General features: G+C 36.0%; 56 protein-coding genes (2 of these 56 cut by a window edge). 23 read left to right on the top strand and 33 right to left on the bottom strand.

Features of this window, described 5'->3' with window-relative positions; translation table 11 throughout:
- The 6 genes in view from E2R68_RS08145 to E2R68_RS08120 are tightly spaced (at most 36 nt apart) and all read right to left on the bottom strand, a layout consistent with a single transcriptional unit that may run on beyond the window.
- Positions 1 to 31, bottom strand: partial view of an iron-siderophore ABC transporter substrate-binding protein gene (locus tag E2R68_RS08145; protein WP_134277196.1) — the start only. 896 nt of this gene lie to the left of the window's left edge; the window shows 31 of its 927 coding nt (coding positions 1–31); the start codon lies at positions 29 to 31; its stop codon lies off the left edge, out of view.
- 21 nt (positions 32 to 52) lie between these two features.
- Complete coding sequence (locus tag E2R68_RS08140; RefSeq protein WP_134277195.1) at positions 53 to 1,090, bottom strand: FecCD family ABC transporter permease; 1,038 nt, start codon at positions 1,088 to 1,090, stop codon at positions 53 to 55.
- Positions 1,090 to 2,088 carry a FecCD family ABC transporter permease gene (locus E2R68_RS08135; RefSeq protein WP_134277194.1) on the bottom strand — a complete coding sequence of 333 codons (999 nt, stop codon included), beginning with the start codon at positions 2,086 to 2,088 and terminating at the stop codon, positions 1,090 to 1,092. The genes E2R68_RS08140 and E2R68_RS08135 overlap by 1 nt, the downstream gene beginning before the upstream one ends.
- A complete protein-coding gene (locus E2R68_RS08130) occupies positions 2,085 to 2,933 on the bottom strand; it encodes an ABC transporter ATP-binding protein (protein WP_134277193.1) in 849 nt (282 codons plus the stop codon). Before E2R68_RS08130 ends, E2R68_RS08135 begins: the two co-directional genes overlap by 4 nt.
- 32 nt (positions 2,934 to 2,965) lie before the next feature.
- Positions 2,966 to 3,730, bottom strand: coding sequence for a siderophore ferric iron reductase (locus E2R68_RS08125; RefSeq protein WP_134277192.1), 765 nt, complete (start codon positions 3,728 to 3,730; stop codon positions 2,966 to 2,968).
- 36 nt (positions 3,731 to 3,766) lie between these two features.
- Positions 3,767 to 5,917, bottom strand: a complete 2,151-nt coding sequence (locus E2R68_RS08120; RefSeq protein ID WP_134277191.1) for a TonB-dependent siderophore receptor — start codon at positions 5,915 to 5,917, stop codon at positions 3,767 to 3,769.
- A gap of 401 nt (positions 5,918 to 6,318) precedes the next feature.
- Here E2R68_RS08120 and E2R68_RS08115 point away from each other — a divergent pair, with 401 nt between their 5' ends.
- Together E2R68_RS08115 and E2R68_RS08110 are read left to right on the top strand one after the other, a co-directional pair.
- On the top strand, positions 6,319 to 7,185 hold the full coding sequence (locus E2R68_RS08115) for a DMT family transporter (RefSeq protein ID WP_134277190.1): 867 nt from the start codon (positions 6,319 to 6,321) through the stop codon (positions 7,183 to 7,185).
- 51 nt (positions 7,186 to 7,236) lie between these two features.
- A complete protein-coding gene (locus E2R68_RS08110) occupies positions 7,237 to 8,004 on the top strand; it encodes an SDR family NAD(P)-dependent oxidoreductase (protein WP_134277189.1) in 768 nt (255 codons plus the stop codon).
- Positions 8,005 to 8,075: 71 nt separating this feature from the next.
- Here the strand turns inward: E2R68_RS08110 and arsB are convergent, their stop codons facing one another.
- The 3 genes from arsB to pdxR form a co-directional block, all read right to left on the bottom strand.
- Positions 8,076 to 9,104 carry an ACR3 family arsenite efflux transporter gene (gene arsB, locus E2R68_RS08105; RefSeq protein ID WP_134277188.1) on the bottom strand — a complete coding sequence of 343 codons (1,029 nt, stop codon included), beginning with the start codon at positions 9,102 to 9,104 and terminating at the stop codon, positions 8,076 to 8,078.
- A 47-nt stretch (positions 9,105 to 9,151) separates the two neighbouring features.
- Positions 9,152 to 9,949: a metalloregulator ArsR/SmtB family transcription factor gene (locus tag E2R68_RS08100; RefSeq protein ID WP_243834632.1), complete on the bottom strand. Its 798-nt coding sequence runs from the start codon at positions 9,947 to 9,949 to the stop codon at positions 9,152 to 9,154.
- A 267-nt stretch (positions 9,950 to 10,216) separates the two neighbouring features.
- On the bottom strand, positions 10,217 to 11,740 hold the full coding sequence (pdxR, locus tag E2R68_RS08095; RefSeq protein ID WP_134277187.1) for a MocR-like pyridoxine biosynthesis transcription factor PdxR: 1,524 nt from the start codon (positions 11,738 to 11,740) through the stop codon (positions 10,217 to 10,219).
- A gap of 253 nt (positions 11,741 to 11,993) precedes the next feature.
- Between pdxR and tauA the strand changes: the two genes are divergently transcribed.
- The 3 genes from tauA to E2R68_RS08080 are packed head-to-tail and all read left to right on the top strand — an operon-like array spanning position 11,994 to position 14,829.
- Positions 11,994 to 13,001 carry a taurine ABC transporter substrate-binding protein gene (gene tauA, locus E2R68_RS08090; protein WP_134277186.1) on the top strand — a complete coding sequence of 336 codons (1,008 nt, stop codon included), beginning with the start codon at positions 11,994 to 11,996 and terminating at the stop codon, positions 12,999 to 13,001.
- 31 nt (positions 13,002 to 13,032) lie between these two features.
- Positions 13,033 to 13,872 carry a taurine ABC transporter ATP-binding protein gene (locus E2R68_RS08085; protein WP_134277185.1) on the top strand — a complete coding sequence of 280 codons (840 nt, stop codon included), beginning with the start codon at positions 13,033 to 13,035 and terminating at the stop codon, positions 13,870 to 13,872.
- A gap of 9 nt (positions 13,873 to 13,881) precedes the next feature.
- Positions 13,882 to 14,829 carry an ABC transporter permease subunit gene (locus E2R68_RS08080; RefSeq protein ID WP_208380167.1) on the top strand — a complete coding sequence of 316 codons (948 nt, stop codon included), beginning with the start codon at positions 13,882 to 13,884 and terminating at the stop codon, positions 14,827 to 14,829.
- Between the two features lie 647 nt (positions 14,830 to 15,476).
- Here E2R68_RS08080 and E2R68_RS08075 read toward each other — a convergent pair.
- Positions 15,477 to 16,217: a sulfite exporter TauE/SafE family protein gene (locus tag E2R68_RS08075; RefSeq protein ID WP_134277184.1), complete on the bottom strand. Its 741-nt coding sequence runs from the start codon at positions 16,215 to 16,217 to the stop codon at positions 15,477 to 15,479.
- A 234-nt stretch (positions 16,218 to 16,451) separates the two neighbouring features.
- Here E2R68_RS08075 and E2R68_RS08070 point away from each other — a divergent pair, with 234 nt between their 5' ends.
- From E2R68_RS08070 to ald, 3 genes are all read left to right on the top strand, one after another.
- Positions 16,452 to 17,825, top strand: a complete 1,374-nt coding sequence (locus E2R68_RS08070; RefSeq protein ID WP_279587475.1) for an aminotransferase family protein — start codon at positions 16,452 to 16,454, stop codon at positions 17,823 to 17,825.
- 534 nt (positions 17,826 to 18,359) lie between these two features.
- Entirely contained in the window at positions 18,360 to 19,130 is a 771-nt protein-coding gene (locus tag E2R68_RS08065) for an SDR family NAD(P)-dependent oxidoreductase (protein ID WP_134277183.1), read from the top strand.
- A gap of 65 nt (positions 19,131 to 19,195) precedes the next feature.
- On the top strand, positions 19,196 to 20,341 hold the full coding sequence (gene ald / locus E2R68_RS08060; protein ID WP_134277182.1) for an alanine dehydrogenase: 1,146 nt from the start codon (positions 19,196 to 19,198) through the stop codon (positions 20,339 to 20,341).
- 83 nt (positions 20,342 to 20,424) lie between these two features.
- On the opposite strand, the gene acuI is transcribed toward ald, so the two are convergent.
- The 3 genes from acuI to E2R68_RS08045 all read right to left on the bottom strand — a co-directional run bounded on the left by acuI (position 20,425) and on the right by E2R68_RS08045 (position 22,779).
- The gene (gene acuI, locus E2R68_RS08055; protein ID WP_134277181.1) at positions 20,425 to 21,408 is read right to left on the bottom strand and encodes an acrylyl-CoA reductase (NADPH); all 984 of its coding nucleotides are present in this window, start codon (positions 21,406 to 21,408) and stop codon (positions 20,425 to 20,427) included.
- Positions 21,409 to 21,457: 49 nt separating this feature from the next.
- Positions 21,458 to 22,090: an acrylate utilization transcriptional regulator AcuR gene (acuR, locus tag E2R68_RS08050; RefSeq protein WP_134277180.1), complete on the bottom strand. Its 633-nt coding sequence runs from the start codon at positions 22,088 to 22,090 to the stop codon at positions 21,458 to 21,460.
- 140 nt (positions 22,091 to 22,230) lie between these two features.
- Positions 22,231 to 22,779 (bottom strand): HPP family protein, encoded by a 549-nt coding sequence (locus E2R68_RS08045; RefSeq protein WP_134277264.1) that lies wholly within the window; start codon positions 22,777 to 22,779, stop codon positions 22,231 to 22,233.
- A gap of 292 nt (positions 22,780 to 23,071) precedes the next feature.
- Between E2R68_RS08045 and E2R68_RS08040 the strand changes: the two genes are divergently transcribed.
- Together E2R68_RS08040 and E2R68_RS08035 are read left to right on the top strand one after the other, a co-directional pair.
- A complete protein-coding gene (locus E2R68_RS08040) occupies positions 23,072 to 24,169 on the top strand; it encodes an alkene reductase (protein ID WP_134277179.1) in 1,098 nt (365 codons plus the stop codon).
- A 92-nt stretch (positions 24,170 to 24,261) separates the two neighbouring features.
- Positions 24,262 to 24,879: a glutathione S-transferase family protein gene (locus E2R68_RS08035; protein WP_134277178.1), complete on the top strand. Its 618-nt coding sequence runs from the start codon at positions 24,262 to 24,264 to the stop codon at positions 24,877 to 24,879.
- Between the two features lie 177 nt (positions 24,880 to 25,056).
- Here the strand turns inward: E2R68_RS08035 and E2R68_RS08030 are convergent, their stop codons facing one another.
- Positions 25,057 to 25,275 carry a DUF6500 family protein gene (locus E2R68_RS08030; protein ID WP_134277177.1) on the bottom strand — a complete coding sequence of 73 codons (219 nt, stop codon included), beginning with the start codon at positions 25,273 to 25,275 and terminating at the stop codon, positions 25,057 to 25,059.
- Positions 25,276 to 25,538: 263 nt separating this feature from the next.
- On the opposite strand from E2R68_RS08030, the gene E2R68_RS08025 reads away from it, so the two are divergent.
- Entirely contained in the window at positions 25,539 to 25,745 is a 207-nt protein-coding gene (locus E2R68_RS08025) for a cold-shock protein (RefSeq protein ID WP_025566132.1), read from the top strand.
- An 870-nt stretch (positions 25,746 to 26,615) separates the two neighbouring features.
- Here E2R68_RS08025 and E2R68_RS08020 read toward each other — a convergent pair.
- From E2R68_RS08020 to E2R68_RS08010, 3 genes are all read right to left on the bottom strand, one after another.
- Positions 26,616 to 27,056 carry a deoxycytidylate deaminase gene (locus tag E2R68_RS08020; RefSeq protein WP_134277176.1) on the bottom strand — a complete coding sequence of 147 codons (441 nt, stop codon included), beginning with the start codon at positions 27,054 to 27,056 and terminating at the stop codon, positions 26,616 to 26,618.
- A 207-nt stretch (positions 27,057 to 27,263) separates the two neighbouring features.
- Positions 27,264 to 29,330, bottom strand: a complete 2,067-nt coding sequence (locus tag E2R68_RS08015) for an alkyl/aryl-sulfatase (protein ID WP_208380165.1) — start codon at positions 29,328 to 29,330, stop codon at positions 27,264 to 27,266.
- Between the two features lie 140 nt (positions 29,331 to 29,470).
- Positions 29,471 to 30,322: a LysR family transcriptional regulator gene (locus E2R68_RS08010; protein WP_134277174.1), complete on the bottom strand. Its 852-nt coding sequence runs from the start codon at positions 30,320 to 30,322 to the stop codon at positions 29,471 to 29,473.
- A gap of 195 nt (positions 30,323 to 30,517) precedes the next feature.
- Here E2R68_RS08010 and E2R68_RS08005 point away from each other — a divergent pair, with 195 nt between their 5' ends.
- Both E2R68_RS08005 and E2R68_RS08000 read left to right on the top strand, forming a co-directional pair.
- The gene (locus tag E2R68_RS08005) at positions 30,518 to 31,462 is read left to right on the top strand and encodes a YeiH family protein (protein WP_134277173.1); all 945 of its coding nucleotides are present in this window, start codon (positions 30,518 to 30,520) and stop codon (positions 31,460 to 31,462) included.
- A gap of 106 nt (positions 31,463 to 31,568) precedes the next feature.
- Positions 31,569 to 32,414, top strand: a complete 846-nt coding sequence (locus E2R68_RS08000) for an ion transporter (RefSeq protein WP_134277172.1) — start codon at positions 31,569 to 31,571, stop codon at positions 32,412 to 32,414.
- Between the two features lie 36 nt (positions 32,415 to 32,450).
- Here the strand turns inward: E2R68_RS08000 and E2R68_RS13895 are convergent, their stop codons facing one another.
- Positions 32,451 to 32,621 (bottom strand): hypothetical protein, encoded by a 171-nt coding sequence (locus E2R68_RS13895; protein WP_166738832.1) that lies wholly within the window; start codon positions 32,619 to 32,621, stop codon positions 32,451 to 32,453.
- 187 nt (positions 32,622 to 32,808) lie between these two features.
- Between E2R68_RS13895 and E2R68_RS07995 the strand changes: the two genes are divergently transcribed.
- The gene (locus tag E2R68_RS07995; protein ID WP_134277171.1) at positions 32,809 to 33,102 is read left to right on the top strand and encodes a Fis family transcriptional regulator; all 294 of its coding nucleotides are present in this window, start codon (positions 32,809 to 32,811) and stop codon (positions 33,100 to 33,102) included.
- Positions 33,103 to 33,202: 100 nt separating this feature from the next.
- Here the strand turns inward: E2R68_RS07995 and E2R68_RS07990 are convergent, their stop codons facing one another.
- The 4 genes from E2R68_RS07990 to E2R68_RS07975 form a co-directional block, all read right to left on the bottom strand.
- Positions 33,203 to 34,150, bottom strand: a complete 948-nt coding sequence (locus E2R68_RS07990; protein WP_134277170.1) for an ABC transporter permease — start codon at positions 34,148 to 34,150, stop codon at positions 33,203 to 33,205.
- A gap of 1 nt (position 34,151) precedes the next feature.
- Positions 34,152 to 35,129 carry an ABC transporter permease gene (locus tag E2R68_RS07985; RefSeq protein WP_134277168.1) on the bottom strand — a complete coding sequence of 326 codons (978 nt, stop codon included), beginning with the start codon at positions 35,127 to 35,129 and terminating at the stop codon, positions 34,152 to 34,154.
- Between the two features lie 81 nt (positions 35,130 to 35,210).
- Positions 35,211 to 36,761: an ABC transporter substrate-binding protein gene (locus E2R68_RS07980; protein WP_134277166.1), complete on the bottom strand. Its 1,551-nt coding sequence runs from the start codon at positions 36,759 to 36,761 to the stop codon at positions 35,211 to 35,213.
- A gap of 61 nt (positions 36,762 to 36,822) precedes the next feature.
- Positions 36,823 to 38,529, bottom strand: a complete 1,707-nt coding sequence (locus E2R68_RS07975) for a dipeptide ABC transporter ATP-binding protein (protein WP_134277164.1) — start codon at positions 38,527 to 38,529, stop codon at positions 36,823 to 36,825.
- A gap of 354 nt (positions 38,530 to 38,883) precedes the next feature.
- On the opposite strand from E2R68_RS07975, the gene E2R68_RS07970 reads away from it, so the two are divergent.
- From E2R68_RS07970 to E2R68_RS07960, 3 genes are read left to right on the top strand one after another with little or no spacing between them, the layout of a single operon-like run.
- Complete coding sequence (locus E2R68_RS07970) at positions 38,884 to 39,279, top strand: DNA polymerase III subunit psi (RefSeq protein WP_134277162.1); 396 nt, start codon at positions 38,884 to 38,886, stop codon at positions 39,277 to 39,279.
- Positions 39,263 to 39,727 carry a ribosomal protein S18-alanine N-acetyltransferase gene (gene rimI / locus E2R68_RS07965; RefSeq protein ID WP_243834631.1) on the top strand — a complete coding sequence of 155 codons (465 nt, stop codon included), beginning with the start codon at positions 39,263 to 39,265 and terminating at the stop codon, positions 39,725 to 39,727. Before E2R68_RS07970 ends, rimI begins: the two co-directional genes overlap by 17 nt.
- Positions 39,728 to 39,763: 36 nt before the next feature.
- Positions 39,764 to 40,510 carry an RNA methyltransferase gene (locus E2R68_RS07960; RefSeq protein ID WP_134277160.1) on the top strand — a complete coding sequence of 249 codons (747 nt, stop codon included), beginning with the start codon at positions 39,764 to 39,766 and terminating at the stop codon, positions 40,508 to 40,510.
- 311 nt (positions 40,511 to 40,821) lie between these two features.
- On the opposite strand, the gene E2R68_RS07955 is transcribed toward E2R68_RS07960, so the two are convergent.
- Positions 40,822 to 41,316, bottom strand: coding sequence for a SprT family zinc-dependent metalloprotease (locus tag E2R68_RS07955; protein ID WP_134277159.1), 495 nt, complete (start codon positions 41,314 to 41,316; stop codon positions 40,822 to 40,824).
- An 18-nt stretch (positions 41,317 to 41,334) separates the two neighbouring features.
- On the bottom strand, positions 41,335 to 42,483 hold the full coding sequence (gene metK / locus E2R68_RS07950; protein ID WP_134277158.1) for a methionine adenosyltransferase: 1,149 nt from the start codon (positions 42,481 to 42,483) through the stop codon (positions 41,335 to 41,337).
- Between the two features lie 345 nt (positions 42,484 to 42,828).
- On the opposite strand from metK, the gene E2R68_RS07945 reads away from it, so the two are divergent.
- Positions 42,829 to 44,073, top strand: coding sequence for a peptidoglycan DD-metalloendopeptidase family protein (locus E2R68_RS07945; protein WP_243834630.1), 1,245 nt, complete (start codon positions 42,829 to 42,831; stop codon positions 44,071 to 44,073).
- 102 nt (positions 44,074 to 44,175) lie between these two features.
- Here the strand turns inward: E2R68_RS07945 and rsd are convergent, their stop codons facing one another.
- On the bottom strand, positions 44,176 to 44,649 hold the full coding sequence (rsd, locus tag E2R68_RS07940; protein WP_134277154.1) for a sigma D regulator: 474 nt from the start codon (positions 44,647 to 44,649) through the stop codon (positions 44,176 to 44,178).
- Positions 44,650 to 44,903: 254 nt separating this feature from the next.
- Here rsd and nudC point away from each other — a divergent pair, with 254 nt between their 5' ends.
- From nudC to purD, 4 genes are all read left to right on the top strand, one after another.
- Positions 44,904 to 45,707 (top strand): NAD(+) diphosphatase, encoded by an 804-nt coding sequence (nudC, locus tag E2R68_RS07935; protein WP_134277152.1) that lies wholly within the window; start codon positions 44,904 to 44,906, stop codon positions 45,705 to 45,707.
- A 124-nt stretch (positions 45,708 to 45,831) separates the two neighbouring features.
- Positions 45,832 to 46,896 carry a uroporphyrinogen decarboxylase gene (gene hemE / locus E2R68_RS07930; protein ID WP_134277150.1) on the top strand — a complete coding sequence of 355 codons (1,065 nt, stop codon included), beginning with the start codon at positions 45,832 to 45,834 and terminating at the stop codon, positions 46,894 to 46,896.
- Between the two features lie 216 nt (positions 46,897 to 47,112).
- Positions 47,113 to 48,705 (top strand): bifunctional phosphoribosylaminoimidazolecarboxamide formyltransferase/IMP cyclohydrolase, encoded by a 1,593-nt coding sequence (gene purH, locus E2R68_RS07925; RefSeq protein WP_134277148.1) that lies wholly within the window; start codon positions 47,113 to 47,115, stop codon positions 48,703 to 48,705.
- Positions 48,706 to 48,979: 274 nt separating this feature from the next.
- The gene (purD, locus tag E2R68_RS07920) at positions 48,980 to 50,266 is read left to right on the top strand and encodes a phosphoribosylamine--glycine ligase (protein ID WP_134277146.1); all 1,287 of its coding nucleotides are present in this window, start codon (positions 48,980 to 48,982) and stop codon (positions 50,264 to 50,266) included.
- Between the two features lie 120 nt (positions 50,267 to 50,386).
- Here purD and E2R68_RS07915 read toward each other — a convergent pair whose 3' ends face one another.
- From E2R68_RS07915 to prmA, 5 genes are all read right to left on the bottom strand, one after another.
- A complete protein-coding gene (locus tag E2R68_RS07915; protein WP_025563269.1) occupies positions 50,387 to 50,662 on the bottom strand; it encodes an HU family DNA-binding protein in 276 nt (91 codons plus the stop codon).
- 163 nt (positions 50,663 to 50,825) lie between these two features.
- Positions 50,826 to 51,410, bottom strand: coding sequence for a YjaG family protein (locus E2R68_RS07910; RefSeq protein WP_134277144.1), 585 nt, complete (start codon positions 51,408 to 51,410; stop codon positions 50,826 to 50,828).
- Between the two features lie 187 nt (positions 51,411 to 51,597).
- Entirely contained in the window at positions 51,598 to 51,897 is a 300-nt protein-coding gene (gene fis / locus E2R68_RS07905; RefSeq protein WP_025563271.1) for a DNA-binding transcriptional regulator Fis, read from the bottom strand.
- Positions 51,898 to 51,915: 18 nt separating this feature from the next.
- On the bottom strand, positions 51,916 to 52,878 hold the full coding sequence (gene dusB / locus E2R68_RS07900; RefSeq protein WP_134277142.1) for a tRNA dihydrouridine synthase DusB: 963 nt from the start codon (positions 52,876 to 52,878) through the stop codon (positions 51,916 to 51,918).
- A 137-nt stretch (positions 52,879 to 53,015) separates the two neighbouring features.
- A complete protein-coding gene (prmA, locus tag E2R68_RS07895) occupies positions 53,016 to 53,900 on the bottom strand; it encodes a 50S ribosomal protein L11 methyltransferase (protein ID WP_134277140.1) in 885 nt (294 codons plus the stop codon).
- 212 nt (positions 53,901 to 54,112) lie between these two features.
- On the opposite strand from prmA, the gene E2R68_RS07890 reads away from it, so the two are divergent.
- The gene (locus E2R68_RS07890) at positions 54,113 to 54,751 is read left to right on the top strand and encodes a response regulator (protein ID WP_134277138.1); all 639 of its coding nucleotides are present in this window, start codon (positions 54,113 to 54,115) and stop codon (positions 54,749 to 54,751) included.
- 9 nt (positions 54,752 to 54,760) lie between these two features.
- On the opposite strand, the gene E2R68_RS07885 is transcribed toward E2R68_RS07890, so the two are convergent.
- From E2R68_RS07885 to acs, 3 genes are all read right to left on the bottom strand, one after another.
- Complete coding sequence (locus E2R68_RS07885; RefSeq protein ID WP_134277136.1) at positions 54,761 to 56,428, bottom strand: response regulator; 1,668 nt, start codon at positions 56,426 to 56,428, stop codon at positions 54,761 to 54,763.
- A gap of 293 nt (positions 56,429 to 56,721) precedes the next feature.
- Positions 56,722 to 57,153, bottom strand: coding sequence for a type II 3-dehydroquinate dehydratase (gene aroQ / locus E2R68_RS07880; RefSeq protein ID WP_134277134.1), 432 nt, complete (start codon positions 57,151 to 57,153; stop codon positions 56,722 to 56,724).
- Between the two features lie 130 nt (positions 57,154 to 57,283).
- Positions 57,284 to 57,671, bottom strand: the final stretch of a protein-coding gene (gene acs, locus E2R68_RS07875) for an acetate--CoA ligase (RefSeq protein WP_134277132.1). 1,562 nt of this gene lie beyond the right edge of the window; the window shows 388 of its 1,950 coding nt (coding positions 1,563–1,950); its start codon lies beyond the right edge, outside the window; it ends in the stop codon at positions 57,284 to 57,286.

Raw genomic sequence — 57,671 nt, 5'->3', positions numbered from 1 at the left:
ATAAGGTGAAAAAACCTAATATCCATTTCATTTTATTTTCTCTTTTTCATTATTATTTATGATTGTTTTTTATTAATAAGTAAGCAAATAATGGTGCGCCAATTAATGAGGTAACTAAGCCTGCTGCAAGTTGTGTTGGAGCAAAGACAGTTTTCCCAATAATATCTGCAACTAAAACTAAAAGTGCACCAACTAATGCAGTTAATATTAAGTGATTAGCTGGGCCACTACGGACAATATTACGTGCTAGATGTGGTGCTAGTAGACCGATAAAACCAATTGGGCCAACCACTGCTGTTGCAATAGCTGCCGCTGCAACAGAGAGCGTAAGTTGTATAAGCATTACTTTTTTTAGATTTGTACCTAAACCAATTGCCACTTCATCACCCAAGCCAATAACCGACATTGTTCTTGCTTGATAAAGTGCAATACAACAGACTATAAAAAGAGCAATGCTTAAAATGCTAACGTCATGCCAACTAGCTGAATGCACACTACCTGCAAGCCATGAAAGGGCATCCATCGCAGATTGAATATCCCCGTAGGTAAGCAAGGTTGATATAATGGCACTGATAAAAGCTGCAACACCAATTCCTAGTAAAATAAATTTAAGAGGGTGACCTTTACCTCGTAATAATTGAATAATCATAGCGACAAAAATAGCACCTGAAAATGCTGCTATTTCACGCCAAGTATCAATATATTCAGGGAAGACAATCGTTAAGATAACCACTGCTAATGCAGCACCTTGGCTTATGCCAACTAAGCTTGGATCTGCTAATGGATTACGTGTCATATTTTGTAATAGTGCCCCTGATAATCCAAATAAGGCACCACTTAGAATTGCTACCAAACTTCTTGGTAATCTAAATTCCCAAACAATTAAGCTTGCTTGTGAATCTATCAGCCATTGATTTTGTCCAAGTAGGGTGGAAACACTGTCATGTAAAGAAAGAGGATAGCTTCCAGTCGTAGCACTAACTGCCAATGTTATAAATAATATGGCTAGGAGAATAAAGCACCATAACACTGCTAAGGTAACAAACTGCAGTGATAAGCCTTGTTTGAATAAACGCAAAGTAAATAACATTAACGCACCTTCATTTTAACTAATAAAACAAATAACGGTGCACCAATTAAGACAGTGATTAATCCTGTTGCGACTTCTTGTGGCTGAATTATCCATCTTGCAATACTATCAATGAACAAGAGGTAAATAGCGCCTAACAAGATACAGTAAGGTATTATCCAACGATAATCTGCGCCCACAAAAAAACGCACAACATGTGGAATGACTAAGCCAATAAAACCTAATGGGCCAGCAAGGGCAATGGAAACAGAAGTTAATATCACCACGCAGATCAATAATTGCCATTTACGTTTTTTGATATTGATACCTAAACCAGTCGCAACTTCCTCACCCATTGATAATGCAGTAACACTAGGAGCAAGTATGATAGCGGCTAATAAACCGATAACTATCCATGGAAGACACCAGTAAAAAATATCAATATTACTTGCTAATAATGAACCTACTAACCAAGTACGCATTTCTTCAAAAGTTTGTTGATCAATTAAATGGTGGATAGCCAGCAAAGCGGCTGAAAAAGCAGTAAATGCAGATCCAGCCAATATCAAGTTAAGTGAGGTCAGGCCGCCAGGTGCTCGAGATGCGATACTCCAAACAATCATTGCGCTTACTAATGAACCAATAGCAGCGATTAAAGGTAACCAAACTAATGAATCTACATCCACAAAAGTTGACCAATAAACCACAGCGAGAGCACCGCCTGTCATCATGCCTAATAAACCAGGATCCGCTAATGGATTACGTGTTACACCTTGCATCAAAGCACCGGCAACGGCTAAACAAGCCCCCACACAAGCAGCAATAAGAGCACGAGGAAAGCGTAACTCCTGAATAATTAAATGATTAAAGTTACTTTCGTCATAGGCATAAAAAGAATGTATTAAGTCACTAATAGGGATCGTTTTTGTACCGATGGATAAATGCCAAATAAAGGTAAGGGTAAGCAGTACCAGCATGATCATAATGCCAGTGTAACTTAACCATTTCTGGCGTTTCATAGTCCCGCCTTATTGTTTTCATTATTACTTACATTGTTACTTGTATTACTAGGTACGCAAATGAGTGAGTTAGACTCAAGGTCTTTTATCACTTTTGCTGAAAGTCCAAATACTGCTTTTAGATTGTTTGCATTAAATACTTGTTGGGGTGTGCCTTGTGCATATATTTCACCATTTTTCATCATGATCAATTGATCCGCATAAGTCGCAGCTAGATTTAACTCATGTAAAACAATGACTAATGTTCGCTGATGTTGATGTGCCATGTCACGTAATAATTCTAATAGGTCAACTTGCACTTTAAGATCTAAATAAGTGGTAGGTTCATCAAGTAAAATAATATCGGTTTGTTGTGCTAATACCATCGCTATCCAGCAACGTTGTCTTTGTCCACCCGATAAATCTGTGATTGCTAAGTCTGCAAGTTCTTCGATATTTGCCATTTGCATCGCTTCAGTGACTGCAGCTTCATCTTCAATGCTCCACTGTTTAAAAAAACTTTGATGTGGGTATCTTCCTTGTGCAACTAATTCTTTAACAGATAAACCTTCTGGTGCAATAGGGCCTTGCGGCAACAGAGCCATGGTTTTAGCTACTTGTTTGGCGGGTAGAGTATGAATAGATTGTTGATTGAGTAATACTTGTCCGCTCATTGGTTTAAGTACTCGAGCTAAGCATTTTAACAGAGTAGATTTTCCACAACCATTAGAGCCAATTAATACACTCATCTTTCCAGCTTCAATAGCAAGATCAACATCTTTCACAATTGCTTTGTCATATCCAACAACAAGTGCCTCAGTCGTTAAACTAATAGGTGATTTCGCTCTTTTTGATTTAATTGTCATGATTTTAAAATATCTTATTATTATTATTATTGTTATTTATGTAACTTAGGGCAGTTTGAACAAAGTCTGTCATTCACTTTATAAGCAAGGCAGCAACTACTTCGAATATGTGAAATTGGGCTTTGTTCTTTGATCACTAATGATGACTTGATATGTTTTTCTGGTAGGCCCATTCCTTTAACCCATAATCGAGCATGATCTAGTATATTTTGATCATTAAATTCAGGCAGTAAATGGCGTACTTTTAGTAAATTACTTAGTATCCAGTCGACAATAAAACGCTGTACGTAACCAGGACGGCAACGCCATAAAGAATCCAATTGCACACGGTAATGTTCAAATAATGGCTGTAGTTGTGCAGAAGCAAGTGGAATTAATTGTTCAACTTCCCCTGTAGCAATGGCATTACTTTTAAAGGTAAAACCAAAAATGGAGTTGTGTTGTCTCTGTTGTTTAAAACTACTGAAATCAGGAAGTTGTTTGAGCCCATAAATAGAGATAAAGGCGATATTTATAGGTTGCCAGCATAATAATTGCCAACTGCGAGCGATAAAATAAGCATGACCAGCTTTAGGAAATTCACCCTCTAGATCATTTCTTAACGCTTGTATTGTTAAACGATCTCGATCATTTCCTATAAGCCAATCTGCCGATGATTCTAATTCATTGATATCGCTTGTATTGTTAATAAGCGTCATCTCATCACTTTCAAACTTACCATCAAGATAAGGTATAGCGTGTCTACACAAATCAAGAATAGGTGTGAGATTTTGCTTATTATCAGAAATATATTGCATTAGTTATCCAAGAAGGCGGCATAAGCCACCAAATCTTTAGAAGCTATAATTAAGTGCAAGTTCTGCGCTACGCTCAGCGCCGTACCAACAGTTAAATTCGTCATAACAGGTATAAGATTCTGTATTAAATAAATTGTTAATACTTAGATTTGCTGTCATGCCACTCATTGAATTTGTTAAGTAAGCAAAGTCATATCCAAAAGAAAGATCAACCACAGTATAATCAGGAACTTTCCCCTGTGTATTCGTTGCATCCATCTCCATTTCACCTACATAACGTACACCTGTACTCGCTCTTGTTCCACCAAGTACACCATCATAAATAAGGTAGTTTGCCCATAAATTTGCTGCATTTTTAGGCACGTAGATAGGTGTTGTACCTTGTAGACCATTTGTACTATCTTCTGTTATTTCTACATCTAGGTAAGTATAGTTTGCGGTAACATCTAAAGAGTCTGTTAAGTACCACTGACCTTCAAGCTCTATACCACGAGATGTGACTTCACCTACTTGTAACTTATTACCCCATGGATTAGTTGGGTCAGCCATTAAAGCATCACTTTTGACAATGTTAAATGCAGAAATCGTTCCTGATTTAGACATGTCTGGTGCCATATATTTCACACCTAGTTCAATTTGTTGACCTAATTCTGGTTCGTAATTTTGTCCTGCTGTACTTGATGTCGGTTCAAAACTTGTTGCGTAACTTACAAAAGGAGATACGCCATTATCAAACTGATAAAGTCCTCCAACACGGTAAGAGAATTTAGATTGATCAGCTTCTGAATATGTATTGGCATAATTATCAGAATAATCACTGCTTGATTTGAATTTATCAAAACGTCCACCACCAATCAGCACCCAGTTATTTAAACGAATTTGATCTTGGAAGTAGGCACCAACTTGTTCAAGTGTCACTTTATCTTTTCCGCTATAGGTTGCGGAAAGTTGAGAAGGGTCGATCATGTTGTTATTAGGGGTAAATATATTAAATGTACTAAATTGGCTAGTGGTACCATATTCGTTGTATGCCGAGTCCCCATCTAATTTTTGATAATCAAGGCCAAACAATAAATTATGTTCAATAATACCTGTATTTACTTTTACCGATAATTGGTTATCAATAACAATACCTTCAGAACTTTCACTTGTATCATAAATATTACGATCTAAATTACCCGTTGTTGCATCAAAATTACTTGCTACGTGATAGGTATTTTTCTGCTCTAGATCGGCTTTCATATAACGGAAATTTTGTAAAAAAGTTACATTATTATTGAATGAATGTTCAAATTTATAACCAACAAGAAAAACTTCTCGCTCAAATGAGCTCCAATTTTTATCACCTACAGATGTATTTGGATTAGTATTGCCGTTAGGGTTATCTACCAACATGCCTGATGCTGGCATTGCTGAATTCATCCCCATTGCTGGATCATTTTGATAATATAAGCTTACATTTAATAATGTATTGTCGTTGATATGCCAATTTAAAGAAGGTGCAATGACATAACGTTCTTCTTCTGTGCCGTTAACCTGCCCATCTTGTTTTCTTGCAAGACCAATAAAACGGTAGTCGACATTACTTTCGCCTATTTGACCTGTTGAATCGATAGAAGCTTGTTGTAAGTTGCGGCTACCTGTTGCTACACCGAGATCTGTTTTGCTTTCTGATTGTGGTGATTTTGCAATCATATTAACCATACCACCTGGAGGCATTGCACCATATAAAACAGATGTTGGCCCTTTAAATACTTCTACTTGTTGAATCGCAATAGGATCAATTTGTGGTTGTAGGTTCCATCCAGTTAATGATTGTAATGCCAATCCATCATAATAACTTTGCTTTGCGTTGAAGCCTCGAATATTAAAGGTATCGTACATAGTAACCGAAGCACCTTTTTGCTCAGTTGTTACACCAGGAGTGTAACGTAATGCTTGGTTAAGTGATTTAACACTTCGTTCTTCTAATTGCTCAGAATCAACAACATTAATTGCTTGTGGTGTTTCTTCTACTTCTAATGAGGTTTTTGTCGCTGTATTACGATAGGTTTGACCGAGGACTGAAACAGTCTCAAGAGAGTAGGTTTGATTGTCTTCTTGATCTGCGTAAACAGTAGCTGAAGCAAGTAAGCTAATCGTTAACACACTAGCTGTTGTATTTTTTATAAGATTATTCGATTTCATTTTATCAACGTTTTTATATTAGAAAAGAGTAAAGATGTATATCAAGTAAATGGTAGTAATTATCATTAATGTTAAATTAATACCACCTTAAGCTTAATGATAATTATTATCGTTATTTTTTTGAGAATGGTATCGGATTTGTTTTTTTTTTGCAATAAAGTATTTAATAAGGGGTATGAAAAATTATTAGATCTTTTTTAAAAAGAGAGCTGTTAAAGACAATTTTATTAAACTGATGATTGAACAGTAAGGTAATCACTCATATTCTAATACTTTTTACTAAAAAAATTGAACTGCGTAAGTATTGATATTTTAGTGTTTATTTAAATTGTGATGATAAGATATTCAATCTTATATAAAACATATCTTTTAACTTCTATGAAGTGGCAGCAAAGGATGGCATGAATAAAGCAACTATCAGTGCATTATTAACCATATTAATGTGGTCTTCTTTAGCGACTTTAACCATATCTATTAATCATATTCCTTCGTTACTTTCTGTTGGTCTTGTTTTAGTGTTTGCATCTATACCCGGATTAAAACATTGGCGTGAGTGGCAACTTCCTCGGAAAGTATGGGCAAGTGCAGTATTAGGTATGTTTGGTTATCATTTTTTACTTTTTGATGCTTTCTCTCGAGCGCCTGGAATGAGCGTAAATATGATCCAATATTTATGGCCATTATTTATTGTATTAGGTACACCATTATTCACACAGTCACGTCTTAATTTTGGTCATGTGCTAGGCGCACTGTTAGGTTTTAGTGGGATCATATTAATGTTATCTCAAGAACCCGTTGTATTTAATCATGCTGATTTGTTGGGTTATACAGAAGCTTTTATTGCTGCTTTATTATGGGCTTTTTATACGTTATCAAATCGTAGTTATAAACAAATGCCAATGTCCGCGGTTGCTGGATTCTGTTTAATATCAGGAATATTAGCGTTAAGTAGCTATGCTTTGACTGCTGATATTCAAACTGTGATCCCTTCAAGTTATGACTTTTTTATTATTGCCTTGCTGGGGCTTGGGCCAATGGGGTTGAGTTTTTATACTTGGGATTATGCTATACGCCATGGTGACACTAGAGTCATTGGTGCATTAGCTTATTTAGCTCCATTATTATCAGTTATCTGGATGGCTATATTTATTTCTGAGGTTACTTTAAAACCTATTCATTTAGTGACCTTATTATTGATCATTGGTGGCGCTTCATTGGGGCAATATATTGAAAAACGTAAATTAAGAAAAATCAGACTAGTTAATTAAAGCGATTACTATTTTTACATCGATAAAATGATCTTTATTAAGGAAGGTAATATGACTGCAAATCAACTTCCTGTGGTTTTAATCACAGGAGCAACATCTGGATTTGGTTTAGCAACGGCACAAAAGTTTGCTGCACATGGTTATCCACTGATTATCACGGGACGTAGAGAAGAACGTTTACAAACTCTTTGTGAGGAATTATCCAAGCTTACTCAGGTTTTTTATTACTCATTGGATGTAAGAAATAGTGATGCTGTGAGTGAGTTTGTACAAGCGATTCCTAATGATTTTAAGCAAATAGGTATACTTGTTAATAATGCTGGTTTGGCATTAGGAGCAGAACCTGCAGACCAAGCTTCATTGAAAGATTGGCATACAATGATTGATACTAACGTAACTGGTTTAGTTAACATTACTCATAGTTTATTACCTATTCTACGCGAACAAAAAACGGCAAGTATTATCAATTTAGCCAGTATTGCGGCTAACTGGCCCTATCCTGGCAGCCATGTTTATGGTGCAAGTAAAGCTTTTGTTGCTCAGTTCTCAAGAAACTTACGTAGCGATTTTGCGGGGACGGGAATAAGAGTTACTAGTTTAGAGCCGGGGTTAGCTGAAAGTGAATTTAGTTTAGTTAGATTTAATGGTGATCAAGAAAAGTATGCGCAAATTTACGATGGTACTAATGCAATACAACCTGAGGATATTGCTAATATTATATTTTGGATTGCAGAACAACCTGCGCATATCAATATCAATAGCTTAGAGGTAATGCCTACGTCACAGGCTTGGAACCCACTTAAAGTTGTTAAGCAATAAACTATTTTTATACATTAATCCCATTTAATACTCGTTAAATGGGATTAACTTGCCTGTTAATTATTTGCCTCTTAATTAATTGCTTTGTTATTAAACCAATGTGGTGTTCGGTTAATAATCGCAACTAATGCCAGCATAATAGGGACTTCTACTAATACACCAACCACAGTTGCTAATGCTGCTCCAGAATGTAAACCAAATAATGAAATAGCAACAGCAACAGCTAATTCAAAGAAGTTTGATGTGCCAATTAAACTTGCTGGTCCAGCTATGTTATGCGGCAATTTCATCCATTTTGCGATGGCATAAGTAATAATAAAAATACCAAATGTTTGTAACGTTAATGGAATTGCGATTAAGAAAATAGTTAATGGCTCGGCAATAATCGTATTTGCTTGAAAACCAAATAACAATGCCACCGTTGCTAATAAACCAATCATTGACCAAGGTTTTAATTTGGCTAATAAAGTAGGCAGTGCCTGACTATTTTTCTTATTCAGAATATTTCTAGTGATCATGCCGGCAATTAATGGCAGTAATACGTATAAAAGCACTGAATATAATAAAGTTTCCCAAGGAACTTGAATATCACTGACACCTAATAAAAATGCAGAAATAGGGGCGAATGCAAAAATCATGATCAAGTCGTTTACAGATACTTGTACCAAGGTGTAATTAGGATCGCCTTTTGTTAATTGTGACCATACAAATACCATCGCAGTACAAGGTGCGACACCTAGTAAAATCATACCGGCAATGTATTCTTGTGCTGAAGCAGGGGCGACTAAATCCACAAAGAAAACACGGAAGAATAACCAACCAATTGCAGCCATAGTAAAAGGTTTAATTAACCAATTAATGACAACAGTTAAGATAAGCCCTTTAGGATTTTTGCCAACATCTTTGATTGCTGAAAAATCAATTTGCACCATCATCGGATAGATCATCACCCAAATAAATACAGCAATGACTACATTAACATGAGCAATTTCCAGACTGGCTATTTGTTGAAATGCGGCTGGCTGCCATAAACCTAATGTCACACCTGCAGCAATGCTGATGGCTACCCAAACGGATAGATAACGCTCAAAAATACCCATTATTATTCCTCTTTAAATTTTATTGTTTATTCGTTAGTGCTTATTAATCAACAAGTAGTGGGGTTATTTGTGCCTTTTTTGATTTTCGATAATTGCTGTAAGGGATTAATTATTTGTTGAGTATTATTTTCTGCTGTTTTAGCAATGACTGATTTAACCCATAAAGGCAGTTGTTCATTGATTCGGTAAAAGACCCATTGACCTTGTTTTCTTGTTTTCAGTATTTGCGCTTTTTTTAATACGGCTAGATTGCGAGATACTTTGGGTTGACTCTCTTCCTGTAAGGCACTCATCAAATCACAAACACAAAGTTCACCATAATAATGCGTTAAGATGAGAGTTTTTAAACGGATATCATCGGTTAGGCATTTGTAAAATGAGATAGGATCAATTTGTATTTTCGTATCAGTTGTTGATGTATTCATAGCCTCTTTTTTAGACATTAATAACATTGAGATACGTGAATTAAGTTCATCAAATAGTGTGATAAAAGTAGATAGATTAGCTTTATCTTGTGAAGTAGTGATGTTCCATACTAATTGCTGTTGGCAATGAAACCGACTGATATCTGACTTTGTGATCTCTTCACTCAGGGTAATGACATAATCAAACTGTTGTCTCGAAAGCTCTGTTAATGACCATGAGCTAAGCTTTGTAGTATTAAGCCCCAAACCTACTATTGCTTGTAGCAGATCATTATCAATTTTTGTTGGATGAATATCAGCACTATAAATATCAAAATACTCAGCACTTTTATAACGTAATAAAGCTTCTGCTATTTGAGAATGCATTGAGTTATTTGCACTGATAAAAAGAACACGTAATTTCTGTTTATTTTTCATCATTAAATTTGCATCCATAAATAAAGAGTTTGAATATGTGAATTATTTTATATATGTTTTTTTGTATGTACAAGTTGTAAAGTAGTTTTTGTTAGTCTCTGTGGGTGCTGAAGTTATTCAGCTTATTTAGGAAGAAATTGAAAAAAGGTGGCTTGAAAGCCACGCCCCGTAATTAGATTGGTACACGTGTTTGTATCTGCTGTTTATCTATTGAACTGGGGCGCAGCATTTATGCTGCTTGCTATTTGAATTTAAATGCATAACCTCGTTTTAACTTACTTTTTGCTCAAATGGTTCAATGTAATAAGAAGACGATTGATCCAATTGAGCAATCAAACCACCAAGAATAGCTAACCCTGCAAGTATTTTATCGCTTTGAATCGCAGAAAAACCAAGTCTAATATAATTTTTAGGTGCATCTTCTTGCATAAATAAAGTATCACCTGATTCGATTAAAATACCATGTTGCGCAGCTTCTTCACGCAATGCTTGACTGGTAATACCTTTGGGCAAACCTATCCAAAAACAAAAACTTCCTGCTGTTGAGTGTACTTCACATCCAGGTAAATAGCGTTCGATACCTTCCTGCATTTGTAACCATTTATGCTCATAAGTACGGCGCATACGGCGAACATGGCTATCGTAATAACCTTGGCTAATGAATAATGCCGCAATGCGTTGATTATTTGATGGTGGGTGGCGATAATGTAAAGATCGTAATGTGCGTAACTCTTTGATCAAGGCTTTATTTGCTACTAAATAACCAATGCGTATTCCTGGTGTTAGCGATTTTGATAAGCTACCAACGTAAATAACGCGACTATTTTTGTCGAAACTTTTAAGTGCGGGTAATGGCTCTTCAATAAAATTAACTTCACTTTCATAATCATCTTCAATAACAATAAAGTCATCACGGCTAGCTTGTTCCAGTAAGGCTTTACGTCGTTCTATTGTCATTGTTACCGTTGTTGGATATTGGTGACTAGGGGTCACACAAACGTAATCACAACCTGTTAACTGTTCTCCTACTTTCACGCCCATTTTATCAACTTCAAGTGGTTTTATTGGACTCTCACAAAGTGAAATAACATGTCGTAAATTTGCATAACCAGGATCCTCTACTCCAAATGTAACTGATGGTGCTGCTAATAAACTGGTTAATAAAAATAATGAGTTTTGAGTACCAAGGGTAATTAATACCTCTTCATCTTGCGCACTTATTCCTCGTTTAGATAAAATTTGTTGGCGAATTTGAGAGATTAATTGTGGATCATCTATTCCAATAAATCCTTCGACCCATTCATGCACTTTTCCCTTACTTTCTGCTATACGAGAGCATTCTCGCCATTGATAAAGAGGGAACTCATTAACGTCAATATGTCCATAGATAAACGGATAGGGATACTTGAGCCAATGCTCATCTTTGTTGAGTGATGAAAACTGGCTAGGTTGTTTTTGTAATCGTGTTGACCAGTCTGGTTCACTATCTATTGCACTTTGATTTAACGACTCTGAATGCACTAAACTAGGGAGGCGTTGCACCATTGCTAAGTCTGGATGTACAAAAAAACCACTTCGCTTACGTGCGACGAGGTAACCATCATCAACTAAACTTTCGTACACTAATACCACAGTATTTCTTGACACTTTAAGTAGTTGAGCCATTTTTCTACCTGACGGTAAAGCCTTGTCTCCAAAGGTATCTGATTCGATTAACTCGACCAATTTTTCACGAATTTGCTGTTGATAAGTACTGCCATTATGCAACTCAATATTTATTAAAAAATCAACCATATTTGCCTCGCCTAAAATGTTGGAGCGAATCTTGTTTATATATCTATGTAGAAATAATTGTTCTCTCATTTAGATAAGGCAATTTTCAAGCCAAAATAGAAAACTTAGTAAGTCAGCCAGTGGAAAAACTAAAAACTATTGTGGACTATGAATTTAATAAACTGGCTCTGTATCTTATTTTTTGCATTGCGTAGTTTAAATGGAGACAAAATTATTATCCCAATAAAGTCACATTAAATAAGGAAATTCTAAGATGAAGCTATGTAAACCAAAAGCAATGATGACCGCAATAGCAGCTCTATTCATGACATCAGCGGTAGCTGCAAAGGATGTCACTATCGGTTATATGGGGATGAATAATCCTTGGAAACATGCGATCACTGAAAAACTAATCGAGAAAGAAACGGGTTATGACGTTAAGTGGAGACGTTTCGATTCAGGCGCAAAAGTTATTACAGCAATGGCATCTGGCTCTATTGATATTGCTTCTGCTGGCTCTAGTCCAATTGCTGCTGCAGTGAGCCGTGGTATTGATATTGAATTAGTATGGGTGCTAGAAAACATCGCCAATGCAGAGGCGCTGGTGGTACGTGATGGCTCAGGCATTATTGCTCCGTCAGACTTAAAAGGTAAGCGAGTTGCCGTTCCATTTGTATCAACAACTCACTTTCATGCGTTATTTGCTTTAGAGCAGTTTGGTCTGTCTGATAAAACAGTTAAATTAATGAATATGCAACCAAACTCGATTGCCGCAGCATGGCAAAGAGGGGATATCGATGCCGCATTTGTTTGGGATCCTGTGTTAGGTAAAATTAAAGAAAATGGTAACGTTTTAATTACTTCTAAAACATTAAGTTCATGGGGTAAACCAACATTTGATGGCTTAGTTGTTGATAAAAAATTCGGTAAAGAAAATGCTGATTTTATGGCAAAAGTATTGAAAATTGTCGCGGATCTTGACCAAGAATATCGTGATAACAAAGACTCATTTGATGCTTCTTATCCTATGGCGAAATCAATTGCAAAAATTTCTGGTACTGACGTAAATGATGTTGCTGGCGTATTGGCACTTTATGAGTTCCCTGACTTCACTCAGCAATTGTCTTGTAGTTGGCTTGGTTGTGGGATTGAAGGTGGGGCTGCTAAATCGCTTAAAGCAACTTCAGAATTTTTGAAAAAAGAAAATAAAATAAATGAATTAATGCCGGATTACAGTGTTTTTGTTAATCCTGAATATGCACAAGCTGCATCGAAATTGTAATTAAGTTGAGGATATCTATAGGAGCATTGTAATGAATACATTAAAAGTTTGTGAAGTATCAGTTATCTATCCTGGCTCAGAAGGTGGTGAATCTGTCACTGCTTTATCTGATGTTAACTTAACCATGAAGCAAGGTGATTTGGTTGTTGCGTTAGGTGCGTCTGGTTGTGGCAAAACAACACTGCTTAATCTTATCGCTGGATTCATTTCACCAAGTAAAGGTTATTTAACTTTAGGCGAAAGCCTGGTGGAAGGTTACCCAAGAGTCTTGTGTGGAAAAGATATTGGTGATGAAGTAACTGGACCCGACGCTGATCGCGGGGTGGTATTTCAGAAACATGCTCTACTACCTTGGTTAAATGTGATTGAAAATACTGAATTTGGTTTAAAACTACAAGGTGTTGATAAGACTGTTCGCCGTGAACGAGCTGCAGAATATTTAAAACTTGTAGGTTTAGAAGAGTTTCATCAACACAAGGTATATCAACTTTCTGGCGGCATGCAGCAACGAGTGGGTATTGCTCGCGCATTAACTAATGATCCAAAAATGTTATTGCTCGATGAGCCACTAGGCGCTTTAGATGCACTGACACGAGAGTCATTACAAGAACTCCTATTAGATGTTTGGCGTAAAACCAACAAAATGATGTTTTTCATTACTCACAGTGTTGATGAAGCTTTATTATTGGCAACTAAATTGGTAGTGATGTCACCAAGACCCGGGCGAATCACTCACCAATTTGATTTAAATTTCAATCAGCAATTTTTAGATTGTCGAGATGCGAGACAAGTCAAATCTACCCCTGAATTTATTGCGATGCGAGAGCAAGTATTATCCATTATTCACGGCGATGAATTAGCAACAGCTTAAGGACGGATTATGAGTAATAGTAAAAAAATGACCCTTGATATAACGGAAGCCGAGCCACAGAGGGTTGATACAAAAGAAGAGCGAGCGACCACAAAAGCTTCTGAGTCATTCGTTGATAAATTAAAGCACAAATGTAGATCGTTAGCTGCGCCGAATGCGGTGCCAAGTGGAGAATATTTTGGTACACCGGGTGCGGGTGATAGTCGCTTAATTAGTATTGTTTCAGCTTTCTTATTTATTGCTATATGGGCTATTGCTACGGAAGGTGGTTTTATTAAACCTATTTTCTTACCTTCTCCTTTTGACGTAGTAGAACGCTTAATTGATATAACTGTTGATGGTTTTGCTGGTGGAACACTGTTCGAACATTTAAATGCCAGTTTAATACGTATTTTTGGCGCCTTCTTTTTAGCTTGCTTAATCGGTATTCCACTAGGAATCACCATTGGTTGTAATCGAATTTTCCGTGGGATTTTTGATCCTTTAATCGAATTTTATCGTCCACTTCCTCCTCTTGCTTACTTACCTTTGATCATTATTTGGTTGGGTATTGATGAATCAAGTAAAATTACGCTAATTTTCTTAGCAATGCTTTCTCCTATTGTATTGAGTGCGCGATCAGGTGTGACATCTGTTCGTATTGAACAAATCCAAGTCGCTTACTCTATGGGGGCAACTCCGTGGCAAGTTATCACTCAGGTTATTGCACGAGGCTCTATGCCAGATATTATGAATGGCATGCGTATCGCGATTGGATTTGGTTGGACAACACTTGTCGCGGCTGAAATGGTTGCCGCAGAGCGAGGTATCGGCTTTATGGTATTAAATGCTTCTGAGTTTTTAGTTACTGATGTGGTGATCGCAGGTATCATCGTCATTGGTATTATTGCTTATTGTTTTGACATGTTAATGCGTTACCTAGAAAGAAAGCTAATCCCTTGGAAAGGATGTAATTAAGTTTCATTATTAAGCATCATTATAAGGTGTCGTTGATTGTTATTAATACCCACTATTTTCGAATAGTGGGTATTTTTTTGCTCTATATTTCAACTATAAATCCCATCTAAACCTAATTAATATCATTCGTTTCAATATTTAAAATAGAAGCTTCTAACTCTTTTATATCAATAGATTAAGGGTTTTCTAGTTATATTAGATGATGCCATATAACTCTATTGATATACGGTAATAAAAGCGGTGTAACTAAGAGAACCGTTATTTTTATTTCCTTGCCCTACAACTACGGCAATCATGACTACTAATAATGCAGTTATCTGAATGATATAAAGCGGCACGTTAAATTAGCGTATCTATTAATCTAAATATCGGCCTATAAGCAAACGTTAAGACCTTTTATATCATTACGAATAGAGAGTTAAGTAAACCTCTAAAAAGAAGCGTTAACTTGTTTTGAGTTAATTGATTTATATCTGTTGATTAACCATATTATTTTTTTGAATGTGGTGAATTTTCAAGAGTAGATAAGGCCATTCTTATAAGGGAATTATAGGTAGGAGTAAGGTTTTAATTGGTACTAAACTAATATAGTTAAGAACACTAGAAGTGACCTAAAAGAATAGGCCTCTTAGAGGTGGAAGGGGACTTTATTGTGCAATTAAAGCATGGCTAGAATTTACAATGCCAAGTAGAGAAACGATGGTCATTATTGGTAAAGCAAAGCTTTTTAAAGATAGCGGTGGTTTACGGTTAAATAGGTATTGCCCATAGTGAACCGATAAAAGCGTAGGAATAACTAATATTAACAATGCTTTAGGTAATTTTTCATCGATTAATCCTCCACCTGCTAAAGTTATAAGAGATAACGCTTCGCTGGCAATAAAAAATAAAATCATCGTTGCTCGTTGACTGATGATGCTCAGATTACTAGACAACATATAATAAACAATCATAGGACCGCCGATTGAGGCGCTTGCTGTCCCAGCTCCAGAGGCTAAGCCAAAAGCTATTTTGGTATTATTTTTTTCAGCATCAAATGGTCTAAAGCTTGATAGTAAAAGGATAGTTAAAGCTAATACGACAAAACAAATTAATAATTTGAGTATCTCTGAAGGCATAAAAAATAAAAAACAATAACCAATGGGAATACCTAAAAAGGCACCGAAAATTAATTTTTTTAATACTGGTAGATTTGCTTGTTTAGTTGCTTGTTTCCATAAATTTAGACTACAAATAAGATCCAGTGACAAAATGATAGCAACACTCTGTTGTGGATCGAAAAAGAAGTTAAGTCCAATAACAGCAATCACAGCAAAGCCAAAACCACTATATCCTCGTACAACAGCTGCAAACATAACAATGGGCAGTACATACCATATTTGATCCATTGTTTTTCCTTAATTTTTAAAATGATAAATGCACTATCACAATTTAATTCGTTGACTGTTAGAGCCAGAGGTAAGCAATTGTAGCGCCACTAGAGATGACGGTGTTTTAAATAAAAAAATACAAGATAATCATGTCTGGCTCTATTAAATAAAAGGGCTGGAACTAAAAGTAGGGTTCACTTCTAAGTTAGGGTAAGTCATCGGAAATAGGAAACTTTAGTAAAGAGGAAAGACATGATGACGAATTCACAAACAGCGCAACTGATTGAACAAGATCGTAACTATGTATGGCACCATTTAACTCAGCATAGTGTATTAAAGACTCAAGATCCTTTAGTGATGGTAAAAGGCGAAGGCGCGCGAGTTTGGGATGCAAAAGGTAATAGTTATTTTGATGCGTCTTCAGGTGGGGTTTGGTGTGTAAATGTTGGCTATGGACGTACTGAGATTGCTAATGCTGTTTCTGAACAATTAATTAAGATGAATTTTTTTGCAAGTACTGCAGGAACTGAACCTGCTGCCCAATTTGCGGAAAAGTTATTAGAAAAAATGCCGGGTATGGGGCGTGTTTTTTATAGTAGCTCAGGCTCTGAAGCAAATGAAAAAGCATTTAAATTAGTGCGTCAAATCTCCCAACAAAAGTATGGTGGTCAAAAGAATAAAATATTATACCGAGAACGAGATTACCACGGTACAACGCTTGCAGCACTCAGTGCAACAGGGCAAGAAGAGCGTCGTGCACATTACGGTCCTTTTGTACCAGGTTTTGTTGAGTTTCCTCATTGCTGTGAATACCGAAGCCAATTTGGTGAAGTTGAAAATTATGGTCTTCTAGCCGCTCAAGAGTTAGAGAAAGTTATTTTACGCGAAGGTCCTGATACAGTCGGTGCTGTTGTATTTGAAACTATTACAGCTGGTGGTGGGGTTATTACTCCTCCTGAAGGTTACTGGTCTGCCATTATGGATATTTGTAAAAAATATAATATTTTAATACACATTGATGAAGTGGTTTGTGGCATGGGTAGAACAGGTGAGTGGTTTGGATATCAGCACTATGGGATCAAGCCTGATATCGTTACGTTAGCAAAAGGTGTTGCCTCTAGTTACGCTGCCATTTCATGTATGGTAACGACTGAGGATATCTTCAATGAATTTCTTGCGGATAGCAGTGATCGTGAAGCTTACTTCCGTGATGTGAGTACTTATGCTGGGTGTACTTCGGGTCCTGCCGCTGGATTAGCTAATTTAGCAATATTAGAACGAGAAAATCTAGTTACTAACAGTGCGGTAATGGGGGATTATTTATTAGAGAAATTAACCAAGCTAAAAGATAAGCATCAAATAATTGGAGATGTTCGCGGTAAAGGTTTGTTATTAGGTATTGAGTTAGTAAGTGATCGTACAGAAAAAACACCTGTTGATGAGTCAGTAACAATTCAAGTAGCCGGAACCTGTATGAAAAAAGGTTTAATTATTGGACGTACTAATCGCTCCTTTAAAGAGTTTAATAATACATTATGCCTATGTCCTATTTTAACGCTAACGCATGATGAAGCCGATTTTATTGTAGAGACTCTTGATGCTGTATTAGCAGAAGTAAGTCTTTAATTTATTATGAAAACCTCTTTTCGCTTTACCGTAAAGAGGTTTTATTTTATCTGAAAGTCTGCAGAAAGCTTTACATCTACCTTTATCTTTCCAATAAAAAGCAAAATATTCTTTCCCTTATTCTTCCATTATTTTGTGCTATTAAAAATAAAAAATTAGATAGTGTATTTTGAATCAGTTGCCTTAGAGAGGGAATAATATATCGGTAATTTTAAATTACCTTTTTCTCCATTTATTTATATCCCAGGTTTAGTGGATTATTTTTTATGTTTTATATCAAATAGATATGTGTTTTTTGAATGTGAGTGGCTTGTGGGGGCTGTGTCGTTATTTAAAGTTTCTCTTACTGGGTTCTAATCTTTTTAGTATTAAATTAATTGAGACTACAAAAAAAAAATTCTGGCACTAACGTTATTTAGAGAGACGTTTTAGTATTAATTCATCAACAGAAAATAGTGAATGACAAAGTCGGTTGATAGTGTAATTAGATTGAAATTTATATCATTTTTAACATGACTTTTTAAGGAATATTTAATGACAGTATATCTAAACCCAATTGTTTTAATCACTGGAGCTACATCTGGATTTGGGTTAGCGACGGCGAAAAAATTTGCTCAACATAGGTACCCATTAATTATTACTGGTCGCAGAGAAGAGCGACTAAAAGCATTGAGTGAAGAACTCGAGCTATTAACGGATGTTTTTTATTATTCGTTAGATGTGAGAGATAGTGAGCAAGTAGCGAAGTTCATAGAAGCAATACCTGAAAATTTTAAACAGGTTTCAATTTTAGTTAACAATGCAGGATTAGCATTAGGAGCAAGTTCAGCAGCTGAAGCTTCATTGAGTGATTGGCATACGATGATCGATACTAATGTCACTGGATTAGTTAATGTGACACACGGTTTATTACCTATCCTTCAAGAGCAAAAAACAGCAAGTATTATTAATTTAGCAAGTATTGCCGCTAACTGGGCTTACCCTGGTAGCCATGTTTATGGCGCAAGTAAAGCGTTTGTAGCTCAGTTTTCTAGAAACTTACGCAGTGATTTTGCAGGGACTGGTGTACGAGTGACTAGCTTAGAGCCTGGATTATCAGAAAGTGAATTTAGCTTGGTTAGATTTAAAGGTGATCAAGATAAGTATGACCAAATTTACAATGGCACAAATGCCATTCAGCCTGAAGATATCGCTAATATTATTTTTTGGATTGCAGAGCAACCAGCACACATCAATATTAATAGTTTAGAAGTTATGCCGACGTCGCAAGCTTGGGATAACTTCAAAATAGTCAAAGATAAGTAAGAAATATTGGTTAGTAGTAAACATAAAAAAAATTTATTTAAATAACAAATGCTTAGGAGTTACATATGATTATCGGCGTACCAAAAGAAATTAAAGTTCATGAATATCGCGTAGGTATGACGCCTGCAAGTGTTAAAGAAGTAACTGCTGCTGGACATGTTGTTTATATTCAAAAAACAGCTGGTTTAGGCATTGCTTGTAGTGATCAAGAATACATTGATGCAGGCGCTGAAATATTAGATACAGCAGAAGAAATTTTTGCAAAATCTGAAATGATTGTAAAAGTGAAAGAGCCTCTAGCTGTCGAACGTGCAATGCTTCGCCCTGATCAATTGTTATTTACTTATCTTCACCTTGCCCCTGATCTTGCACAAACGGAAGATTTAATTAAAAGTCAGGCTGTTTGTATCGCTTATGAAACGGTAACGAGTAGCAACGGAAGTTTACCCTTATTAGCGCCTATGTCTGAAGTCGCTGGTCGTATGTCGATTCAAGCGGGTGCTTCGTGTTTAGAAAAATCGAACGGCGGTGTTGGTTTGTTATTAGGCGGAGTTGCTGGTGTTGCGCCTGCTAAAGTGGTTATTATTGGTGGTGGTGTTGTTGGTTGTAATGCAGCACAAATGGCAATTGGCTTAGGTGCTGATGTTACACTTTTAGATAACAATATTGATACTTTACGTAAAATAAATGCACAGTTTGGTTCAGCGATTAAAACTGCCTACTCTAATAAATATAACCTAGAATCATTAGTATTAGATGCTGATTTAGTGATTGGTGGGGTATTGATCCCTGGTGCTGCTGCTCCTAAATTAGTCAGTGCAGAAATGATTAAAGCAATGCGTCCTGGTTCTGCTGTTGTCGATGTGGCTATTGACCAAGGTGGTTGTTTTGCAACGTCAAAAGCAACAACACATTCAGAACCAACGTACATTGTTGATGATGTTGTACATTACTGTGTTGCTAACATGCCTGGTGCTCTTGCAAGAACTTCTGCATTTGCATTAAATAATGCAACATTACCGTATATTTTACGTCTTGCTAAATTAGGATATAAAGACGCATTATTAGCTGACCTACATCTTAAAAATGGTTTAAATGTAATACACGGAAAAGTGACTAACTTAAGCGTCTCTGAAAGCTTAAATATTCCTTTTGTTTCTCCAGATGAAGCGCTTGCTTCACCTTATATTGCATCGAGTGTTGCAGCTTAAACTTTAGATTTAACCTCAATAAAAACGCCATTTAATTATTTATTAAATGGCGTTTTTATTTTTTTAAGTTTTTCTAAAACTTATTATTTACTAATCTTCACAACAACACGACCACGTACTTTGCCTGAGATAAGTTGTTCGGCAGTTGTGATTGCATCATCTAAAGCAATTTCATTTGCAATATCATCAAACACTGCTACATCTAAAATGTCTGCAAGACGTTGCCATGCTTCAACTCGGTCAGCGGTTGGACGCATTACGCTATCAACTCCAGCTAAAGTTACACCACGCAAGATAAATGGCATGACTGTCGCAGGTAAATCCATGCCTTGTGCTAAACCACAAGCTGCTACAACACCACCGTATTTTAAGCTTGCACAAATATTAGCAAGTGTATGACTGCCCGCTGAATCAATGGCAGCTGCCCAACGTTCTTTTGCTAATGGACGACCTTTTTCTGTTAATGCCGCACGATCAATAACATCTGTTGCACCTAGTTTTTTAAGGTATTCTGCTTGGTCAACACGACCTGTTGATGCAATAACTGTATAACCTAGTTTTGATAAAATTGAAATTGCAAAGCTACCCACACCACCATTAGCACCTGTTACTAGTATTTCGCCACTCTCAGGTGTGATACCATTTTTTTCAAGTGCAATCACGCATAACATCGCAGTGTAACCTGCTGTACCAATTGACATAGCTTGACGAGGAGAAAATGCTTTAGGCAATGGAATTAACCATTCACTTTTTAAACGAGCTTTCTCAGCTAAACCACCACAATGTACTTCACCTACACCGTAACCATTTAATAAAACACTATCGCCTACTTTAAATTTATCATTATCACTTTGTTCAACTGTGCCGACTAAATCAATACCAGGAATCATTGGAAAGCTACGAACCACAGGGCCTTTTCCGGTAATGGCTAATGCGTCTTTATAATTTAATGTACTGTATGCAACACTAATAGTAACATCACCTTCAGGTAGGACTCTTTCGTTGATATCTTGAACTGATGAACGGTAACCTTGCTCGTCTTTTTCGATTAAAATACCTTTGAACATGTTATTTTCCTCTTTTAAATTGATTTCTATTCTTAATGATTAAAGATTTTTATCTTGGTAAACCCGCAATAAAATGATTGAAATAGTTATCTAGTGGTTTAGAACTTTGCACTAACCTTGTTCGGCTTACTGCTCCCTCCCAACCAATCCAGAAACTCTCAGCCAGTTGATCACAATCTGCTGTTGTCGATAAATCGCCACTGACTTGCGCTGATTTAAGGCAGGTTGCTACACGTTGTTGCCAAGAAATAAATATATCAATTAAGATCTGTCTGAAATTTTCAGGCAGTAAATCAACTTCTTGCCCCAAATTACCTACTAGACAGCCACGTTTGAATTGGTGGCGAGTAATTCCCGATTTTGCGCTTTCAACAAAGTTGCTGATGCGTGTTAATGGCGGGTAAGTATCATCTAATAAATAAGTGTCCAATTTTTTTGCAAAGTAGTTTGCATAACTTTCAATAACAGCAAGTCCAAAGGCTTCTTTATTTTTAAAATAGTAATAAAACGATCCTTTAGGTACGCCTACTTTTTTTAAAATAGGTTCAATGCCCGAGGCAGCAAAGCCGCTTTCAGTTAATTGCTCAAGACCACTGCGAATTAATTCTGCTCTAGTATCACGGTTTTCATGTGTACTTTTAGGTGGTCTACCACGACGTGGTTTTGTTATTGATAATGTCATGTTTTATATAATAGACCGATCGTCTAGTTAATTGCAATTAATTTCTTTTTAAGTCTTTTTGAAAACTACTTTATAGGGAATACATTAGGTAGGACAAAGTGATGAAATGAAGGTCTCACGAAGAATGAGATCTTTATTATTTAACCCCAGTATCTTGGATAATGACGTAATGGATTGTTAGATAAGTTATTAATAATTAAGGAAATCGCTAATAAAATAATTGATCCTGTTGCAATAGGGGTTATTACAAACATATAGCTGATACTGTGCACTTGAGAGCTACCAATAACAGCAATCAGTGCTGTAGCCCCCCCCGGAGGGTGGATTGTTCGAGTGAAATGCATTGCCATAACGGAGAACGAAACTGCTAATGCGCCAAGTACAGTAATATCAAAAGGGAAAAACTGATATACAGATACGCCAATAAACGCTGAAATTACATGCCCGCCCAGTACATTGCGTGGTTGAGAACATTCAGCTTGAGGAACACCGTAAATTAATACTGCTGAAGCACCAAATGAGCCCACTAGAAATTGACTGTTCAGTAGATCAACCTGTGAGTATTTACTTAAAATAGAAACAAGATAAATACCTATAAAAGCACCTAACCAAGACCACATTATTTTGCTAAAGGGCTTTCTTTCAGGACATTGTTCAGTGGCCTTCATTCTTGATAAAAAGGTTCTAATAATCACTTTATTTTTGTACTTCATCAGCTGACCTTTTGGTCAAATTATTTTCACGCAAGTGTATTTTTATTTTTTTCCATGAATAAATAACTATAACTTCTAAATAATAGAAGTAGGGGAGAAAGTATTGTGACCCACTTATTTTTGAATAACAAAAAATTATGATTAAGATAATTATTGATAATTTAAAATGAGGAATTAATCCGTGTATATTATTTTTTATTAAAATGAATACTCATACGTTTTGCATCATATTCATGTTAATTACGTATATTGACTAAGGAAATAATTAATGACTAATTCACTATTTCAACCGTTACAGTTAGGTAAACTTTCTCCCAAAAATCGTATTGTTATGCCACCGATGACACGATCTCGCGCTAGCCAACCAGGCAATGATGCTAATGAGATGATGGCTACATACTATGCTCAACGTGCTTCTGCGGGATTGATTATTGCTGAAGGAACGCAAATTTCAGCAATAGGTCAAGGCTATGCTTGGACTCCTGGTATTTATTCTAGTGCTCAAATTACTGGTTGGAGAAAAGTAACGGATGCAGTACATAATAAAAATGGAATTATTTTTGCTCAGCTTTGGCATGTTGGACGTGTAACTCATCCTGATAATATTGGTGGAAAACAACCTATTTCCTCATCTGCATTAAAAGCTGAAAATGTAAAAGTGTTTGTGGATAACGGCAAACAAGAGCCGGGATTTGTAGATGTAGTTGAACCAAGAGCAATGACTAAAGAAGATATTAAGCTGGTGTTAGAAGAGTATCGCCAAGCTGCATTAAATGCGATTGAAGCAGGGTTTGATGGCATAGAGTTACATGGTGCAAATGGTTATTTAATTAATCAATTCATTGATTCAGAAGCAAATAATCGTACTGATGAATATGGTGGTAGCATTGAAAATCGTTTACGTTTTTTAGGTGAAGTTGTTGCTGTGATGGTTGATGCTATTGGTGCTGACCGAGTGGGGGTTCGTCTTGCTCCATTTACTTCATTAAATGGAACGATTGATGCAACACCTGTTGAAACTTATAGCGCAGCTGCTGCCTTATTGAATACTTACCATATCGCATACTTACATATCGCAGAAGTGGATTGGGATGATGCACCTGAAACACCATTCGCATTTAAGCAAGCTATACGTGAATCATTTAAAGGAACACTTATTTATGCAGGCCGTTACGATGCTAAAAAAGGTCAACAAGCCATAGATGATGGTTTAGCCGATATGATTGCTTTTGGTCGTCCGTTTGTAGCCAATCCTGATTTAGCAAATCGTATTAAACATGGCTACCCATTAGCACAACATGATCCAAATACGTTATTTGGTGGTGGAGAAAAAGGATTAACTGATTATCCAGAATACAAAGAATAGAACAGTCTGTTATTCTAATTATTAAGCTGTCAGTTGCTATGAAGGTACTGACAAATAAAACGTAGAAATAATAAAACAGATAGGAAGATATTATGATCATTTTGCATCACTTAAATAAATCTCGTTCTAAACGTATTATCTGGTTGTTAGAAGAACTTGAGGTGGAATATGAAGTTAAGCCTTATCAGCGTGATAGCGTGACATTTTTAGCTCCACCAGAATTAAAGCAAATTCATCCTTTAGGTAAATCACCCGTCATTGAAGATGATGGTTTGATTGTGAGTGAGTCAGGTGCAATTACTGAATATTTAATTGATAAATATGGTCAAGGTAAACTTGCTCCTAAGCGTGGCACTAATGCTTATATTGAATATTTACAATGGCTTCATTTTGCTGAAGGTTCCGCTATGTTACCGCTACTGTTAAAATTATTTGTGACTAAAGATGGCTGTAAAACAAACTTTTTAGCAGATTATGCTGATGCTGAATTATTGAAGATCTTAAGTTATTTTGAGCAAAGCTTAACAGGTAAAACTTACCTCGTAGATGAACAATTAACCGGCGCAGATATCATGATGTCAATGATTGTTGAAAGCTTAGTAAATAATGGTTCAATAGAAAACTTTAGTAACTTAAAACGTTATGCTGCACAGTTAACAACTCACGTCGCATTGCAAAAAGCGGAACAAGTAGAAATAAATTATTCATAGTATTTTATTTTTTATAAATACTAAGTATGTGGTCTTAATCAGCAAAATAGATCCGATGTTTACTGTGATTTATATATAAAGAAATTGATTTTATAAGTAGGCTCATTTTTTAGAAAATGTGTCTATTTTTTTATCATTAAATAAAAAGAGATGCTTAAGGTATGAGTGGTTTAATACTTACATTTTATTTTTAATCATTGATTTTATTTTATGAGCCTTTACAAAATGATCTAGCTGGTGGGTTTGTATCCACCAAGTTGCTGCTTCCATGAGTAATTCAGGATCATCATTTTTATTAGCAAAAAAAGCATAAAACGATAAACCTACATCATCACCTTTAGTGGCGATTTTTTTATTACATACTTCGATGATTTTTTGCCTTAAAGCTTCTCTCATTGTTTACTCATTTTTTGAAGTAGGGAATAGTAATGTAATTGTTAGAAGTGTGCCTTAAAGCGGTTTCATCTTAAAACAAATATTGACTTATAGTCCGGACACTATAAGATGTCTGCAGCAGAAATAAAGCCTTTTGTTTACATTCTCCATTTCGTTGTTTTATTAATAATACCTCGCTCTGTAGTTTTTAAGTTCCAGTCTAATTTTACGCTATTCAAGCCTCTTTTGAAGGCAATTTTTATTAAAATTTACAGGATATTATTATGTCTAAAGTTCAAGGTACAGTTAAGTGGTTTAACGAATCTAAAGGTTTTGGTTTCATCGAGCAAGCGTCTGGTCCAGACGTATTCGCACATTTCAGTGCAATTGCTAGCGAAGGTTTCAAAACTTTAGCTGAAGGCCAAAAAGTAGAATTCACTGTAAGCCAAGGTCCTAAAGGCCCGCAAGCAGAAAACATCGTAGCTCTTTAAGCTGTGATGCGTTAATCCTCTAAGGATTAACAATTCTTTTAGAAAATGGTAAATCCGAAAGGATTTACCATTTTTTTTTCTTAAAATTTTTATAAAAGTTGTTACAAGAATTATCTCGCACATAAATGATGTGCGAGTTTTTGAATTTGGTTGTATAAGAGATATTACTGAAAGGCTGATAAGGTTAGAGGAAACCTTATACTGATTAATGCATGTAAAATAATTATTCAGTGCTGATATTATCTAGTCAGACTGAGTGTTTAACCGAGCTGGGCTAACTCTGCTCTTGTTAAAAAAGTGTAGATGTTACTTTTTATTTATTCTTTTGCTGTATCTTTCTGTTCAATTACTTGTTGTTCTTCTTTATTTTGTTGGAACCAAAATCTTTTTCTGCCTGTTGAGCGAGCCATATATTTCCTTAATGGTGTATTTATAATAATCACACTAATTAGCTGAGCTATTTTACTTGTTAAAATAATTTACTTTTTCGTTGTAAGTTTGGTAAAGGGAACAACCATTTATTTCAACTTACGCCTTAAATTAAACTATTTTTTAATGTAATTGTTATTAAATTTTTTATTTCATTTTTTAAAATGAAGATTGATAATGCAACATTGCATAATGCTAAAAATAGAATGATTGAATGAATTGATGAAGCTAGAGGAATACTAAGGACAACGGTAACGATGTAACTGAGGATAACTTGGACTTTATATTGACATTAATGATTTTTTAAAGCGATGTGCATGATAAGTCAATATTGAATAAATAGATAGTCTTAATTGTTTTATTTGCAAGCATCTTGTGATCAGTACTTCTAAACTCATTAAAAGTACTGATTTTTTATTTGCAATCAAACTGTACGGTAAATTATTTATCTTCTAGTGTTAACCAATTAACAGCTACACCTGCTTGATTAAACATCTCTTCACTTAATTTAATTTTATCTGCCCAACGGGATAGAAAGTCTTCGTTTTGAGCTGGGCAATGTACCGCTTTAATACCTGTTTGAATAATTTTGGCTGCACAGTTAGGGCAAGGAAAGTGTGTTACCCAGATTTCACAGCCACTTAAATCTCGTTTAGCATACAGAATGGCATTTTCTTCTGCGTGTAAGGTTTTAAGTAATTTTATTTCTCGATTATCAATTTCAGCACTATCAGAAATACCTTGTGGATAACCATTAAATCCTAGTGATACGATCCGATTATGTTCTGTGATCACTGCGCCCACTTGAGTTGAAGGGTCTTTACTCCATGAAGCGACAAGCTCTGCCATTTGAATGAATCTTAGTGCCCATTTAGAAATCATTTTTAAAGTAATCCTTTGCCATTAAGTAGATAGTTATTGTGCTGAACAGTTGTCTTAGATACAAGTTTAATTCTTAAAATATTGAATGATACTTGAGTAATTGAAATATTTTGATGGGCTAAGGGGGCAGTTAAAGGTTGAATCTGGAAAATATTAAAAAAGCCAGTTACAAAGTAACTGGCTAAGGGGCCATATAAAGCGTGTCGATTAGTGGTTATGCTGATCAGTGCCTTTCAATGCTTGATAAATTTGTACATAGACTTCTTGCCCTGTTGCTGGACGAGGCACTATTTCAAATGTCTCATCAAACTCAACTAATGAACCGAGTAGTTTATTTAAGACTGTTTTATCGCCTTCTAATGTTGCCTCTTTTGATGCAAGTAAATCTGTTAATGTACTTTGCTGTAAAATAATCTTTGTTACATCGTTACGGTTAATGATTAATGTCGCATCTGCTTTTAATGGATTATCTACTTTAATATTATTTAAATTGCCGTTAGACATCTCTACAAAATAGGTTTCATCACTATCTGGTAACGTTACATTTAATGTAAATGGCGTATGCTGTGCTTTAATTGAGTCTACTTTTACCGCCATGAAGTCCAACAGATTTTCAATGGTCATCTCTGCTAGTACGTCAGCTGAAGCACTTTTGGGGTTACCAGGCATCGTCCCAATACGTAACTCTTGAGCGCCGGTTAAGTAGGTATTTCTCCAACCAGCTCCTTCTGATTGATAACCTAATTGCTCATAGGTATCTGCTAATAATTGACGAGCATCTTTATTCGTAGGCTCTACTTGAATAACTTTATTCAATGCGGTTGCTACAAAGCGATACTCACCTTTATTAAAGTCTATTTGTGCTTTTTGGAGGATCATATTGCTTCCCCCCATGTATTCTACAAATTTTGCTGACTCAGCCTTAATTGGTAGGGGATTAAGGTTTGCAGGATTCATATCAAAGTAACCTAAATACATATTATATACAGCACGAGCATTATGAGAATAAGTCCCGTGGTAACCATTTGTGTGCCAGCTTTGTTGAATGCTATTTGGCATTACTTCGTAAATTTTGTCTCCTAGATCCTGCATAACATAACCGTTATTTGCTAAACGTAGTGTTTGATTATGAGTGAATCCATACGCATCACGTTGCATTTTAAGGTAATCTGAAATCTCTCCAGTTCCCCAAATAGGTGCAGAATGAGAAGCAAATAATACGTCTGTTTGATTACCCCAAGTTACTAGCATTTCATTGATTTTTTTAGACCACTTTAAAGAGTCTCGTACTTTAGCACCACGTAATGTATAAATATTATGCATACCTTGATAAGTGAGTTCGCCTGTCCATAGCGTTTTCATACTAGGAATGTAGGTGACCATTTCTGAAGCTGCTTCAGTACCAGATGCATCCATAAATTGCATCTCTAAACCATCGATTACTAAGGTCTCAATTTCTTGTTGATGATTTAATTCATAGTCTGGTAATACATAGGTAATTTCGCCTTTAGATATACCCTTTGCTAATGCTGCATCGACAATACCATGCTCATGGCGGCTTAACGTTGCACCGTATTGATATGCTGCTCGGCGTGACATTGCATTACCCGCTAAAACATTTTCATCCACAATTTCTTTGGTAATATGTTTTGAACCGTATACTTTCACTTCTGGAAAGGCTTGTTGAATTGCACGCGAGCCACCAAAATGGTCTGCATGGGAATGTGAATAGATCATCGCAACGATCGGTAAGTTTCCATCTTTAGGTACATTATCTTGAAAGAATTTCAATGATTGCGCTGCTGATTCTTTCGTTAATAAAACGTCGTAAACTATCCACCCTCTATCACTACGAATGAATGAGATTGAAGAAAGATCGGTTCCTCGGACTTGATATATTTTCCCAGGAACCACTTCATATAAACCTGTCGCAGCTTGATTTAAAACTGCTTGGCGCCATAGTGACGGATTAACTGAGTCGGGAGCTTTATCTGCATTGGCGCTATCTGAATCTATAAAGTTAAAACTATTACGAATGATATCCCCTGTTTTTGAGTCAAATTCAGCAATTAGTCCTTTGTTATTATTTTCAAAGGCACGTAGATCTTGAAAATTAAGTGTTTCAGCAAATTCTTTGTTGTATTTAATGGTTTCTTGAGTTGCTTTCTTACCACCTTGTTCACCAATATTACTTAAATGTGCATGGTCATGATCTGCTCCCATGACAGTAAAAGAGAATGAAGAAATTAAAATCGCTAATGTTGTTTTTTTCATAGAAGCACCACTTATCTGAGTACAAAGTTAAATATCAATAAACAAGGTTTTAATGAGTGACCTTGCTGCAATGAGGTCACTATAAGTGGATTTTAACTATTGATGAACAGGGGTTAGGTTATGATTTATATAAGCAGTGTTTATACTAGTGTGTTATTTAATTTTGCTTTAATGCTATTGCGTAGTTGCTGATGAATGGGATCTTTCATAAAGCGTTTATGATAAATCATTTGATAGTGAATAGAATTGACTTCAAATGGAGGTGTTAATATTTGCAGGTTCAAGGCTATTGCTACCTCTTTTAAGCCTTCTGGAATGGCTGCAATATAGTCGGTGTTTTGTAATGCCAGTAACATATTAGCAGGGCTTGAAACTTGAATTTTAATATTACGATCTCGCATTATCGGTGTTTTAGATAAAAACTCTACTGCACGCATATTATGGCGTAACAACTTCATCGCAACATGCCCTGATTCTCGGTATTGATCTAAGGTGATTTTGCCTTGAATGGTGGGATGACTTTGACAGCAAACGAGTAAAATATCTTCTTCATAGATGGACTCAAAACAAAAACCGTTGTCTTTTTGAGTGGTATTTTCAATTGCTAAGTCAATTTTACGCATTCGCAATTCATTTAATGTTTCTTCTTCATCATTACCTGCTTCAATAAGTTGAATATCGGGTAGGTCGATTAACTTTAATAAGATGCTTTCTGGTGCATTCACGATAAATCGTTGTTGATGTGTCAGTGCGTTATCTACTACATCGATGACTGATGAAATTTGTAGATAAAACTGATGTGCACTGGTAGTTGCTGTTAAATTTCGACCACTACGAATAAATAAAGGATAGCCTAGATGATCCTCTAAGCGCTTAATTGATGCGCTGATTGCAGGTTGTGATACATCTAAATCATTGGCTGCTTTTGTAAATGAATTAAATTCGTAAACCTTAATAAAAGGTTTTATTAAATTCATATCAAACTCATGCATTGAGTTATTCCTATTCTTTTCTGGAGTGCCGAACAATAGACTAACAATAACAGATTGTTAATAAAGGATCTTAAATCAACTCATCGTTTACCAGTTCTTTTGTTATGTTTAATTGAACGCTTTATTAAATTTTTTCGAATATATTTAATCTTGGTGGTTTTATATAATCTTCTTCACATATTGAAGGGGGAATACATGACCACGACTATTACTAAAGCATCACTTACTAAAAATCATATAATATTCATAGTATTAGGCGTGTTATGTTTGTCTCCAATTATCTCCTCTCCTATTGCATTAGTACTCGGTTTTACTATCGCAACATTAGGTTTAGTCCCTGCAGAAATTAATACAGGAAAATTAACAAAAAAATTATTAGCGCTATCAATTGTAGGTTTAGGTTTTGGGATTAATGTAGATCAAGCCGTCCAAGCAAGTTCTGGTAATTTAGGTTTAATTGTAGGCTCTATTTTTATGACCTTATTTATGGGAACGGTATTAACTAGGTTATTTAAGATCGATTGTAAAATGGGGCATCTTATTGCTTCAGGTACAGCAATTTGTGGTGGTAGTGCAATTGCTGCCGTTGCTCCTGCAATCCAAGCTAATAATGAGCAAACGTCACACGCATTAGCCACGGTTTTCATTTTAAATAGTATCGCATTATTTGTTTTCCCATTGATAGGGCATGCATTAGGTATGAGCCAATATAACTTTGGTCTTTGGAGTGCGATTGCTATACATGATACTTCTTCTGTTGTTGGGGCTGCATCTGCTTATGGTGATGAAGCATTACAAATTGCTACGACAGTTAAGTTAGCTCGGGCTTTATGGATCATTCCTGTGGCTTTTATTAGTGCGCTTGTATTTAAAGGTGATAGTAAAAAAGTAACAATTCCAATGTTTATTATTTATTACTGTGTTGCTATCGCGATTGCGCATTTTTTACCACAGTTTCATGCTTTATACACAGGACTGTTTTTTATTAGTAAGCGTTTATTGGTGTTGTGCTTATTTTTGATAGGTTGTGGCATTACTATTCAAGCGATAAAAAGCGCAGGTTATAAACCTATGCTACTAGGTGTTTTATTATGGATAACCGTCGCCAGTGTTGTATTGGCTTATATTGAATTGTTTTAACTTTTCCAATACTAGAAGTTAAAAAGAGTCTAGTCATAATATGTCTAGACTCTAATTGCTATTCCTTTTATGCTATGCGAATAATTCTTATTTCGGTAGCAAAAATATGACAAAGTTTGATAAATCAATTGATAAGTCCTTAATAAAAATAGGGCTTAATAAATTACAACGTCAATTCTATAGCATTCGTAATAACAAAATATTTGAGTTATTTGTTATTTCAATCATTATTTTTTCTGCATTAATGATCGGTGCAAATAGTTACGAAATTTCTTCTACAACCTTAAGAGTGATGTCAGTTTTAGACATTGCTATTACTATCATCTTCCTTATTGAAATTGTTATTCGCTTTATTGGTGAGCCTAATAAGAAGCGTTTTTTCCATAATGCTTGGAATGTATTTGATACCTTTATTGTGTTGGTCAGTTTGATCCCTATTGAAGATAGTGAACTCGCCATTTTAGGTCGATTGGTACGTATTTTCCGTGTATTACGTATGGTTTCAATTATTCCCGAATTACGTATTTTAATTAATTCGTTAGTTAAAGCATTACCGCAGTTAGGTTATGTAATGCTATTAATGTTTATCATTTTCTATATATATGCTGCTATCGGAACCACATTTTTTGAAGCAATTAATCCAGATTTGTGGGCAGATATTTCAGTTAGTTTATTAACATTGTTTCGAGTAATGACTTTTGAGGATTGGACTGATGTTATGTATGAAACCATGGTGGTTTATCCTCTGTCATGGATATATTACCTAACTTTTATCTTTTTCACTGCGTTTGCTTTTTTGAATATGGTGATTGGTATTGTTGTTAATGTGTTAGAGCAGGAACGTCAATTAGAAGCGGATTTACTGAATGAAAATTCAGGTGAGCCGACTATGTCTGAATTAAAACAAGAACTAGCTGAGATTAAGGCTTTGTTACAGAAGGGGGGCATATAAATAAAGTTGATGGCTTATTTTTGCTGATAAGCCATCTTATTTATTAGATGCTTTTTCGTTACTTTCCCTATCTGATTGAGTGCTCGCAAAATAAAATAATAACGAAAATGCGAGTAATGAAAATGCAGCAGCAATAATGCCGTGGCTTAGTGTTGCTATGATCACTGACAGGATCACTAAGCTAATAATAAGTTGTGCTTTAAACATGAAATGTCCTATTTAATGCTTGGTTAGGATGCTTATTATTCACAAGCCAGAGCAAAAGTGATAATACAAAAATCGTCTAACTCATAATCAATTTGTATTATCTTTTAAATGCAGCCTTATATAATTGAACCGATTCAATAATGAAAACTTAATGCTGTATTCTTGTTGAATTAAGAGTGGAAATATCATGAGAAAAACAGATAAAAAAATAGAAAAAAAATTAAGAGATGCTTTAACGGAAGTTTGTGAAGTAACACTTAAAGATATTGTAGGATATGAATGGATAACACATAAGGTTAATTACCAGCAGTTTCCTGCTTCATTACATATTGAGTGTGCCTTTTCATCATCGCAGGTTGTTGAGCAATTAAAGCACTCTCAAGAGGATCTACGTTTACAAAATATCATTGCAGAAAAGCTTTCTTCGGTAGGTATTAACTTACAAAATGTTAATAAGCAGATAAAGATGGTTGTGAAATAGAGTGTTTTGAAATCAACTATTTTTTAAGGTGTTTTAATAAAACAGGGCCAGTAAATATGAATATTTACTGGCCCTGTTTCGTTAGGGATATAAGTTGTTATTAACCTTTGTAAATCTTAGGGTTAAATACATCTCGTAACCAATCACCCAATAAGTTAATCACTAATACAATACTGATTAATACAATACCTGGGAAGATGGTGATCCACCATGCGCCAGAGAATATATATTTGAAACCAATACTAATTAATGCACCTAATGAAGGTTGGTCTACTGGTAAACCAAGGCCTAAAAATGATAGTGCAGCCTCTGACATAATTGCATTTGCAACCTGTACTGTTGAGATTACTAAAATAGGCGATAAACAGTTAGGTAAAATATGACGGAACATAATACGCATGGATTTAAAGCCCATTACTTGTGCTGCTTCGACATACTCTTTTTTCTTCTCTGCTAATACCGAGGCTCGAATGGTACGTGCATATTGCGGCCATTCTGCAATACCAATAATGACGATTAATATCACCACTGCATATTCTGCAAAGAACTCAGCACCAAAACTTGCTTTAAAAATAGCGGTAACAATAATCGCAACCATCATGGTTGAAAATGACAGTTGTACATCAGCAAAACGCATTAAGAAACTATCAATACGCCCACCAAAGTAACCAGCAGATAAACCAATAACAATACCTAGTAGTAATTGTACCGCTACGGCTAAAAAGCCAATCGTTAATGATAGTCTTGAACCATATAAAATGGTTGATAAAATATCACGACCTTGATCATCAGTTCCTAGGAAGAATTGTTGTTCACCGCCATCTAACCACGATGGTGGTAATTCTGAGTCCATTAAATCAAATGCCGTCAAATCATAAGGATTTGTTGGTGAAATGATGGGTGCAAGTAAAGCTGCAATTAAAAACGTTAAGAAAACAGCAAAGCTAAACATTGCCACTTTGTCGCGTTTAAAGTGATAAATAAAATCTGAATTTTTAATTTGTTGCCAGCGTGATGGAGCAATATTTTCTTGAGTTACACTATTCATGTTATGCCCCTTTCCCTGTGATGTTGACGGTTGGATTAACGACACCGTATAACAGATCAACAATCGTATTAGTGACTACAAAAATAAGTCCAACAAAAATAACGTAAGCTGTAATTAATGGCGTATCAACGCGATTGATTGCTTCTAAAAATAAGAAACCAGTACCTGGCCATTGGAAAACGGTTTCCGTTAATATGGTGTAGGCAACCATAGTACCAATTTGAACACCACCAACAGTTAATACAGGTAACATAGTATTTTTAAGTGCATGTTGGTAATAAACTTTTTTCATTGCTAAGCCTTTTGCTGTAGCAAATTTCACATATTCAGAACTTAATGCTTCTAGCATTTCTGAGCGCACCAAGCGAATAAATAGCGGTAACATGATAGATGCAAGAGAAACACAAGGTAATACTAAATGTGCTAAACCCTCTCTTGTTAGATAACCTGTTTCCCAACCTAATACATTGATAGTTTCCCCTCGACCGTAGGAAGGTAGCCAACCAAGTTCAATGGAAAATACATACATTAATATAATGGCAGTTAAGAAAACAGGAATGGAAATACCAATACTACTGAATGCCATTATAATTTTTGTCCACACACTTTTGGGGTGGATCGCTGAATAAACACCAAGTGGAATAGATAACACGATAATAATTAGCGTGGCACCAAACACCAGTTCTAGTGTTGCTTGTAATTTATCTAGAATAACTTCTGTTGCAGGGCGTTTAAAGAAATAAGAGGTACCTAAATCACCTTGTACTGCATTACCAATAAAACGAGAATATTTAACGAGGTAAGGATCATTTAATCCCATTTCATCACGTAAAGCTTCTCTCTCTGCTGTTGATACGGATTGTCCTACCATCTCTCGAAGTGGATCGCCTAGATTATCTTGAATTGCAAATGCGACCAGGCTGATAACAAACATTACTATTAATGCTTGGAAAAGTCGCTGTACCAAAAAGGTAAACATCAGTTGTTTCCTATTAATTTAAATAACGACCCAGAAAATGGGTCGTTTTATTGTGGTTAAAAATGATTAATTAAATATTGATTATTTAACAACCAAGTCCCCAAAGTATGGGAAGTTTAATGCGTTAACGATAGGTGCTACATCTAAGTTAGATTTTGCGCCCCAAGCAAGGTTCTGCCAATGTAGAGGAACAAATGCGGCATCATTATAAAGGATTCGCTCAACTTCTTGTAACATTGCTGCACGTTTAGCAGGATCCGTTTCTGAATTTGATTTGTTAACTAATTCATCTACTTTAGGGTTTGAGTAATAACCACAGTTATAAGCTCCCTTACCTGTTTCTGCATCGCGTGTCATTGTTAAGAATTCACTTAAGTTTGCTGAATCTTCAGTATCTGAATGCCAACCGATCATCATCATATCTGCTGAACATTTATCAAATTCAGGCCAGTATTGTGCTTTTGGTAATGTTTTTAAATCAACTGTAATGCCAATTCGAGCTAGCATTGATGTTGTTGCTTGTGCGATTTGAGCATCATTAACGTAACGGTTATTAGGCGCCATCATTGTTAATTTAAAGCCTTTTTCATAACCAGCTTCTTTCATCAATTTTTTTGCTTTTTCTAAATCGTAACGAGGTACTAAGCTTGCATCGTAACCTGCGTAACCTTCAGGACCTTGTTGACCAGCTGTTGTTGCAAAACCTTTCATGATGCGTTTTACGATACCGTCATTATTAATTGCATAAACAATTGCTTGACGAACACGTACATCTCTTAATGCAGGGTTTGAATGTTGGTTCATTTGGAAAGTAATAATACGAGTACCAGGAACTGTTGTTAGCTCAAGGTTCTTAGAATCAGTTACACGTTGTTGGTCATTAGGAGCTACAGGATGAATTAAATCAACACCGCCAGATAATAAAGCTGCAATACGAGTAGCATTTTCTCTGATTGGAACCAATGTTAGTTTATCAACGTTACCCGGTGATTTTTTATCCCAGTAGTTATCAAAACGTTCAAATACAACTTTTACACCTTGTTCACGAGAAGTGATAGTGAATGGACCTGTGCCTGATGCGTGAGTTGATGCAAATGAATTACCATGTTTAACGATAACTGATTTATCTACGCCAGCAATTTCACCTGAATAGAACTTGCTATCCATTGGGAAAATGTAAGTTGCAGTTTGTAAAACCAATGGGTACGGTTTGAAAGAGATAATCTCAATTGTGTAATCATCAATTTTTACCATTTTTTCATATGGAGAAAATACCGCTTTAAAATCACCTGAGCTTTTTAGACGGTTAAATGTCCAAACTACATCGTCTGCAGTTAGTTTGTTACCAGAATGGAAAGTCACTCCTTTACGTAGTGTAAAACGGAAAGTATTGTCATCAATACGTTCCCATTTTTCTGCTAAACGTGGCTCAAAATCAAACTCTTTAGTAAAACGAACTAGCGGATCAAACAGCATATGCGACATCTGTAACACACCACCAGAAAGCTGCTCATGTGGATCTAATGTTACTGGGTCAGAATCATAAGCTACAGTAATATCCGCTGCAGCTGCTGAAAAGCTTAGGCCTGAGGCAAGCAATGCCACGGCTAGTTTAGTTTTAAAAAATTTCATTCACTACTCCTTGATGAAAATGATTTTAGATTGTTTTTGTTGGTTATGATTAAAATAAATATTAAATACTTGCTCGCAACCCTTTAAACTCAGGCATCAATGAAATTAGATGCTTGCTATAAGGGTCTTTAGGATTGGTAAATAATTGCTCACTTTCGTTAACTTCTAATAACTTGCCTCGTTGCATTACCCCGATACGGTCACACACTTGACGTATTACTGGTAAATCATGACTAATAAATAACATAGTCAAGTTGAGTTCATCTTGTAAATCTTTTAATAAGTTAAGGATTTGTGCTTGTACAGACACATCTAATGCCGATGTTGGCTCATCACAAATTAATAAACGAGGACGAGTTGCTAGTGCACGCGCAATGGAAATACGTTGACGTTGACCACCAGAAAATTCATGCGGGTATTTAACGCCTGCCATTCTTCCTAAACCAACATGATCTAATAGATCAAATACAATCTGTTGTATTTGCGATTCACTAGATGCTAATTTATGGAAACGAATTGGCTCTGCGATAATGTCATAAATCTTCATTCTAGGGTTCATTGAAGTATATGGATTTTGGAATACCATCTGCATTTGACGACGGAACGGACGACGCTCACGTTCAGATTTTATTGCAGTTAAATCAATACCTTCGAAAGTAATTTTACCTTCATTAGGTGGGTATAAACCGGTAATTACTCGTGCGATAGTTGATTTACCTGAACCTGATTCACCTACTAAACCAAAAGTTTCACCTTCATTAATGCTGAAGCTTACATTTTTGTTAGCTTGTACATACTCACGCTTACTTTCAAAGAAAGAATCTTTAGTGACAAATCGTAAACTGATATTTTCAACGTTTAAAAGAGGCCCTGTATAATCTCGCTGATCTTCGCTTTGACCTAACCAATGGTTTTTAATATCTAACGCTTCAAGTTCGTGCGCTTCTTCGATATAACTTACTAATGGGAATCTATCGAGCTTTCTATCTGAACGAGGTACTGCAGAAATAAGACTACGAGTGTACTCATGATCTGGGTCTCCTAGTACTTTAGCTGTTTCGCCAAACTCAACTAAATCACCACGATACATAACAGCTACTTTATCTGTAATATTAGAAACGACACCCATATCGTGCGTTACTAACATACAACCTACATTTTTTTCGATACACAGGTTACGAATAAGCGTTAAGATTTGATCTTGAATGGATACATCTAATGCGGTTGTTGGTTCGTCTGCAATAATTAAGTCTGGATCACCAGATAAAGCGATAGCAATAACAACACGTTGACGCATACCGCCAGAAAATTGATGTGGGTATTGTTTAATTCTTACTTCTGCTTCAGGAATACCAACTTGCTGCATTAATTCGATAGCTCGTTGCAGTGCTTCTTGATGCGTTACTTTTAAATTTGCATGAATTGTTTCAAGTAGTTGTTGCTCAACAGTAAAAAGAGGATTGAGTGAAGTCATTGGGTCTTGAAATATAAAGCCAATTTTATTACCACGTACTTCTCTCATCTGCTCAAGTGTAAGGCCTGAAACTTTCTCTCCATCTAAAAACACTTCACCATCAGCAATAACACCAGGAGGGCTTAATAAATCAATAATAGCATTACCCACGGTTGATTTACCTGCACCTGATTCACCTACTACGCCAACAATTTCACCACGTTCAATGGAAAATGAAAGTGCTTTAACGGCTGCATGCACTCCAAAGCGAGATGGATATTCAATACGTAGGTTTTTAACTTCTAATAACGACATTTAACGGACCTCTACTGGTTCTAACTTTGCTAAAACCTAGTGAATATTTACAGTTTTGTGAATAAAAACGCATATAATGCGTTTCTTTATAACTTAACGTAATAACATTATAACTTAATAGTATCGTAACCATATAGCCTTATTGCGTTTTATTATATGACGCATGTCAAAAATTTAATTGTTGTTGGAGCTCAATCGTTATTAAGCTCCCTTAATTGAGGCTTTTTTATAGACATAAAATATTTTATTGCTTACATATTTTAGCCAGATAACTATTTTTACGTAAGATTTCGATCCATTACTATTCAGTGTTATATTCATCCCTTTATTATCGAAGTTTATCTTGGGTTTTTTATGAAACATTCACAGGCTATTTTTTTACAAGAAATGGGGATCTCTCATTGGCAAGTAAGAAAACCAACATTATTCAAAGTAGAAGAAGAATTAAAAAAACTAAAGCTTTCGACCTGTAAATTACTCGTTATATGTACTGAACAAGATAAAAAACATGCTTTAATGCCTGCTATTATTAATGCTTTTTCTATTGAACAAGATAGCGTGAGTTATTGTTCTCTTGCTCAATTTGAGAATCATCAAGGTACTTTGCCCCAACTTATTTGGTCAACATTAGGAAAGGTTGAAATAGATGCAAGCCATCAAGTATTGCATTCACTACCTTTAGAGCAACTTGCTAAACATAAATCAGCAAAAAAATCACTTTGGAAACAGTTCTGTGCAACCCAGCAATAACACATTAGCGCGATCTATTATCGCAATGGCTATCTCTGATATTCCAGATGTTATTAATATCGAGTCTGTAGCGCATACGCATCCATGGTCAGAAAAGTTATTTTTAAGTAATTTTGGAAAACGTTATATTAATCATGTATTAATAAAGGATAACCAGATAGTCGGCTACTTTGTTGCTAGTTATGTCGCAGGAGAAGTTACGCTATTAAATATTGCCATTACACCTGAAGTGCAGGGGCATGGATTGGGGCAATACTTATTAACTTACCTAAAGCAATTTTCAGTAGAGTTAGAACAACAGGAAATTTGGCTTGAGGTAAGAGCTTCTAATTTACCTGCTATTAAGCTTTATCAAAAACTAGACTTTGTTGAAGTTGATATTCGTTCAGCTTATTACCCAACTGATAATGGTCGTGAAGATGCCATTATTATGTGTTGTTATTTATAAATAGCTATTTATCCTACTTATATTATTGGAAGTGTCATGATCTCAAAAAATCAGTTAAAACTTATTCACTCACTAGAGCAAAAAAAGCAACGTAAAAAAACGGGATTATTTTTAGTTCAAGGTGAAAAAAATGTTGGCGAGTTATTTGGATCTGATTTTGAAATAGTGAATTTATTTGCCACTGCTGAATATATTAATAAACAATCAGCACAATTAACCACCAATAAGCTCATAACTGTGACTATTGAGAGTAGCATTGAAGAGTTACAAAAAGCAGGCACATTAAAAACGAACAACAGTGTGATAGCTGTTGTAAAGAGCAAGCAATATTCAACGCCTGTGATCCAAGATAAAGAGTTGATTTTAGTCTTAGACCAAGTAGGTGACCCCGGAAATTTAGGAACCATTATACGTGTTGCTGATTGGTATGGAGTTAAGAAGATTGTTTGTAGCCCTGATTGTGCAGATCTTTATAACCCCAAAGTGATTGCAGCAACCATGGGGTCTTTTGTGCGTGTTCAAGTAAGTCATGCAGATTTATGTGAATATTTATCAGGACAAAGTCAGCCTATTTATGGTGCATTTTTGGAAGGGGCTAATATTCATAAGAGTACGTTAGAAAATAGTGCTTTTATAGTGATGGGGAGTGAGTCTCATGGTATTTCAGCCGCTGTTAGTAAATTCATTTCAGATAAAATAACTATTCCTAACTTTGGAGAAGCTGAGTCATTAAATGTAGCAATGGCGACAGGCATTATTCTGGATAACTTTAAGCGTCAGTAAGCAGCGCATTTATATAAAGTGCCAAGGTTTATTACATGCTCTTATTGTCTATGATGAATGACCATTAAATATTGTTTATTTATTATTCAAATACCTATTGACAAACGGTAATGATATTTATTATCATTTGCTGGTTGACAATGAACTTTCGCACTAAAGTTCGTCAGTGCTGCAGGTGACAGTCTACCTGTGAGATAAAGTGGTAAATTAATATTGCAGTCTATGAAGGCGGGGGGTTGGAGTAGCCTGCAATATTAAATCATCATCTACAGTTTAATTTCCTTATTACACTATCTATCATATAAATCGTTTTATTCTTCAGACAAATTTGGCACTAAAGTCGATTTACATTTCTTACATAAATAACGAGTACCTTTAGCAATATTGTTATGACGACGAATGGTTAATTGATGCTCTGCGCATAAGCAACGATAAGAAAATAGCTTCCCTTGTACGTCTTTAATATCTAATTGGTGTGTTGTATTAGCAGGTAATTTAAATACTTGTGTCATAACATGTTGCCATTCTTTTCCATGCGGACGTACTTTGCCATATAGCTGATAGGTGATCAGATGCGCAATTTCATGAGCAACAACTTGTTCGATGAAGATGTGTTTATTTTGTAAATATAAAATGGGATTAAATTTGATTAGGTTTTTTTGTAGATATGCGCTACCCGCGCTGCGGCCTCGTTGATTAAAAAGATACGTTGGACGAGGAAAAACGCGATCAAAAAAGCACTCGGCTAGGATGAAACAATTTTCACCTTTCACTGCGAGTGCTTTTTTATCTTCAAACGTTAGCATTACTCTTATTCGAACAGATTAAAATGCCGCTGCTTTAAGTGCTTCAACTTTATCTAAAGCTTCCCAAGGGAATTGCTCACGGCCAAAGTGTCCGTAAGCCGCAGTTTCTTGGTAGATAGGTTTAATTAAATCTAACATTTCGATTAAACCGTAAGGGCGTAAGTCAAAGTGCTCATTTACCAAGCTAACAATTAAGCTTTTTGCTACTTTCTCTGTACCAAATGTTTCAACACTGATTGATGTTGGCTCTGCCACACCAATCGCGTAAGAAACTTGGATTTCACAACGATCTGCTAGTCCTGCTGCAACAATATTTTTTGCTACATAACGTGCTGCATACGCTGCACTACGGTCAACTTTTGATGGATCTTTACCTGAGAATGCACCACCACCGTGACGTGCTGTACCACCGTAAGTATCAACGATGATTTTACGACCAGTTAAACCACAATCGCCTACTGGACCACCAATAACAAAACGGCCTGTTGGGTTAATATGGAATTTAGTACGCTCAGATAATAATTCAGCTGGTAATACTGGTTTGATGATCTCTTCCATTACTGCTTCAATAAGATCCGCTTGTTTAATATCTTCACGGTGCTGTGTTGATAATACAACGGCATCGATACCTACAATTTTACCTTGATCATAAGCAAAAGTTACTTGGCTTTTTGCATCTGGGCGTAACCAATCTAATTGACCACTTTTACGTACTTCAGCTTGTTTTTTAACAAGGCGATGTGCGTAAGTGATTGGTGCTGGCATAAATACTTCAGTTTCGTTTGTTGCATAACCAAACATTAAACCTTGGTCACCAGCGCCTTGTTCACGTGGGTCTGCACGATCAACACCTTGGTTGATGTCTGGAGATTGCTTACCTACCACATTTAATACAGCACAAGAATCAGCATCAAAACCCATTTCTGAACTTGTATAACCAATATCTCGTACTGTTTTACGAGCAATCTCTTCAATATCTACCCAAGCGTCAGTAGTAATTTCACCACCGACCATTACCATGCCTGTTTTTACATAGGTTTCACAAGCAACACGGGCTTTACTATCTTGCTCTAAAATGGCATCAAGTACTGCATCAGAAATTTGATCGGCGATTTTATCTGGATGGCCTTCAGAAACTGATTCTGAAGTAAATAAGTCACGTGACATGTGAACTCCTATTCGGACTAATTAACAAAATATGTTTGGATGTTTTTACATCTAGACGTCTATAGTACATTTTTTTGTGATGGATAACACCCTCTTATTTTTGTATAAGATAGAACTGTTTGCTGATTTTATTGACTAAAGACAATTAAAATGACTGTATATTGACCTAAAACTGCCTCGTATGGGTTATACTCGCTGGCATTTTATTTTTGCGGTTGTATTTACTCTGTTTAATCGAGACCCTTTATGCCTTTATTGCTTCAAGTCAAAATATTTTTTAGAAAACTGCTTATTTTTATTAATCATTTACCCCGATTACATTTTTGGATGGTCATTGGATTATTAATGTTTTTGCTGTTTATTAGTTTAATACCAGCAGAACTTAATCATGAGCAACCGATCAAACGTGAATTAACTTTACCTATCAGTGACGCTTTACAGGGCGAATACGCGATTGCAGAGCCTTTAAATGCAATCCGTGCTGATCATAATAAATTATTTCCAGATTTTTCAGGTAATCGTAATATTGATATCACTATTTCAGGTGGAGATACTTTAAGTGCCATTTTCTCTCGAGAAGGCATTTCTGCTGCGGTCTTGCAAGATTTATTAGAAGCTGATGCGGAGCATTTACGTTTAAGTAATCTATTACCAGGCCAAGAAGTACATTTATTAGTTAGTCCTGACAATCAATTGCTTTCATTAAAAGTCGTTATTGACCGCGTTCACACCTTAACCTTTGTCCTGAAAGATGGGGAATATATTTCGGACATGCAGGTGAAAGAAGGGGAATGGCGTAATAGTTATTATCATGGCAGTGTGACAGGCAGTTTTTATGTTAGTGCAAAGAGAGCGGGGTTAACAGGTAGCCAAATTCAACAAGTTTCAGGTGCATTACAGGAAAAATTTGATTTTAATCGTCAATTGCGTGCAGGTGATACATTCCATGTGTTGGTTGCAAAACAATATGTTGAAGGCGTTTATAGTTTTGATAGTGAAGTCTTAGCTATTCTTATTAGAACTCGTTCAGCTACTTATACTGCTTTTTTAAATGAAGATGGTCGTTATTACGATAAAAATGGCAAAGGTTTAAGCAAGGCTTTCCGTCGTTATCCAACTAATGGTAAACCTCCTCGTATTAGTTCACCTTTTAATCCTCATCGATTACACCCTATTACTAAGCGAGTAAGTCCGCATAATGGAACAGACTTTGCCGTTGTTGTTGGTACAAAAGTTCACGCAGTTGGTGATGGTGTGGTTATTCGTGCAGGTTTTCACCCTGCAGCAGGTAACTATGTTGTTATTAAACATGGTCGAAAATACACTTCACGAGTTTTACATTTGAGTAAAATATTAGTGCACAAAGGGCAACGTGTTGAAATGGGGCAAGTGATTGCTCTATCAGGTAATACAGGACGCTCTACTGGACCACATTTACACTATGAATTCCATGTTTATAATAAACCTGTGAACCCAATGACAGTGGATTTGCCTTTGTCACAAGAAGTTCCTAAGAAAGATATTAAAGCATTTAATAAGCGTCGAGATTCATCATTACGTGAGATGGGAGAAACACTGTCTGATTTGTAAATTTTGATGGTGCAATAAATATTAGATAATAAAAAACCAATCAAATATGATTGGTTTTTTTGTTTTAATCGACAACTTAAGCGTTATGATTTTATTGGTTATTTACGCTAATGTGTGATGAAGATGTACAACCTCTAATAGTTGATCTTCTCTTTCAAAGCGGCTTTCCATTACTTGACCTAACTCTGATAGATCTTGATCAAAACTTAATAAGGTTTGATCGGAGGCATTTTCAGCATAAGTATCATTGAAGTTTAATGCTGTATCTGTTGTTGTGGTGATCCGAGAATATAATTCTTGGGCTATTTTTAAATTCTCTTTACCGTCGAGCTTAGATTGCTCAATGATCTGTTCATACACTTCAAAATGTCCTGTTGAAGCATAATCTAATAATTGTTGGCAAAAATCGGTGATTAATTCTTGCTTTGGTAAGCTACGTTTTTCTTGATGATAAGGTGGTAGACCAGCTAATTCACAATATAGAATAACTAATTTTTGACGAGCAGCTAACCAGTTATCTAAAACAGTAAGAGTGCCACCCCATTCTTTTTTTGCTTGGTTAAGTTTGGTAAGCATAAAACCTCCTGTGAATAGAAAAAGCTAGAAATATAAGTAAATAAAATAACAGCATACGCCAACATGCTTGTAGTTTATATAGCATAAATAATAATTACTGTGAGCTTATAGCCATTGTAAAAGCATGAATTGTAAATATTTAGCATTGTCTATAAGCACATTAATTTAATGCTCAGTTTATGCTTATGTTAATTGCTTTCTATGACCTTCAACCGTTAATATCGGCAGCATATTTTTAAAGACGAGAAATTAGCATGACAGAAATGATAGCTGCAGATGAAAATGCTTGGTGGTTTATATTATCTGAAGGAAAATTAGTGGCTTTAGATAAAGGAGACTTTATTCCCTTTGGAAATATTGAAGAGTTACCTTTCCCTGAAGGCATCACTGCTAATAAAGTCTTATTAGGAAAATATCAGGAACAACCATGTTACCTCATTGAAGTTGAAAATAGTCTAGATGTTGGTTTAGGTGAATATGTAACCTTACGTTCGTTATTAGGGCGCATGGATGATCTGCTTTTTGATATGGCTGGTCGTGCATTTCAAATTTCGTTATTTTATAAAACGCATCAATTTTGTGGGCAATGCGGTCAAACAATGCAAAAAATTGATTGGGAAATTGCGATGAAATGCTACCACTGTCAGCATCGCACTTATCCTCGAGTCTCACCTTGTATTATTGTTGCTATTCGTAAACATAAAAAAATATTATTAGCGTTACATAATCGTCATCAAAAATCTGATCGTCCAATTTACACGACTTTAGCGGGGTTTACTGAAGCCGGAGAAACCTTAGAAGCTTGTGTTGAGCGAGAGGTATTTGAAGAAGTTGGATTGAAAATTAAAAACATTCAATATGTCACCAGCCAACCTTGGCCATTTCCACATTCATTAATGATGGGGTTTACTGCGGATTATGATTCAGGTGAAATCAATGTTGACCCTCATGAGTTAATCGCTGCTAATTGGTATGATATTGATGATCTCCCCCTTATACCAAGGCATGGCACCATTGCACGGAAATTGATTGAAAAAACACTAAAACGATGTCGTTAGTGATCACATATAATCGTTAATTAATACCGCGGAAATACATTTAAAGTGCTAGTATAAGCACCCAAAAAATAGGGCTAATGCAGCGTTTTGCTGGCTTTAACAGATAGAACAGAAAAGGTTACCAATGACTGAATTAAAAAACGATCGTTATATTCGCGCTTTATTAAAGCAAGAAGTAGATAAAACGCCAGTATGGATGATGCGCCAAGCAGGACGTTATTTACCAGAATATAAAGCAACACGTGCGCAAGCTGGTGATTTTATGTCGTTATGTCGTAATGCTGATTTAGCTTGTGAAGTGACTTTACAGCCTTTACGTCGTTTTGATTTAGATGCAGCAATTCTGTTTTCTGACATTCTAACTATACCTGATGCGATGGGTTTAGGTTTGTACTTTTCTGAAGGTGAAGGGCCTAGATTTGAGCGTCCAATCAGCTGCAAAAAAGACGTTGATAATTTGATCATGCCTGAACCTGAAGGTGAACTGCAGTATGTAATGAATGCGGTACGTACAATTCGTCGTGATTTAAAAGGTGAAGTGCCATTAATCGGTTTCTCAGGCAGTCCGTGGACATTAGCCACTTACATGGTGGAAGGCAGCGGTTCAAAATTTTTTACTAAAATTAAAAAAATGGCATTTGCAGATCCACAAATTCTCCATTCATTGTTAGATAAATTAGCAGATTCTGTGACTGATTACCTGAATGCTCAAATTGCTGCTGGTGCGCAATCTGTCATGGTATTTGATACTTGGGGTGGTATTTTATCTCCACGTGATTATAAAGATTTTTCATTACAATATATGGAAAAAATAGTGGATGGTTTAATCCGTAGCTATGATGGTAAAAAAATTCCGGTTACGCTATTTACTAAAAATGGTGGTCAATGGATTGAACAAATTGCTGACACCGGTTGTGACGCAATTGGTTTAGATTGGACAATTGATATTAAAGAAGCCAAAGCACGTGTTGGTTCTCGTGTTGCACTGCAAGGTAATATGGATCCATCAATGTTGTATGCTTCTCCAGAGCGTATTCGTCAAGAAGTCGCGACTATTCTCGAAGGCTTTGGCAGCGGTACTGGCCATGTATTTAATTTAGGGCATGGTATTCATTTAGATGTGCCACCAGAGAATGCAAAAGTTTTTGTTGATGCCGTGCATGAGTTAAGTACGCCTTATCATAGTTAAGACTACTGAGTTTATATTCGTATAACAAAAAACATGCTTCGGCATGTTTTTTTGTTTTCAGATGATTTTAATGTTTATTTTTGCTTTTTTATTCAACAAAACGAATAAAAATTATTTCAATTCGGGTAGAATGCCGCCCAAGTTTAACTTTTTAAAAAACTCCAGTCATTTGAGTTTTTCACCGATGAAAACATTAACCGAGGAATGTGGAAGATAATGGAAAATAGCCGAACAATTAAAAGAGCACTGATCAGTGTTTCTGATAAAACTGGTATTGTAGAATTTGCCCGTGAACTAGCAGATAAAGGTGTTGATATTTTATCAACAGGCGGCACTTGTAAGTTGCTTGCAGAAAATAACATTAAAGTAACGGAAGTTTCTGACTACACTGGTTTTCCTGAAATGATGGACGGACGTGTAAAAACATTACATCCTAAAATTCACGGTGGCATTCTTGCTCGTCGTGGTGTCGATGAAGCTATCATGGCTGCAAACGATATCGAAGCAATTGATATGGTTGTTGTTAACTTATATCCATTTGCTGCAACAGTAGCAAACCCAGATTGTACCTTAGAAGACGCAATTGAGAACATCGATATCGGTGGCCCTACAATGGTTCGCGCAGCGGCAAAAAACCATAAAGACGTTGCGATTGTTGTAAATGCTTCTGATTATTCTCGAATTTTATCTGAAATGAGCGAAAACAACGGTAGCCTAGTTTACAAAACTCGTTTTGACTTAGCGATTGCTGCTTACGAACATACAGCACAATACGACGGTATGATTGCTAATTACTTCGGTACTATGGTACCAAGTTACGGTGAAAATAAAGAAGGTGATGAGGAATCAAAATTCCCACGTACTTTCAATGCGCAATTCCAAAAGAAACAAGATATGCGTTACGGTGAAAACTCTCATCAAGCGGCTGCTTTCTACGTTGAAAACAATGTTCAAGAAGCATCAGTATCAACAGCAACACAGTTACAAGGTAAAGCATTATCTTACAACAACATTGCAGATACAGATTCGGCACTTGAATGTGTTAAAGAGTTCTCTGAGCCAGCATGTGTAATTGTTAAACACGCAAACCCCTGTGGTGTAGCAGTGGCAGGTAACATTCTTGACGCTTATGAAGGCGCTTACAAAACTGACCCTACATCAGCATTTGGTGGCATTATCGCGTTTAACCGTGAATTAGATGCTGCAACAGCTGAAGCAATTACATCTCGTCAATTCGTTGAAGTGATTATCGCACCCTCTGTAAGTGATGAAGCAGTTGCAATTATTGCTGCTAAAAAGAACCTACGTTTATTAGTTTGTGGCGAATGGGCTGATAAAACGACTGAGTTTGATATCAAACGTGTTAATGGTGGTTTATTAGTACAAGATCGCGACCAAGGTATGGTTGATTTAGCAGATCTTAAAGTGGTTTCTAAACGTCAACCAACAGATGCAGAAATGAAAGATTTATTATTCAGCTGGAAAGTGGCTAAGTTTGTTAAATCGAACGCAATTGTTTACGTTAAAAACAGCACAACAGTAGGTGTTGGCGCTGGTCAAATGAGCCGTGTTTACAGTGCTAAAATCGCAGGCATTAAAGCTGCTGATGAAAACCTAGTAGTTGAAGGTTCTGTTATGGCATCTGATGCATTCTTCCCATTCCGTGACGGTATTGATGCAGCAGCAGAAGCGGGTATTAGCTGTGTAATTCAACCAGGTGGTTCAATGCGTGATGATGAAGTTATCGCAGCAGCTGATGAGCACAACATGGCGATGGTATTTACTGGAATGCGTCACTTCCGCCATTAATTGATTTTTGCGTCGTGCTTTAGCTTGAACTCGGCGTTAAAAGTGCCCACTTGCAGTAGCAAGCTCCGCGCTTTTGCCTTGATTTCAAACTAAGTCACTTAGCAAACAACAATTAATTTTTGTGTTATTAAGCTATCAGGTAGCAAGCTCCGTGCTTTTGCCTTGATTGTTAGCAAAATGACTTAACACAAGTAAGATTAATAAATTTGAATATTATAGGCGAACTGTGGTTCGTCTTTATTGTTTTAGATAACTTATTTTTAAGGTTCCTATTATGAATGTACTAATTATTGGTAATGGCGGTCGTGAGCATGCGTTAGCATGGAAAGCGGCACAAAACCCACAAGTTGAAACCGTTTTTGTTGCGCCAGGTAATGCCGGTAGCGCACTAGAAAATAAAGTTAAAAACGTGAATATCGGTGTTGAAGATATCGATGCGTTAGTGGCTTTTGCTCAAGAAAATAATGTTGAGCTAACGATTGTTGGCCCCGAAGCACCGCTTGTTATTGGTGTAGTCGATGCTTTCCGTGAAGCTAAGCTTGCGTGTTTTGGTCCAACTAAAGGTGCTGCACAATTAGAGGGATCTAAAGCCTTCACTAAAGACTTTTTAGCGCGTCATAACATTCCAACGGCTTGGTACCAAAACTTCACTGAAATTGAGCCTGCTTTAGCTTACGTTCGTGAAAAAGGTGCGCCAATTGTAATTAAAGCAGATGGTCTTGCAGCAGGTAAAGGCGTGATCGTAGCGATGACGTTACAAGAAGCGGAAGATGCTATCCAAGACATGTTAGCAGGTAATGCATTTGGTGAAGCTGGGCATCGTGTTGTTATCGAAGAATTCCTAGATGGTGAAGAAGCATCATTCATCGTGATGGTAGATGGGACTAATATCGTGCCAATGGCGACAAGCCAAGATCATAAGCGTGTTGGTGATGGCGATACAGGTCCAAACACTGGCGGAATGGGCGCATATTCGCCTGCTCCAGTGGTTACACCTGAAATGCATGACCGTATCATGGAATTAGTTATTCGCCCTACGGTTGAAGGTATGGCTGCAGAAGGTAATACTTACACTGGTTTCTTGTACGCGGGTCTTATGATCATGGCTGACGGTACACCGAAAGTCATTGAATATAACTGTCGTTTTGGTGATCCTGAAACACAGCCAATCATGTTACGTATGAAGTCTGACATCGTTACGTTATGTTTAGCGGGTGTTAATGGCGAATTAGAAGGCATGGTTGCTGAGTTTGACCCACGTGCTGCTATTGGTGTTGTATTAGCCGCTGGTGGTTACCCTGCTGATTATACTAAAGGACATGTTATTTCTGGTATTCCTGAAGCAACTGAAGGCCTTAAAGTCTTCCATGCCGGTACTGCTGACAAAGACGGTAACGTGGTAACAAGCGGTGGTCGTGTATTGTGTGCAACAGCATTAGGTAATACAGTGACTGAAGCGCAACAAAAAGCATATGAGTTAACGAAGAAAATTAGTTGGGATGGTATGTTCCATCGTAACGATATTGCTTACCGCGCAATTGCACGTGAAAACAACAAGTAGGCTGATATTGATATCAATTACACTTATTTAATGTAATTGGCATGAGAGAAAATCTTCTCTAAATGTTAGCAACAAAAAAAAGCACCTTCGGGTGCTTTTTTATTCGCTAAACAAATATAATTATTTGTTTACAGATTCTTTAAGTGCTTTACCAGCAACAAAAGCAGGAACGTTAGCTGCTTTAATTTGAATGTCCGCACCAGTTTGTGGATTACGGCCTGTACGTGCTGCACGGTGATTAACTTTAAATGTACCAAAGCCGATTAGTTGAACTGGTTCGCCATCTTTTAGGCTATCAGTTACGCTAGCTAAAATTTGTTCTAGAGCTGCTTTAGCTTGTACTTTAGTTAGGTCTGCTTTTTCAGCAATATCTGCCACAAGTTGAGTTTTGTTCATTATTTGACTTCCGTTATTATAAAAAATGCATAAGAATTTAAATACATAATTAATGTATTGCATTCATTCCTTGCAAGTAAAGCATAATCACTATAAAACCTAATAAAGTGACAACTTATTTACTTTAATGTGTTAAAAATCACAAAATCATAGTGTTTGTAGACTAATTTTCTATTGTTGATATCCCGATGCTAGTGCTCTCAAGAGACTGTATATATTGACGAATTGACTTAATCAACTCAGGACTACGTTCATTATCCAGCATTTTTAGTAGTGTTTTTTGCACTTCTAATTGATCAATAAATAGTGGTTCGAGTAATAATTCTTCTTCATCAATTTCTTGATCGGTTTGTAATTCAATGAAGCTTGCGATGGTTGCGAAACTAGTTTGACTTGCATTTAATGCTTCATCTTTAGACTTTGTAGTAAAAGAATTAAAGATACAATTAACGATGACACAATAGTCGACCGCAGGATAAACGCCATAAAAGTCATAATCATTACTTTCTGGAATGATCGCATCAAAATTTTCTTCTTGGATAGTGAAATTAATTTTTGCCCCTTTTACAGTTAATTTTTCCCAAAAAAGCTGCAAAATATTATCTGCTGTAGTGCCATGTTCACTATCAATAGCTTGGCTAAACATTTTAAAATGAGTGATGTTTTGTTCTGCAAGTGCCATGCAAAATACGCTCTGCTGCCACGCTTGTAAATCTGTTAGTTGATTATTGATGGAAAGAGATAGCATAGTAGTCCTATATACAGCTTCAAAAGAGGTTAAGATTATAGGCTAATTTAGAATCTGTCTTTAGATATTTATCTATTTCGCTTTTAAATCAAAAGATAAGTGACTTTACTGTCATATAACAAAAAGGTTGGACATAAAAAAAGCGACTCTAAGAATCGCTTTTTTAAATTTCAAAATAGGTAAGAGTTTAGCCCATGCCGTATTTTTTTAATTTTTTGCGTAATGTACCACGGTTAATACCTAACATAGTCGCTGCACGCGTTTGGTTACCACGAGTGTATTGCATAATGATATCTAACATCGGCGCTTCAACTTCTGCCAATACTAATTCATATAATTCAGTGGTGTCTTGGCCATTCAATTTTGCCACATAACCAGATACAGCTTGACGTACTGAGTCACGTAGTGGACGTTGAGTTATTTGCCCTGTAGCAGGAATACTAGTTGTTGTTGTCAGTGCTTCTTGAGAAATATTTTGTTCAAACATGGGTATTAACTCTTTTAATTACAATTGATTTAAATAATTTTCTAATGCATTTAATTGCTCGCTAGAACATTCTATCGCATTAAATTTTCGCTTAAAATAACCTAACCTGTCTTGCTCTTGCAAATACCACCCGACGTGCTTCCTAGCGATTCGAGGTCCCATTACATCACCGTAAAACACATGCAAAGCTTGCACATGTTTTAACAATATTTCTGTAATTTCCATTTGTGCTAAACCTTGAGCATGTTGCCCAGTGTTTAGGTAATGGTTGATGTCGTTGAATATCCAAGGTGCACCTTGTGCGCCTCGTCCAATCATAATGGCATCAGCTCCTGTGTAATCCAGCACATACTTAGCTTTCTCAACAGAAGTTATATCGCCATTTGCAATCACAGGGATTGTTATATTTTTTTTAATTGTTTTTATTGTGTCGTATTCGGCTTCACCTTTATAAAGGCATTGTCGTGTACGACCGTGCACAGCTAGTGCTTGGATACCTGCTTGTTCAGCGATCTGTGCAATCTCTAATCCATTTCTATTTTCAGGATCCCAGCCGGTACGAATCTTCAAAGTCACAGGTACATCAACTGCATCAACAACACTTTCTAAAATAGCCTTCACTAATTCAGGGTGTGGTAACAATGCTGAGCCTGCTTTTTTCTTATTCACCTTTTTCGCGGGACAACCCATATTAATATCAACGATCTGAGCGCCTTGCTGTACAGACAATCGTGCAGCGTTGGCCATTGCTAGCGGCTCTGCGCCAGCAATTTGTACAGAACGAATACCTGATTCATCATGGTAATCCATTCGTAACTTAGATTTAGTGCTATTCCAAACACGAGGATTGGATGACAGCATCTCTGATACGGCCAATCCAGCACCTTGCTTGCGGCAAAGTTCTCTGAATGGTCGGTCTGTGACACCTGCCATTGGTGCTAAAATAAGATTATTGTCTAATTGATACTGTCCAATGCGCATATTCTAAGCGTTCTCTAAGTTAAGGCGGCGTAGTCTACGCATTTTTGTCGTCAGAATAAAGGTTAATAATTAAGCATTTTGTAATTATTTTGCTTGCAAATTGAGCAACACTTTGTTCTCAGTGATTTATAACCGTTTTAGATGCATTTAATTCCAGATAAACGCGCCCATTCTTCTTTGATTTTAGCCGTATCCATATCAAACCATTGACTATAAACAGTAATTAATTCTTCAGCTTGTTGTTCTAAAATGCCAGATAACGCTAAAGCTCCACCTTTTTTAACCAAACATTCGATACTACTAGATAATTCACGCAATGGGCCCGCAAGGATATTAGCAACAACCACATCAGCTACAATACCTTCTGGCACATCATCAGGTAAATAAAGCTCTAATTGTTCTGAAACACCATTACGCTCTGCATTATCACGACTTGCAGTGATAGCTTGTGGATCAATATCAATACCGATCACACGTTTTGCCCCTAGTTTAAGCGCAGCGATTGCTAAAATACCTGAACCACAACCGAAATCGATAACAACTTTATCTTGTAGGTTTTGTGCGTCTAACCAAGCTAAACATAATGCGGTAGTTGGGTGGGTACCTGTACCAAAAGCAAGACCTGGATCTAACATGACATTAACTGCATTTTCATCAGGCACAGGCTTCCAACTTGGGCAAATCCATAAACGTTCACCAAATTGCATTGGATGAAAGTTGTCCATCCATTCACGAACCCAATCTTTATCTTCTAATTGCTCTACTTTAAAAGCGAAATCTTCAGCAAGTAGGTTACTGCCTTTTAATAGAGCAATAACAGGTAACATGTCTGTATCAGCATCGTATAAGCCTGTGACATCAGTATCTCCCCAAAGGCGAGTTTCCCCTGGCATAGGTTCAAAAATGGGGGTGTCTTGCGAATCAGTGAAGGTTGCAGATAACGCTCCGTTATCCATTAATAATTCGCCAATTTGTTCAGCATTTACGTTACTGGCATTTAATTTAAGTTGGATCCAAGGCATGATTTTCTCTTTTTATTTACGTCAATAGATAGGGCGAAAGAATACAGGGAATTGAAAAAATAATATACCGCGGCTCCATCTATTAGAAATTGTGCGCGTAAGTTCAAAAATTATTCTTTATAATCGATTATTATAGATAGAAATTTTATGTTATTTTCATTGTAAAATATGATATCGAGCAAAACAGCGGTTTGTGCTGAAAGGATAGTTTGATGAACAAGATTGTGATTATTGATGATCACCAGTTGTTTTTATATGGCTTAAAGTTAACCCTAGAAAATGAAAATAATAGGGTCGTTACTTTTGATAGTCCGTTCAAAGCATTAATAGAGATTAAAAATATTCAACCTGATTTGATCTTAATGGATTTATCAATGCCTGAGATGGATGGGGTTGCCATGATGGATGCCTTAATAGAAGCAGAAGTTGCTTCTCCTGTGGTTGTGTTATCTGCCTGTGAAAATTACCAGAATGTTTATTATGCTTTGCAAAAAGGGGCAATGGGGTTTATTCCTAAATCTTATTCTCCACAGGAAATGTTATCGGCATTAGAAGTTATTTCTAAAGGTGATATTTTTGTGCCAGAGCATGTTGCTATTGAGATAGATAATATTGCAAACCTAGAAGTGAAAAATAAACAAGATTATCATTTATCTGATAGACAGTTACAAATTCTAAAGCTGATTTATGAGGGCAAAAAAAATAGAGAAATTGCTGATGCACTATGTATTTCACAAGATACAGTTAAGTTTCATCAAAAAGGTTTATATAATGCTTTGCAAGTGTCAGGCTCTTTAAGTCGTTTAAAAGCAGTTGAAAAAGCACTTGAACTGGGATTATTGAAAGCTTAACTCTTTCTACTATTTTAATACCTGTTTTAATAAAACTCTTAGTGAAGCGGGTTTAACCGGTTTATTTAGAACCTTATAATTAATTTCTTTTCCTATATTTTGTACTTCTTTTAACTTCCCTGGATCTGCTTCTCCAGTTAATAATACTGCGGGAATATTACTGCTTCGTTTAATGACTTTAATGATATCCAATCCAGTTTTTTGATTGGGCAAACGATAATCTGAAATCACTAAATCATATTGTGTTGTATTGTGTTTTTGTAACCCTTCTTCTGCAGTACTGGCACAATCAACTTGGTACCCCCAATTTTCAAGTAACATGCTTAAAGCACTTAAGATACCTTGATCATCATCGATTAATAATATTTTGTGATGAGGAGCATGATTAGCCACTTTATTAAAATCAAATTGCTTTGGAATATGTTGTGCGCTCTCTAAATTTAAGCTAAATCGACTACCGTGATCATTGCTTATTGCCACTATTTTTGTGTCACATAAAATAGCTTTACGTTGTGCTACAGCTAATCCAAGGCCAATACCTTTGCTTCTGTTATGCAGAGGGTTATCGGCTTGTGCGACTTCATCAAATAAATTTTCAAAAATTGAGTCGGGGATAGCTTGTCCTTGGTTCCATACTTGTAATAACACTTTGTCAGAATAATGGCGTACGCTTAATAGGATATAGGCTCCTTTCTTTTGGCTACCATGCACTATGGCATTACTCAGTAAGACTTCAACAATTTCAGTTAATAATCGTTTATCACTCTTTACTGCTAGTTCTGGGATGCGACTGATCAGTTGAATACCCATGGTAGATGCTTGGTATTGATATTTTTTGATTGTTGGTAATAACGCAGAGGTTAATGGAAATTCACTGATCGTTGGTGTAATTGCATTTCCATCTAAGCGAGCTAAATCTAATAAACTCGCTATCCAACGTTCTAATTCTTCTGATGAATGTTTAATGTTTTGAACTAACTTTAGGTGAGTTGTATTACTTAATTTATTTTCTAACAAACTGCTATACAGAGATAAACTACTCAATGGCTGTCGTATATCGTGAACAATTCGGTTTAAATAACGCCCGCTTTTTTGACTGAGTACTGTTGTTTTTTCAAACTTCTTCTCAACGGGATCTTCTTTTAAATTGCTATGACGAGATTGAGTGAAGATAGTGAGATAACATAATGTAATTAAAAAGGTGCTATTGAATAAAAAAACTAATGCATCTGTATTACCGATAAGTGAAGCAAATACATAACAAACCACTAATAAAATATTATTGATGACTAAATATGCAGTGTTGTAGGCAAATAAATAGGAATAAAAAAGTGGTAATAAGAGTACTAAATATAAGAAATTATTAAGCTGAGTTTGTTCTTGGAAGTGGCTATTAATAACAACAAATAACGTGATCATTATACTTGTTGTCGGGATAATTCGTTGTGCAAAAATATCTTTTTTATTAATAATGCAATGTAATGTTATTAAGCAAAATAATAGAATAATCAATGGGATAAATAATGGGGTTGTAAAAATAGGAGATGAATCGAATATAGTATAACTTTGGCCAATACCCGTTAAAAAGAAGAAAATAAATGAACAGACTATAGTGATATTAAAAGGGCGTAATGATTGCCATCTTAATTGTTGTTTTAATGTCTTTTGAACATCCATATTCAAATTCCAGTATTGTAGTAGATTGTTAGTATATACCTGACTTTATTTTAGGTAAAAAAAAAGCCCAACAAAGTTAGGCTCGCCTGTAATATGTCTTTTTATTACAAATGTTTGAATAAAAAATCCATTTAAATTGGCATTAAAGTGGGTTTACTACTATGCCTCAATTCCTTAAGACAAATATAGGATGCCTTAATTGATTTTAAAAAGTAACTACCCGAACGGGTAGTTTGTTAGCTCTATGTAGATAAAGTGTATTTCATTTTGTATTTTTAATGTTTCTATTATGTTTATTTTACAAAATGTACTGCACTTTGTAATGCAAATGAATAACCTTTCGCTCCCATCCCACAAATAACAGCACAAGCAATGTCTGATAAGTAAGAGTGATGTCTAAATTTTTCTCGTTTATGGATATTCGATAGGTGTACTTCTACAAAAGGAATAGCAACACCTAATAATGCGTCTCGAATAGCTACGCTTGTATGAGTAAAAGCAGCTGGGTTAATGATAATAAAGTCGATGTTTCCAGCACTTTCATGAATTTTCTCAATGAGTTCATATTCACGATTAGATTGTAGGTGTGTTAATTGAATGTCTAATTTGTGTGCTTCAATTTGTAGAGAATCAATAATATCTGTCAATGTTTGACTGCCGTAAACTTCAGGCTCTCTTTTACCTAATAAATTAAGATTAGGGCCATTTAATACTAGTACTTTCACTTTCTACTCCTTTTTAATATAGGCCTCATAAAAAAACTCCTCGAGAACAATCTTGCTATCGAGGAGTTTAGCGATAAAGCCGGCAATTGGCTACAACCCTAATGGCATTATTAGAACAATCAAATTAAATCTAAGTAAGCTCTTGATTCTCTTTGATTAGTTTATCAACCACACTTGGATCTGCTAGTGTTGATGTATCACCTAGTTGATCACTTTCACCTGTCGCAATTTTACGTAAAATACGACGCATAATTTTACCCGAGCGTGTTTTAGGTAATCCTTCTGCCCAATGTAAAATATCCGGTGTTGCAATCGCGCCAATCTCTTTACGCACCCATTGTTTTACTTCTGCATACAACTCAGGTGAAGAAAATTCGCCTGAATTTAATGTAACGTAGGCGTAAATGCCTTGTCCTTTAATTTCATGAGGAACACCTACCACGGCTGCCTCTGCAATTTTAGGGTGCGCAACTAATGCACTTTCAATTTCAGCCGTTCCCATACGGTGCCCGGATACG

The sequence above is a fragment of the Psychromonas algarum genome (assembly GCF_004376845.1).
Lineage (GTDB): Bacteria > Pseudomonadota > Gammaproteobacteria > Enterobacterales > Psychromonadaceae > Psychromonas.
The sequence above is the reverse complement of the archived record's forward strand: the minus strand, read 5'-3'. Positions and strand labels throughout refer to the sequence as shown.

Excerpts from the sequence above, each read along its gene's own strand:
- acuI (WP_134277181.1), bottom strand. The coding sequence starts at position 21,408 with ATGTTCAAAGGTATTTTAATCGAAAAAGACGAGCAAGGTTACCGTTCA.
- hemE (WP_134277150.1), top strand. The coding sequence starts at position 45,832 with ATGACTGAATTAAAAAACGATCGTTATATTCGCGCTTTATTAAAGCAA.
- E2R68_RS07955 (WP_134277159.1), bottom strand. The coding sequence starts at position 41,316 with ATGCTAACGTTTGAAGATAAAAAAGCACTCGCAGTGAAAGGTGAAAAT.
- prmA (WP_134277140.1), bottom strand. The coding sequence starts at position 53,900 with ATGCCTTGGATCCAACTTAAATTAAATGCCAGTAACGTAAATGCTGAA.
- E2R68_RS08005 (WP_134277173.1), top strand. The coding sequence starts at position 30,518 with ATGACCACGACTATTACTAAAGCATCACTTACTAAAAATCATATAATA.
- E2R68_RS07890 (WP_134277138.1), top strand. The coding sequence starts at position 54,113 with ATGAACAAGATTGTGATTATTGATGATCACCAGTTGTTTTTATATGGC.
- E2R68_RS08035 (WP_134277178.1), top strand. The coding sequence starts at position 24,262 with ATGATCATTTTGCATCACTTAAATAAATCTCGTTCTAAACGTATTATC.
- E2R68_RS08000 (WP_134277172.1), top strand. The coding sequence starts at position 31,569 with ATGACAAAGTTTGATAAATCAATTGATAAGTCCTTAATAAAAATAGGG.
- metK (WP_134277158.1), bottom strand. The coding sequence starts at position 42,483 with ATGTCACGTGACTTATTTACTTCAGAATCAGTTTCTGAAGGCCATCCA.
- nudC (WP_134277152.1), top strand. The coding sequence starts at position 44,904 with ATGACAGAAATGATAGCTGCAGATGAAAATGCTTGGTGGTTTATATTA.
- E2R68_RS08040 (WP_134277179.1), top strand. The coding sequence starts at position 23,072 with ATGACTAATTCACTATTTCAACCGTTACAGTTAGGTAAACTTTCTCCC.
- rsd (WP_134277154.1), bottom strand. The coding sequence starts at position 44,649 with ATGCTTACCAAACTTAACCAAGCAAAAAAAGAATGGGGTGGCACTCTT.
- pdxR (WP_134277187.1), bottom strand. The coding sequence starts at position 11,740 with ATGGTTGATTTTTTAATAAATATTGAGTTGCATAATGGCAGTACTTAT.
- E2R68_RS08075 (WP_134277184.1), bottom strand. The coding sequence starts at position 16,217 with ATGGATCAAATATGGTATGTACTGCCCATTGTTATGTTTGCAGCTGTT.
- E2R68_RS08125 (WP_134277192.1), bottom strand. The coding sequence starts at position 3,730 with ATGCAATATATTTCTGATAATAAGCAAAATCTCACACCTATTCTTGAT.
- E2R68_RS07995 (WP_134277171.1), top strand. The coding sequence starts at position 32,809 with ATGAGAAAAACAGATAAAAAAATAGAAAAAAAATTAAGAGATGCTTTA.
- E2R68_RS07960 (WP_134277160.1), top strand. The coding sequence starts at position 39,764 with ATGATCTCAAAAAATCAGTTAAAACTTATTCACTCACTAGAGCAAAAA.
- E2R68_RS07985 (WP_134277168.1), bottom strand. The coding sequence starts at position 35,129 with ATGTTTACCTTTTTGGTACAGCGACTTTTCCAAGCATTAATAGTAATG.
- E2R68_RS08015 (WP_208380165.1), bottom strand. The coding sequence starts at position 29,330 with ATGAAAAAAACAACATTAGCGATTTTAATTTCTTCATTCTCTTTTACT.
- purH (WP_134277148.1), top strand. The coding sequence starts at position 47,113 with ATGGAAAATAGCCGAACAATTAAAAGAGCACTGATCAGTGTTTCTGAT.
- E2R68_RS08135 (WP_134277194.1), bottom strand. The coding sequence starts at position 2,088 with ATGAAACGCCAGAAATGGTTAAGTTACACTGGCATTATGATCATGCTG.
- E2R68_RS08030 (WP_134277177.1), bottom strand. The coding sequence starts at position 25,275 with ATGAGAGAAGCTTTAAGGCAAAAAATCATCGAAGTATGTAATAAAAAA.
- E2R68_RS07910 (WP_134277144.1), bottom strand. The coding sequence starts at position 51,410 with ATGCTATCTCTTTCCATCAATAATCAACTAACAGATTTACAAGCGTGG.
- E2R68_RS07945 (WP_243834630.1), top strand. The coding sequence starts at position 42,829 with ATGTTTTTGCTGTTTATTAGTTTAATACCAGCAGAACTTAATCATGAG.
- E2R68_RS08115 (WP_134277190.1), top strand. The coding sequence starts at position 6,319 with ATGAATAAAGCAACTATCAGTGCATTATTAACCATATTAATGTGGTCT.
- E2R68_RS08110 (WP_134277189.1), top strand. The coding sequence starts at position 7,237 with ATGACTGCAAATCAACTTCCTGTGGTTTTAATCACAGGAGCAACATCT.
- E2R68_RS13895 (WP_166738832.1), bottom strand. The coding sequence starts at position 32,621 with ATGTTTAAAGCACAACTTATTATTAGCTTAGTGATCCTGTCAGTGATC.
- E2R68_RS08025 (WP_025566132.1), top strand. The coding sequence starts at position 25,539 with ATGTCTAAAGTTCAAGGTACAGTTAAGTGGTTTAACGAATCTAAAGGT.
- E2R68_RS08020 (WP_134277176.1), bottom strand. The coding sequence starts at position 27,056 with ATGATTTCTAAATGGGCACTAAGATTCATTCAAATGGCAGAGCTTGTC.
- acuR (WP_134277180.1), bottom strand. The coding sequence starts at position 22,090 with ATGACATTATCAATAACAAAACCACGTCGTGGTAGACCACCTAAAAGT.
- fis (WP_025563271.1), bottom strand. The coding sequence starts at position 51,897 with ATGTTTGAACAAAATATTTCTCAAGAAGCACTGACAACAACAACTAGT.
- dusB (WP_134277142.1), bottom strand. The coding sequence starts at position 52,878 with ATGCGCATTGGACAGTATCAATTAGACAATAATCTTATTTTAGCACCA.
- E2R68_RS07885 (WP_134277136.1), bottom strand. The coding sequence starts at position 56,428 with ATGGATGTTCAAAAGACATTAAAACAACAATTAAGATGGCAATCATTA.
- E2R68_RS07975 (WP_134277164.1), bottom strand. The coding sequence starts at position 38,529 with ATGTCGTTATTAGAAGTTAAAAACCTACGTATTGAATATCCATCTCGC.
- tauA (WP_134277186.1), top strand. The coding sequence starts at position 11,994 with ATGAAGCTATGTAAACCAAAAGCAATGATGACCGCAATAGCAGCTCTA.
- E2R68_RS07990 (WP_134277170.1), bottom strand. The coding sequence starts at position 34,150 with ATGAATAGTGTAACTCAAGAAAATATTGCTCCATCACGCTGGCAACAA.
- E2R68_RS07970 (WP_134277162.1), top strand. The coding sequence starts at position 38,884 with ATGAAACATTCACAGGCTATTTTTTTACAAGAAATGGGGATCTCTCAT.
- E2R68_RS08080 (WP_208380167.1), top strand. The coding sequence starts at position 13,882 with ATGAGTAATAGTAAAAAAATGACCCTTGATATAACGGAAGCCGAGCCA.
- arsB (WP_134277188.1), bottom strand. The coding sequence starts at position 9,104 with ATGGGTATTTTTGAGCGTTATCTATCCGTTTGGGTAGCCATCAGCATT.
- E2R68_RS08010 (WP_134277174.1), bottom strand. The coding sequence starts at position 30,322 with ATGCATGAGTTTGATATGAATTTAATAAAACCTTTTATTAAGGTTTAC.
- E2R68_RS07980 (WP_134277166.1), bottom strand. The coding sequence starts at position 36,761 with ATGAAATTTTTTAAAACTAAACTAGCCGTGGCATTGCTTGCCTCAGGC.
- E2R68_RS08140 (WP_134277195.1), bottom strand. The coding sequence starts at position 1,090 with ATGTTATTTACTTTGCGTTTATTCAAACAAGGCTTATCACTGCAGTTT.
- E2R68_RS08065 (WP_134277183.1), top strand. The coding sequence starts at position 18,360 with ATGACAGTATATCTAAACCCAATTGTTTTAATCACTGGAGCTACATCT.
- E2R68_RS08130 (WP_134277193.1), bottom strand. The coding sequence starts at position 2,933 with ATGACAATTAAATCAAAAAGAGCGAAATCACCTATTAGTTTAACGACT.
- E2R68_RS07915 (WP_025563269.1), bottom strand. The coding sequence starts at position 50,662 with ATGAACAAAACTCAACTTGTGGCAGATATTGCTGAAAAAGCAGACCTA.
- purD (WP_134277146.1), top strand. The coding sequence starts at position 48,980 with ATGAATGTACTAATTATTGGTAATGGCGGTCGTGAGCATGCGTTAGCA.
- E2R68_RS08100 (WP_243834632.1), bottom strand. The coding sequence starts at position 9,949 with ATGATGAAAAATAAACAGAAATTACGTGTTCTTTTTATCAGTGCAAAT.
- ald (WP_134277182.1), top strand. The coding sequence starts at position 19,196 with ATGATTATCGGCGTACCAAAAGAAATTAAAGTTCATGAATATCGCGTA.
- E2R68_RS08120 (WP_134277191.1), bottom strand. The coding sequence starts at position 5,917 with ATGAAATCGAATAATCTTATAAAAAATACAACAGCTAGTGTGTTAACG.
- E2R68_RS08070 (WP_279587475.1), top strand. The coding sequence starts at position 16,452 with ATGATGACGAATTCACAAACAGCGCAACTGATTGAACAAGATCGTAAC.
- E2R68_RS08085 (WP_134277185.1), top strand. The coding sequence starts at position 13,033 with ATGAATACATTAAAAGTTTGTGAAGTATCAGTTATCTATCCTGGCTCA.